The organism is Mycobacterium sp. E183, from assembly GCF_001667735.1.
Taxonomy (GTDB): Bacteria; Actinomycetota; Actinomycetes; order Mycobacteriales; family Mycobacteriaceae; genus Mycobacterium.
Window position 1 is genome coordinate 56,156 of record NZ_LZJN01000136.1, and the last position, 55,935, is coordinate 112,090.

The window sequence follows — 55,935 nt, forward strand, 5'->3', positions numbered from 1 at the left end:
CGCTATCCGCAAACCATTGGTGTTCAACAGGATTCGCGTGATGGGTCGCGAACTCAGCTCGGCGAGCAGCTCGGGCAGCTGCGGATGCAGGCTGGGTTCGCCGCCGCTGAGCATCACCACGTCGAGGCGCCCGTTCTCGCGTGCCAGGCGCTGGTCGACGTTGGCCAGCACGTCGCCGACCGCGACGACGTCGCGAAGGTCTGGCGACGAGTCGGCGAAGCAGGTCGGGCAGCGCAGGTTGCAGGTCGCGGCGACATCCTCGAGCAGGATGCAGGTGTGTTGGGTCTGCATCTGTGGCAAGCCGCGCAGATAGGCCGACGGGATCGGGTCGAAGTTACCCGGGCTGTCGGGGACATGGGCCTTGGTGGGCGCGGTCCACTCCTCGAGGTAGGCAAGGATTTCGGGGTCCTCGTCGTACAGCGTCCGAACGAGTCCATGCCGGGGACAGCCTCGTTCGAGCCAGACCTGGCCGTCGCCGCGCACGGCGAGCCAGCCACTGAGCCGCGCCACGTCACTCAGCGGGCGATCGGGTTGTTCGGCGTGACATCGCGGGCAAAAAGCGTTGACGTAGCGGTGGATTCGGTCACCGCGCAGTTCCATGCCGTTCATCGGGTGATGTGGTAGAGCATCGGGTTCAATCCGGTGCAGATGCCGACGGTGAAGATGGAGGTGAGCGCCCAGCCGATCATCAGTCCCATGCCGATCCCCCTCGCCCACGCGCTGCCCTTGACGAACAGCAGCGCGCCCCCGCCGCCGAAGGCGATCAGCCCGAGCATGACGGCCCCCGTCGCGAACGCGGCCTTCGGCGCGATCGCGTTGGCGAGCCCGAACAACACCAGCGGGCCGAGGATCGCGTTGATCCCGGCATAGAGGGCCATCCCGGCGATGGCCGCGCCGAAGACCTCGCCGCCGCTCGGCTTGCGCTGCGGCGGTTGAGGTTGCCAGGCCGGGTAGGGCTGGTACGGATAGCCGGGCGGGGGCTGGTCGGGCGGGCGCCAGCCCTCCGGCGGAGGGGGACCCGGCGGTGGGTTCGTCATGTGGCAACCGCCTCCCGTCGCAACACGGCGTCGTAATAGCCCCGCCGATATCCCACGCGCAGCCTAACGGCGATGACGAGCAGGGAGGGCAGCAGAAACCACTGCGGCCGGGTCAGGCCCAGCCACACCGTTTCGTTGGCGCGGAAGAACTCGACGAAAAACCGGAATACCGCGTAGCCGGCCACGTAGAGGACGAACAGCTCGCCCGGGTGGCTCACCCGGTTGCGCAGCCAGAGCAGCACCGCGAATGCGGCCAGCTGGAAGGCGATTTCGTAGAGGAACGACGGGTGCATCGCCGCGCCGGTGAGGCAGCCCGGGCACTTCGGCACGCCGGCGGGGGCATGCACGCCCCATGGCAGGTTCGTCGGGCGCCCCGGCGCCTCGGTGAGGTGGCAGCCGACCCGGCCGATCGCCATGCCGAGGGCGACGGCGGGGGCGAACAGGTCACCGGTCTTGCCGGTGTAGCCGCCGAGGCGCTTAGCGATCAGCACGCCGAGGTAGGCGCCCAGCAGCCCGCCCAGAATGCTGCGCGACCCGAATTCCCACGCCTGCAACATCGTCGGGTTGAGGCGGAGGTCCAGGTGCTCGGCCCAGCCGGACAGGCGCATTCCCACCGCGCCGCCGACGAGGGCGCCGGTCACCGCGACCAGCGATTGCTCGTTGACCTCTCCGCGCCGGCGGGCTTCGGCGATGAACACGACCGCGGCGGCCAGGACGCCCAGCGCCACGAAGACACCGTGCATCGGCAGCATCACCGAACCGATCCGCCAGTGCGGCACCACGCCGACAGACTATTACGTCGGGACCGCGTCAGCCGGTGGCCGGGCCCGCCCGCGCGGCGGCGCTCGCCGCGCTGCCGAAGACCGCCACGCGGACCGTGACGACCACATCCAGGCCGTCCACCGCACACCCGGTGTCGTCGGCCCGCATCCGCCGGGCCACCGCCGTCGCGCGGGCGCAGGCCGCATCGGCTCCGGACGGCAGCCGGGCCGCGGCGGCCAGCGCGGCCAGATCGGCCGCCGCCTGTGCGCGGTGACGCGCCACCACCACCGCACCCAGGTAAGCGCCGGCACCCGCGACGCCAAGCAACACCGCCACCATCCAGGCCGCGACCAGGGTGGCCGAGCCCCGATCATCCCGACGGCTCCGCCGCCGAGACCGCCTTGGCGGCAATGTCGAGCGCCGGCAACACCTTCGAGCGCGCGACGACGGTGGCAACCAGGAATTCACCTTCGCGGTGCACCTCGACCCGCGCCCCGCCGGGGGCGATGCGGCGGGCCGCGTTGAGGGCTGAGCGGTCGTCGCCGCGCGCGGCGAGCCTGGCGGCTTCGCGAGCGGCGTCCACGCAGCGAACCTGCATCGAGACGGCGGTGACACCGGCCAGACACAGCACCAGCACGACCACCAGGGTGGCGACGCCCAGGGCCGCCTCCACGGTGCTGGCGCCCGCACTGCCGGTCAGGCCTTGGTGTTGAGCGCGCGACCGATGATGTTGGTCAGCGCCGACACGATGGAGTCCCCGGTGACGACGGTGTACAGAATCGCACCGAAGGCGGCGGCCGCCACAGTGCCGATGGCGTATTCGACCGTGGACATGCCCGACTCGTCGGACACCACGACCGTCAGGCGCGCGATCAGCGCCCGAAAAATGTTGTGCAGCAATGCTTCCCTTTCTCTTCACCATAATCCCGATTGAAAGACTTCGCCGGCGAGCCCCGCCACCACGGGAATGATTCCCAGGCACACGAACGCCGGCAGGAAACACAACCCGAGCGGCCCGGCGATCAGCACCCCGGCGCGTTCGGCGGCGGAGGTGGCCGCGTGCGCGGCACCGTGCCGGGAGTCTTCGGCCAACTCGGCGACTCCCTCGGCCAGCGCCGCACCCGAGGCCGCCGAACGCCGAGCGAGCCGCAACAACGCCTCGACCTGCGCGTCGGCCTCGTGCGGCCGCCGATCCGGCGAGATCGTCCAGGCGACAACGGGATCGGCGCCCAACGCCAGCAGGTCGGCGGCGCGCCGCAGCACGCGGGCCAGCGCGGGCGGGGCGGACGCCGCGGCGGCGGACGCGGCGGCGGCCACGGCCATGCCGGCGCCCAGGCACACCGCCAGCACGTCGAGACAGGACGCGACCGCCAACGGGTCGGGGCCGTTCGCCATCCCGCGCCCCGAGCGCGGCCGATGCCGGCGGACCGGTGCGCGCGCCCGCGTTCGCACCAGCGCCGGGCCCGGACCGATCCACGCCGCCACAGCCAGCAACACCGCCGCCGTGGTCACGACCCGAGCCGATCGGTGATGCGGTCGGCCCATAACAGGCCGCCACACGCCAGCGCCGAACCCACCACCAACAGCCAGCCACCCGCGCGCCCATTGAACAGGAAGGCCAACGGTCGCGCGCCGATCAGCTCGCCCAGCAGCACGCCGAGCGCCGGCAGACCCGCCAGGATCGCCGCGGTCGCCCGCGCGCCGGCCATGTTCGACGTCACCCGGGCCGAAAATCGTTGCCGCTCGGCGATATCGCGCTGCGCGGCGCGCATCAGGGTGGCGATCGCCAGACCGTGCTGGCTGGCCAGCTGCCAGCCCAGCGCGAGGCGATCCCAATGCCCGGGCAGGGCCGACGATTTCGCCGCGGCGCGTAGGCCGGCCGCGACGTCGGCCCCCAACCTGGCCCGGGCCGCGACCGCCCGAAACGACTCCGCCACCGCACCGGCGGTTTCGCCGGCAGCCACCCCGAACGCGCGCACCGGGTGGGAGCCGACACGCAGCTCACCGACGAGCACGTCGAGCGCACCTTCCAGCGCCTGCCCCTCGCGCTGGGCGCACCGGGTGCGATGGCGGCGGCGATAGCGCAGGTTCGCGGTCGTGCCGACCACCGCGACGGCGAGCACCGTCGTCAGCGGTAACAACACCGCGGCCGCACCCACGGCGACCACGGCAAGGCAAGCCGCCTCGCGTGGCCCGGCGACCGGGCGCCACCGGCGGTTCGACGCCATCGGCGCCAGGCGGCGCCGCGGCGACGCCGGAAGCACGAGCAGCGCGAGCGCCAACAGCAGCGCACCGGTGGCCGGGCCGTTCATGCCGGCAACCTGCCCCGCAGCACGCGGTGTAAGAGCTCGGCTTCGTCGGTCATGCCTTCGTCGGCACGCCACACGGTGACCGCCCGCACCCGCCCCGCGACCTGGCGAAGAACGGCGACCTCGCCGAGCCTGCGCCGCCCGCTGCGGTCGCGCGCGACGTGCAACAGCACCTGCACGGCCGCGGCGAGCTGACTGTGCAGCGCCGCGCGATCGAGACCGCCCAGCGCGCCCAGCGCCTCCAGCCGGGCGGGGACCTCGGCCGGGTTGTTCGCGTGCACCGTGCCCGCTCCCCCGTCGTGGCCCGTGTTCAGCGCCGCGAGCAGGTCCACCACCTCGGCGCCCCGCACCTCGCCGACCACGATGCGGTCCGGCCGCATCCGCAGGGCCTGGCGAACGAGCTGGCGCACCGGAACTTCGCCGATGCCTTCGACATTCGCGCACCGCGCGACGAGTTTCACCAGGTGCGGGTGCCGGGGCGCCAGCTCGGCGGCATCCTCGACGCAGACGATCCGCTCGGTGGGCGCGACCGCGCCGAGCATCGCCGCCAACAGCGTCGTCTTGCCCGCTCCTGTTCCGCCGCACACCAGGAAGGCCAACCGGGCGGCGATGATGTCGGCGACCATCGCGGCGGCCTCGGGCGCCAGCGCGCCCGCCGCGATCAGGGCCGCCAGGTCCTGACTGGCCGGCCGCAGCACCCGCAATGACAGGCACGTGCCCGCGGCCGCCACCGGCGGCAGCACGGCGTGCAATCGCACCGCGAACCCGGCGCCGATCCCGGTCAGCTGGCCATCCACCCACGGCTGCGCGTCGTCCAGCCGGCGACCGGCCGCCAGCGCCAGCCGCTGCGCCAGGCGCCGCACCGCCGCTTCGTCGGCGAACCGGACCTGCGTGCGCCGCAAGCCATTTCCGTCGTCAACCCAGACCGCGTCGGGCGCGGTGACCAACACGTCCGTGGTGCCGTCGGCGCACAACAACGGCTCGAGGATGCCGGCGCCGGTGAGCTCCGTCTGCAAGACCCGCAGGTTGGCCAGCACCTCGGTATCGCCGAGCATGCCGCCCGACTCGGCCCGAATGGCGGCGGCCACGACGTTGGCCCCCAGCGGCGCGGATTCGGCGGCCAGCCGCTCCCGTACCCGGTCGATCAGCGAACCACTCACGCGGCCTCGCCTTTTCGTGCCGGCCCCGACGCGCGCGGCAGCACCGCCAGCACCTGCCGAGCCGCCGCCGCGAGCGTAGATCGCCGCCCCAGACGCAGGCCGCCTCGCTCCAGCTGCTCGGCGACCCGGGGCTGTGCTTTGACCGACGCCAGCAACGGCAGCCCGGCGATCTCGGCGATCTCGGCTGCCCGCAACCCACCCGGTGATGGACCGCGCACCACCAATCCCACGTTGGGGTTGACCGCGGCGAGCACCGGCGCCAGCGCACCCGTCGCGGCGCACGCCGGCACGTCGCAGCGGCTGACCACGACGACGAGGTCGGCGGCATCCAGCGCGGCGTGCGCCGCATCGGTGAGACGGCGCGGCAGGTCGCAGACCACCGTCACCGCGCCGCGGCGGCCGGCGTCGACGATGGCGTGCACGGGGCCGGCCGCCAGCTCGTATCCGCGCCGGGTGCCGGAGAGCACGCTGATGCCCCGGTGCCGCGGCAACGCCGCCCGCACGGACGACCAGCTGAGCCGGCCGTCCTGCAGCGCCAGGTCCGGCCAGCGCAAGCCCGCCGCGTTCTCGGCGCCAAGCCGCAGATCGATCCCGCCGCCCCATGGGTCGAGGTCCACCAGCAGCGCGTCCGCCGCCGCGTGCGCCAAGCCGACCGCCAGCGTCGAGGCGCCGGCCCCGCCGCATCCCCCGATGACCGCGACCACCGCGCCGCGAGTCCCGTCGTCGCGCGACGATTCGGCCGCCTCTGCGAGCGCGCGCACCATGTCACGCTCCCGCTCGGGCAGCCGCAGCACGTGCTCGGCGCCGACGGCGACGGCCGCCGTCCATGTCGAGGTCGCCGGGTCGGCCGCCGCCAGCACGGTCACGTGAGCGCGGCGGGGCAGCGCCGCCCGCCCGCACCGTTCGGCCGCCGCCTCGTCCAGCACGACGGCCGCCGCCGCCGACCACGTCTTGCGGCTCACGACGCCACCGGCATGGACTACCCGGACGCCGACGGCCGCGGCCACGCGCTCCAAGTCGCGGCGCAGCTCCGGGTCCGCCAGCATCGCGAGCACGCCCGCGGGAGCCGTCGCGTCGGCCAGCGAGGTGCTCGTCACGTGCCCCACTCTGCGGGCCCGCGATATTGGACACCAGTCCCAAACTGCGGATTTGTGGAGAGAGACGCGAGTGTGCACAAACACGTCGGGCGGCGCACACGATGCGGAAAGCCCGCAACCAATCGGACGGCCGCGCCAGACGGCCCGGTGTCGGCGGAATTTACCCCAGAAAAGGGACGACCCCCGCCAGGGGGGGAGGAGGCGAGGGTCGTCGTGCATCAGCCCCGGGGGGTCGGGCTGATACACCCTCGGCTCAGGCCGAGTAATGCTTACTATACACATGACAAGCGGCGGTAACGCAATAGCTCTTTCTATGAAAGAACACGTTGAGCCGCAAAAACACTGCCGTTACCGTCGGTCCCACTTTGCTGAGCGGCCATTTCGGTCCCAGAACCGCAGCCCGGACCGACGACCCACCTATGCTGGGGCGGTGACCGTCTTCGACCCGGCCGAGGAGCAGCACACGTCGGCTACCACCGCTCCCCGCGCCCGCACAGCGGCCTTCTTCGACTTAGACAAGACCATCATCGCCAAGTCCAGCACGCTGGCTTTCAGCAAACCATTCTTCAACCAAGGACTGCTCAACCGCCGCGCCGTGCTCAAATCCAGCTACGCCCAGTTCATCTATCTGCTCTCCGGTGCTGATCATGACCAGATGGACCGGATGCGCATCCACATGACGAACATGGTCGCCGGTTGGGACGTGGAACAGGTCAAGTCGATCGTCAACGAAACTCTGCACGACATCGTGACGCCGCTGGTGTTCGCCGAAGCGGCGGACCTGATCGCCGCGCACAAATTGTGCGGCCGCGACGTCGTCGTGGTCTCCGCCTCCGGCGAGGAGATCGTGGCGCCGATCGCCCGTGCGCTTGGCGCCACCCACGCGATGGCGACCCGCATGGTCGTCGAGGACGGTCGGTACACCGGGGAGATAGCGTTCTATTGCTACGGCGAGGGCAAGGTGCAGGCGATCCGCGAGCTGGCCGCCCGCGAGGGCTACCCGCTGGAGCATTGCTACGCCTACTCCGACTCGATCACCGACCTGCCGATGCTCGAGTCCGTCGGCCACCCCAGCGTGGTGAATCCCGACCGTGGGCTGCGCCGGGAAGCCGTCGAGCGCGGTTGGCCGGTGCTGTCGTTCTCCCGGCCGGTGTCGCTGCGCGACCGCATCCCGGCACCGTCGGGCGCCGCGATCGCGACGACCGCCGCGGTGGGCGTCAGTGCGTTGGCCGCCGGCGCGGTCACCTATTCGCTGCTGCGCCGCTTCGCGTTCTAGGCCCCGCGTTTCGCAGCAAACGCATTTCCGCATCGGTGCGCGATTTCGAACAAAATTGGGCCTTGCTGCGCTAGAGGTCTAGTAGTACAAAGGAACCACGGAAGCCCGATGAGGCCAAGGTCGATCCGGAAGAGAAGGATCGTTCTCCCGAACCGGGCGCCCAGCACGGAACCCGGCACCCACGCGGAGTCATAGCCGCGATAATGGCAGAAGTGTTGCGGGCCTGCGTAATTGCGAAATACGGACGGTGTCGACGGCCCTTTGGGTGGGGTTGCAACCGGAAGTATCGCAAGATCGCCGAGGCCAACCCACGCAGCCCCGAAATGCACGCATGGTAACCGAGCTCCGTGTTAGCGGGCGGCGGACCGAATCCTTCGGGACGTCGCCCGCTTTACATTGTCCGGCGGTGTTTTCGCCCGGCGCCGGCTACCGATCCAGCTACCGGCTCGACACCGACTCCGCGATCGTCAACGCCTCCTGTGCACCGGCTCGCATCGCCCGGCAGCAGAGCAGCAGCCACGCCCCCACCCCGGCCGGAGTTCCATCCGCAAAGCCTTGCGCCGCATCGCGATAGTCGGCGGGCTGGCGCATCCAGCTCACCTCGGGTACCCCCAACCCGTGCGGGTCCAGCCCGCTGGCGATGGTCACCAACCGCGAGACCGCGCGGGCCACCACGCCGTCCGCGCTGCCGAACGGCCGCAGCGTCAACAGCTCGCCGTGCGCGACCGCGGCGACCACCGGCGCCGGTGCCTCGGTGCCACCACTCACCAAATCCGCCAGCAACTCCAGCCGCGGCCCGACGCCGGCATCGGCGCGGGGCCGGCCCAGCCGCTCCTCGTCGACTTGGTCGGCCGCCGCCAGCATGTGCAGCCGCGCGAGCGCCTGCAGCGGGGCCCGCCGCCACACCCCGACCAGCGGACCCTCGCCGCCCTCCAGCGCCTGCGCCACCCGCAGCGCCCCACCGAACACCGGATCGCTGACCACCGCCGCATCGGCGAGGTCCTCCAGCCGAACGGGGCCGCCGTCCAGCACCGACGAGGCGCGCGCGGCCCGCAACGCCGCCTCGGCGGCGGTCACCGGCCAGCCCCGCAGGTTGGCCCGGTGGCGATGGGCGCGGCCCAGCGCGTCGCGGGCCCGGTCACTGGCCTCGGCGACGCCCGGCAACTCCATCAGCGGGGCCAGTGGATCGGCGGTCACAGGTTGCCAACCTATCCCGGCTTCAACGATCGGGTGTCGGCGCCTTCGGGATGGCCTCCAGCAGCTGGCGGGTGTATTCGTGCCGGGGGCGGGTGAACAGCTCCTCGGTGGCGCCCCGCTCCACCACGCGGCCGGCGCGCATCACCAAGACGTCGTCGGCGATCTGCCGGATCACCGCCAGGTCGTGGCTGATGAACAGGTAGGCGAGGCCCAGCTCGGTTTGCAGGTCGGCCAGCAGATCCAAGATCTGCGCCTGCACCAGGACGTCGAGCGCGGAGACCGCCTCGTCGCAGACCAGCACGTCGGGCCGCAGTGCCAGCGCACGGGCGATCGCCACCCGCTGCCGTTGGCCGCCCGACAGCTCACGGGGCAGCCGCCCCAGCACCGACGACGGCAGGGCCACCTGGTCGACGAGGTCGCGCACCGCGCGCCCGCGCTGCCGGCGGTCGCCGACGCGGTGAATGCGCAGCGGTTCCTCGATGGCGCGAAACACCGTATACATGGGATCCAGGCTGCTGTAGGGGTTTTGAAAGATCGGCTGCACGCGGCGCCGGAAGGCCAGTTGCTGGTCCCGGCTCAGCGCGGCGTCGATGCGGGTGCCGTCGAAGACGACGGTGCCGGAGCTTGGCGCCAGCAGGCCGAGCACCATTCGCGCCAGGGTGGATTTGCCCGACCCCGATTCGCCGGCGATCGCCAGGGTGCTGGCCCGCCGCAGGCCGAACGAAACTCCCTCCACCGCAATGACTTCCGCCCGTCTCCACGGCACACCGCGCGAGTCGCGGTAGACCTTGGTCAGCTCCGAGGCGACCAGGACCGCGTCGGACCCGCCGTCGTCCGCCGGACGCGGCCGGGCGGGGCTCCGCACCGTCAGCGACGGCGCGGCGGCCACCAGCCGCCGGGTGTACTCGTGCTGCGGCTCGCGCAGGATCGACCGCGCCGCACCGGATTCCACCACGGCGCCCTCGCGCATCACGACGACGGACCCGGCGCGTTCTGCGGCCAGCGCCAGGTCGTGGGTGATCAGGAGCAGCGCGGTGCCGAGTTCCGCGGTCAGCCCCTGCAGGTGGTCGAGCACCTGACGCTGCACGGTGACATCCAGCGCCGACGTCGGCTCGTCGGCGATCAGCAGCCGCGGCCGGCCCGCCAACCCGATCGCGACCAGTGCGCGCTGGCACATGCCGCCGGACAGCTGGTGCGGGTAGCGGCCCGCTTGTTTCGCCGGGTCCGGCATGCCGGCCTGACCGAGCAGCTCGACCGCGCGCCGCCGCGTCCGCCGGTCGGAAGTGTTGGCCCGCAACGCTTCCGAGACCTGGAAACCGACCTTCCAGACCGGGTTGAGATTGCTCATCGGGTCCTGTGGAATGTAGCCGATCTCGCGCCCCCGGATGGCGCGCAGCGTCCGTCGGTTGCCGCCGGCGATGTCGGAACCGTCGAAGACGATGCGCCCGGCGGTGATCCGCCCGCCGGGGGGAAGCAGCCCGAGGATCGCGGCCGCCGTGGTGGATTTCCCCGATCCCGATTCGCCGACCACCGCGATGGTTTCGCCCGGCAGGACGGTGAGGTCCACGCCGCGGACGGCGGCGTGATCGCCGAAGCTGACTCTGAGCCCCTCGACGGCCAGCAACGGCGCGCCGGTCACGGCCGCCACGCTCGGGACGCCGGGTCCAGGGCGTCGCGCAACGCGTCACCCATCATCATGAACGCCAGGACCGTGATCGCCAACGCGCCGGCCGGGTAGAACAGAATCGGCGAGCCCGCCCGCAGCCGCGTCTGGGCGAGGTTGATGTCGCCACCCCAGGAGACCACCGTCGGCGGCAGCCCGACGCCCAGGTAGGACAGCGTGGCTTCGGTGACGATGAAGGCGCCCAGGGCGATGGTGGCCATCGCGATGACCGGGCCCAGTGCGTTGGGCAGCGCGTGGCGCAGCAGTATCTGAAAGCGACTCAGCCCCAATGCTTTCGCGGCGAGCACGTAATCGCTGGCGCGCACGGAGAGCACCGATCCGCGGGCGATGCGGGCCACCTGTGGCCAGCCGAACAAGGCGAGGATGGCGATGACGGTCCACACCGTGCGGTGGTGCATGACCTGCATGAGCACGATGGCCGCCAACAGCAGCGGCAGGCCGAAGAAGACGTCGCTGACGCGGGAGACCAGCGTGTCGACCCAGCCCCCGTAGAAGCCGGCCAGCGCGCCGAGCGCGCCGCCGACGACGAACACCACGATCGCGGCCCCCAGGCCGACGGTGACCGAGGCCCGCGCGCCGTAGACGGTGCGGGCGTAGACGTCGTGGCCTTGCAGGTCCGTGCCGAACCAGTGCGCGCCCGATGGCGGAAGCAGGCTCTGGCTGGGATCGGCGTAACTCGGGTCGGCCCCGGTGAACAACGCCGGAAACGTGGCGACCGCAACGATAAACAGGATCAGCAGGCCGGCGAAGACGAACTTCGGCCGGCCGCGCAGCCCCCGCCACGTGTCGCGCCAGAAGCCGCTGCGCTCAGCCATACCGGATCCTCGGATCCAGCGTGGCATACAGCAGGTCCACCGCGAGGTTGGTGATCAGGTAGATCAGCACCAGCACCGTCACGATCGACACCACGGTCGGCGCCTCCTGGCGGGTGACGGCCTGATACAACACACCGCCGACGCCGTGGATGTTGAAAATTCCTTCCGTGACAATGGCTCCGCCCATCAGCGCCCCGAGGTCCGCCCCCAGGAACGTCACCACCGGGATCAGCGAATTGCGCAGGATGTGCACGGTCACCACGCGCGGCCGGGACAACCCCTTTGCGGTGGCGGTGCGGACATGGTCGGCGTGCGCGTTGGCGGCGACCGCCGACCGGGTCAACCGCACCACGTAAGCGAACGACACCGAACCCAGCACGACGCCGGGTAGCAGCAGGCGCCCGATCGTCGACCTCTCGCCCACCGTGACCGGTGCGATGCCCAGCTTCACCCCGAACACGAACTGGGCCAGAAACCCCAGCACGAAGATGGGGACCGCGATGATGACGAGCCCCGCGATCAGGACGGTCGAGTCGAAGATCCCGCCGGTGCGCAGCCCGGCGATCACCCCGAAGCCGATGCCCAGCACCGCTTCGACGACCAGGGCGATCAGCGCCAGCCGCAGAGTCACCGGAAAGGCGTGTGCGAGAACGTCGCTCACCGGCAGCCCCGAGTAGGAGCGGCCCAAGTCACCGTGCAGGACGCCGCCGAGGTAGCGCAGGTACTGGACGATGAACGGGTCGTCGAGGTGGTAGCGGGCCCGAAGCTGCGCGGCGACCTCGGGCGTCAGCGGGCGGTCCCCGGCGATCGCGGCCACCGGGTCGCCGGGCAACAGGAACACCATGCCGTAGATCAGCAACGTGGCGCCGAGGAAGACGGGAACCATGACGGCGATCCGGCGCGCGATGTAGGAACCCATGCCGTTACGCCTTGACGATGTTCTCGTAGTCGGGCAGACCGTTCCACGTGAGCTTGACGCCGCTCACCGGCGACGACCATCCGACCACCGCGATGTAGTACCACAGCGGCACGGCGGGCATGTCGCGCAACAGGATCCGCTGGGCCTTATTGACCAGCACGTCCGCCTGTTGCAGGTCGGGTGCGGCCTCGGCGGCGGCGAGGCCGGCGTCGAAGTCCCGGTTCGAGTATCCGACGTCGTTGGATCCCGCTCCGGTGGCGTACAGCGGGGCGAGGAACTCGATCATCGACGGGTAGTCGCCGATCCAGCCGGCGCGGAACGCGGTATCGATGGTGCGGTTGGTGATCTGGGTGCGGAAACCGGCGAACGTGGGGTGCGGCGCGCCGACGGCGTCGATGCCCAGCACGTTCTTGATGCTGTTGGCCACCGCGTCCACCCACTCTTGATGGCCGCTGTCGGCGTTGTAGGCGATCAAGTAGCGCCCGCTCCACGGCGAGATCGCGTTGGCCTGCGCCCAGAGTTGGCGGGCCCGTTCGGGATTGAAGTCCAATGCGTCGTTGCCCGGGATGTGCGGATCGAATCCGGGCAACGAGCTCGCGGTGAAGTCGCGGGCAGGGCTGCGGGTGGCGTTGAAGATCTGCCGGCAGATCTGTGGCCGGTTGATCGCAGCCGACAACGCCAACCGGCGCAGCCGGCCTTCTTCGCCGCCGAAATGCGGCAGCCGCAGTGGCGTGTCGAGCGATTGGCTGACCGCGACCGGTCCACTGGCCGCGTTGCCGCCCAGGTCACGCTTGTAGATTGTGAGTGCACTCGACGGAATCGTGTCCAGCACATCGAGATTGCCCGACAGCAGGTCGGCGTAGGCGGTGTCGAGGTTGGCGTAGAACTCGAACCGCAGGCCCTTGTTGTGGGGCTTGCGATTGCCGTGGTAGTCGGGGTTGGGTTTCAGGTCGATCTTGACGTTGTGTTCCCAGGCCGGCCCGTCGGGACCGTCAGCCAACTCGTAGGGGCCGTTGCCGACCGGGTTGCGGCCGAACGCGGCCATGTCCCGAAAAGCCCTTTCCGGCAACGGGTAGAAGGCATTGTGTCCCAGCCGCAACGTGAAGTCGACGGTCGGCGCCTTGAGCCGCACGTCGAACTCGAGATCGTTGACGACTTGCAGCCCGGACATGGTGGTCCGGGCCGGCTTCCCGTCTGCGGTCAGGGCGGCGACCTCGTCATACCCGACGATCGGGCTGAAAAAGCTTTGTTGCAGTTGGGCATTGGTGCTCAGCGCGCCGTAATTCCACGCGTCGACGAACGAATGGGCCGTCACCGGCGAGCCGTCGGTGAACTTCCAGCCGGGCTTGAGCAAGATCCGGTAGTTGACGTTGTCGGTGGTCTCGACCGACCGCGCCACTTCCGGTGAGGGTTTGCCTGCGGCGTCATAGGACACCAAGCCGGCGAACAGCCGATCCAGGATTCGCCCGCCGAGGCTGTCGTTCGTGCCGGTCGGAACCAGCGGGTTCGGCGGTTCCCCGCCGTTGACCACCACCAGCTCGGGGCTCAGGGCCCCGCCGCCGCAACCCGTGAGCGCGGCGAGCGCCACGACCACGGTGGCCGCCACGGCCCGCATCCGGTGCATGACCCGACCCTAGGGCCTGCCGCGCAGCGGCGGTGAAGTGCCCGCACGGGCTTCGGCGACCTACGATCCCGTGGTGGTCGTCGCGTATCTTGCCTCCGCCGAGGATTCCGCCGTGCACGCGGGCGGGCTGATGTTCTTGCTCGGCCTCCCGACGGCCGGCTTGATCTGTCTGGTGATCGGGCTGTGGGAGCTCTCGCGTGGCCGCCGAAAGCAACCCCCGCCCGCCTACCCGTATCCCCCGGGCCCGCCACCGCAGGCGATCGGCTACCCCGGTTGGCCCCATCCCGGTTACCCGCCCGGGGCCCCGCCGCGGCCGCGGACGAGCAAGTCCGCCACCACGCTGATCACCGTCGGTTTGGTCTTGGTGGCGCTGGGCGGGTTCGGGATCGTCAGCCACGCCGCGCGCGCGATCTCGAGCCAAAAGGACGAGTCCTTGCTGCGGGTGGGCGATTGCATCAGCGAAAGTGATTACCGGGCAAACCGTTTCGACGCCCGCCTGATCAGCGGCTGTAGCGACCCCGCGGCGACTTACGAACTCGCGTTCAAGGGGAATGCCTCGGACAGCTGCCCCGACGGTAAACGGGAGCACTCGATCTACGAGCGTGCGAGCAACCACTCGACGACACTGTGCTTTCTCATCAACCTGCAACAGGGCCGTTGCTATCTGTACATCAGCGACGGCGAAGCCGTGAGCCTGAGGCCGGGCGACTGCGGCGACTCAAACCGGGTACAGGTGAAAATCGTGCAGCGCATCGATGGCAGCACGGACAAAACCCAATGCCCGCAAGGGTCAAAGGGCGTCAGCTACCCGGAGCCGGCCCGCGTGTATTGCCTGGCGAGGGCCGACTCGTAACGTCGCTCAGACGGGCGTCACCGGATGCACCTGCAGCGCGCAGGCGTCGATGGTGGCCGGCACGCTCAGCACGACGGTCGTGTCCGGCGGATTGACCAGCAGATCGGTGTAGGTCGGGCACGGCTCGCCGTTCGCGTCGATGGCCACCCCCTCCACCACGGCCTGCGCCTGGGTGGACAGGGACAGGATCACGGTGGGCGGCACGTCGGCGCCGCCGGGTAGGCCGCCCATGTAGCCGCGCAGGGTGGGCTGGGCGTGGATCAGCGGTCCGCCGGACCCCGAGTCGACGCCGGGATATCCGGTCAGCGTGCAGGGCTCCGCGCCGCCGGCAAGGCTGAACACCAGCGTGGCCCCGCGGTGGCCCACGGCGGCCTGGGTCGGCGATGCGGTGACGGCGATCTGGTCCGACCAGCACGGGGTTGGTGCGTCGGCGGTGTCGATCGGGACGGCCCACGCCGCTGGCCCCGGCAGGGCGGCGGCCGCGTAAACCGTTGCGGCCGCGGCGAAGCTGGGAACGAGTCGGCGGATGCGCCGCCGCTGGCCGGGCACACCGGTGATTATCCGTCATGGGGCTGCGGTTCGACCTGAATTTGAAGCTTCCCTTTTTACCTTGCGGCGTTAGGCTCTGACGGTTGACGAGCCTCGACACTAGGAGGAAGCCAGTGACCACCACCGACGCCGTAGGCCCGTCGTCGTATCCCCCGCCGCCGGCGTTCGCCGAGCAGGCCAACGCCGGCGAGGAGTTGTATCGCGAGGCCGAAGAGGACCGGCTGGCCTTCTGGGCCGAACAGGCGAACCGGCTCTCCTGGTCGACGCCGTTCACCGAGGTGCTCGACTGGTCGCAGGCGCCGTTCGCGAAATGGTTCGCCGACGGCAAGCTCAACGTCGCCTACAACTGCGTGGACCGCCACGTCGAGGCCGGCCTCGGCGACCGCGTCGCCATCCACTGGGAGGGCGAGCCCGGCGACAGCCGCAGCCTGAGCTATTCCGAGCTGCAGGCCGAGGTGTGCAAGGCGGCCAACGCGCTGACCGCCCTGGGCCTGGTCGCCGGCGACCGCGTCGCGATCTACCTTCCGTTGATCCCCGAAGCGGTGATATCGATGCTCGCCTGCGCCCGGCTGGGCATCATGCACAGCGTGGTGTTCGCCGGCTTCACCGCGAAGGCGCTACGGGCCCGCATCGCCGATGCCCAGGCCAAGTTGGTGATCACCAGCGACGGGCAGTTCCGCCGCGGCAAGCCCGCACCGTTGAAGGACGCCGCCGACGAGGCGGTCGACGATCCCGAGAGCCCCGTCGAGCACATCCTGGTGGTGCGGCGCACCGGGATCGACGTGTCGTGGAACGACGACCGCGACGTGTGGTGGCACGACGTCGTCGACGACGCGTCGCCCGAACACACGCCGGAGCCCTTCGACGCGGAGCAGCCGCTGTTCCTGCTGTACACCTCCGGCACCACCGGCAAGCCCAAGGGCATCGTGCACACCAGCGGCGGCTACCTGACCCAGTGCTCCTACACGCACTACTACATCTTCGACATCAAGCCCGAACGCGACGTCTTCTGGTGCACCGCCGACATCGGCTGGGTCACCGGCCACACCTACGGCGTCTACGGCCCGCTGTCCAACGGGGTCACCGAGGTGCTCTACGAGGGCACGCCCGACTCGCCGACCCAGCACCGGCACTTCGAGATCATCGAAAAGTACGGCGTCACAATCTATTACACCGCGCCGACGCTCATCCGGACGTTCATGAAGTGGGGCCGCGAGATCCCCGACGCGCACGACCTGTCCAGCCTGCGACTGCTGGGCACCGTGGGCGAGCCGATCAACCCCGAGGCGTGGCGCTGGTACCGCAAGGTGATCGGCGCCGAGAGCCTGCCGATCGTCGACACCTGGTGGCAGACCGAGACGGGCGCGGCGATGATCTCCCCGCTGCCCGGCGTCGCCGCGGCCAAACCGGGTTCGGCGATGAGGGCGCTGCCGGGCATCTCCGCGAGCATCGTCGACGACCACGGCGAACACCTGACGCCCACCGTCCATCACGGCGAACACGTCACCGGCTACCTGGTGTTGGACCAGCCGTGGCCGTCCATGCTGCGCGGCATCTGGGGCGACCCGGACCGCTACGTCGAGACCTACTGGTCTCGGTTCGCCGAGCAGGGCTGGTATTTCGCCGGGGACAGCGCCTATTACGACCGCGACGGCGCCATCTGGGTGGTGGGCCGCATCGACGACGTGATGAACGTGTCCGGGCACCGGCTCTCGAGCGCCGAGTTGGAGTCGGCGCTCGTCGGCCACCACGGAGTGGCCGAGGCCGCGGTGGTCGCCAAGACCGACGAGACCACGGGCCAGGCCGTCTGTGCGTTCGTCGTCTTGTGCGCCGAGTACGAGGTGCACGACGGAATCGTCGACGAGCTGCGCGCCGAGGTGGCCCGCGAGATCTCACCCATCGCCAAGCCGCGGGAGATCCACGTGGTGCCCGAACTGCCCAAGACCCGCAGCGGCAAGATCATGCGCAGGCTCCTGCGTGACGTCGCCGAGAAGCGGGAACTCGGAGACACGTCGACCCTGCTGGACCCCGGCGTTTTCGACGCGATCCAGGCCGCGAAGTAGCTCAGATCAGGCCGGTAGCGGGGTGAACCCCGCGCCCGGCCGGTGCTTGGCGTTGACGTCGGCCAGGATCGCGTTGAACGACTGCACCACGGCCGGCGTGTGCAGCGGGATGTACTTGATGATGCAGGTCGGCAGGTTGTCGCTGAACGCCCCGTGGATCATGCCGACCAGCATGTTGTTCACCGTCACCGGCGCGCCGGAATCGCCGGGCTGCCCGCACACCTGCATGACGATCGTGCCGGGGTCCTGGCCCGGGCCCCAGGTGACGCCGCACGAGTTCCCGGTGGTGCGGCCCTGCTTGCAGGCGATCTCGCCGAAGGCCGGGTCCGGGCCCAGGCCGTTGATCGCGAAGCCGTTGTAGTTGGCCGTCGGTGTCACCTTCGCGGGATCGAACTTGATGACCGCGTAGTCCAGGTTGTCGTTGCCGGCCACCATGGTGCCCAGGGTGCCGGCGTTCTCCGCGCCCTCGGCGGCGACCTGCGCGCCCGGGCCGCCGCAGTGCGCCGAGGTGAAGCCGATCAGGTCTCCGGCGGTATCGCCCCCGATGGTCGTCAGGGTGCACATGGTGTCCCCGTTGATGACGATGCCGGCGCCGCCGCCCATCGGGATCCTGACATCGGCGGCCGCGGCGCGCACGGGGTAGCCCACCAGGACCAGGAGCGCCGCCCCCATTGCCGCCACGAAGCACCGGTGCGCCGTCTGCACAGCACCACTCCCATCGACAGGCCGGACCCGGACCGGCTTGGCCAGTCTAGTCGGCCGGGCCCCTCGCCCGCCGTGCCCAGCGCGGCCCGCGGGGCGATGGCCTCGGGGCGGTGTGATGCGGCAACGGCCCGCCTCGCGCGTGGGCTCCCGGCAAAGGGCCTGGTTCGGCGCGTTCCGATCGGGTATCAGTTGGCCGACGGGCCGGAGACGGCCTGGTCGACCCGGACCCGGACGTGGCCGGCTTCGGCTGGCCTCGTCTGGCCCGGCGGCGCATGGCAACATGAACCGCGACGACAGCGAGCCGGGCAGTGACGAAAGAGGGGACCGTCTGTGAGCAAAGCCGATGGCAAGAACGGTGTGCCCAGCACCCTGACCACGATCCCCCTCGCCGACCCGCACGCCCGCCCCGCGGAGCCGTCGATCGGTGACCTGATCAAGGACGCGACCACCCAGGTGTCCACGCTGGTGCGCGCCGAGGTGGAGCTGGCCCGCGCGGAGATCACCCGCGATGTCAAGAAAGGCCTGACCGGCAGCGTCTTCTTCATCGCCGCGCTGGTGGTGCTGTTCTACTCCACCTTCTTTTTCTTCTTCTTCGTGGCCGAGCTGCTCGACACCTGGCTGTGGCGCTGGGCGGCTTTCCTGATCGTGTTCGGAATTCAGGTGGTGGTCGGGGCCGTGCTGGCCCTGCTGGGCTTCCTCAAGGTGCGCCGGATCCGCGGGCCGCGGGAGACCATCGAGTCGGTCAAGGAGACGCGCACCGCACTTACCCCGGGTCACGACAAGGCGCAGGGCGCGGTCAGGCAGCTCGATGGGCGCGGGAAGCACGAGAAGCCCGAATCCGATCCGTCGGGTTGGTAAATGGCACCGCCGGACCCGTCGGTAACCCGCATCGACGGGCCGTGGCGGCATTTCGACGTGCACGCCAACGGGATCCGGTTCCATGTCGTGGAGGCGCTGCCCGCCGACACCGACTCGGCCGCGCCGCCCACGGCCCGACCGCTGGTGATGCTGCTGCATGGTTTCGGTTCGTTCTGGTGGTCGTGGCGCCATCAGCTGCGGGGACTGACCGGGGCGCGGGTGGTCGCGGTCGACCTTCGTGGCTACGGCGGCAGCGATAAGCCGCCCCGGGGCTACGACGGCTGGACGCTGGCCGGCGACACCGCGGGCCTCATCCGCGCGCTGGGCCACTCCTCGGCGACGCTGGTCGGCCACGCCGACGGCGGGCTGGCGTGCTGGGCCACCGCGCTGCTGCACGCGCGGTTGGTGTCGGCCATCGCGCTGGTCAGTTCCCCGCACCCCGCGGCCCTGCGCCGGTCCACGCTGACCCGCCGCGACCAGGGTTACGCGCTGTTGGCGACGCTGCTGCGCTACCAGGTGCCCGTGTGGCCGGAACGGCTGCTGACCCGCGACAACGGGGCCGAGATCGAGCGCCTCGTCCGCAGCCGCAGCTGCGCGAAATGGGTTGCCTCCGAAGACTTTTCCGAAGCCATCCGCTACCAGCGGCTGGCGATCCAGATTCCCTCGGCGGCGCACTGCGCGCTGGAATATCAGCGTTGGGCGGTGCGCAGCCAACTGCGTGATGAGGGCCGGCGATTCATGAAGTCGATGAGCCGGCAGCTCGGCGTGCCTCTGCTACACCTGCGCGGCGAGGCCGACCCCTACGTACTGGCCGACCCGGTCGACCGGACGCAGCGTTATGCCCCGCAGGGGCGTTACGTATCCGTCGCCGGCGCAGGGCATTTCAGCCACGAGGAGGCGCCGGAGGAAATCAACCGGCACTTGATGCGGTTCCTGGACTCCGTGGTCAGCTGACGCAGGCGCCGGTGGTGACCTGTTGGGTGTCGCCGATCTTGGCGAGCTGACTGTTCACCTCGTCGGCAGTCAACACGAACCCGGTGTCGGGGTCGTCGACGGCGGCACCGAACACGACGCCGAGCACCTGACCGTTCAGGTCGATCAATGGCCCGCCCGAATTCCCTTGCTCCACATTGGCTCTGATGGTGTAGACGTCGCGGGTGACCGGGGCGGGGTCGCGGTAGATGTCGGGGCCGCTGAGCTTGATGACCTCGCGGATGCGGGCCGGGGTGGCGGTGAAGTTGCCGCCGCCGGGATAACCGAGCACCACGACGCTGGTACCGGTTTTCGCCTCGGTCTGCGCGAAGGCCAACGGCGGGGGCGGCAGGTTGGGGACGGCGAGGATCGCGATGTCGACCGACGGGTCGTAGGACACGACGGTGGCGTCCAGCGGGCTTCCGCTGGCGTAGATCTGCACGCTGTTGGAGCCGGCCACCACGTGCGCGTTGGTCATCACACGGTCGGGTGCGACCACAAACCCACTGCCCTCCAACACTTTCTGGCAACTCGGCGCCAGGCTGCGCACCTTGACAACGCTGGGCGCGGTGGACTGAACCACCGGATTGTTGGCCAGCGCAGGGTCCGGCGAGGCGACCGGGATCACCGGGGTGCGGCTGAACGGCTCCAGCACCGCGGGCAGGCCCGAGGTGTTCAGCAGCGCCGAAAGCCGTTTGGGCACCGTCTTCAGCCACGGCGGGGCGACCTCGTTGACCTGGGCCAGCACCCGCGAGCCGCGGACCGCGGCGGCCAGCTCCGGCTGGTCCTTGGACTGCGTCAGCGGCGTGGCCAGCAACCAGGCCGCGGTCAAGACCACCACCAACTGGACGCCCACCCCGATGAACGAGTCGACCGTGCGGATGGTGCGGCTGCGGATCGCGCCGCGCACCGCCCGTCCAAGCACAACTCCGGCGACCTCGCCGATGACCACCAGCGCGAGGATCAAGAACAGGGCGGCGAACAGCTTGGCCCGCGGCGCCGCGATGTGGCTGACCAGGTGGGGCGCCAGCAGCACACCCGCGATCGCGCCCAGCAACACCCCGACGAACGAGAACAGTGAGCCCACCGCGCCGGACCGCCAGCCCGAGACGGCCGCGATGAAGGCGACCGACAGCACGGCGATGTCCAGCCACTGGGACGGGGTCATCGAGTTCATGTTCATCGGTGGGCACCACCCTGGTCGCCGACCAGCGCCATCGCCGCGTCCAATTCGCGGACGTCGGTGGTGTCCCAGGGCTGGGCCCAGCCGGCGACGTCGAGCATCGCACAAATCACCTGGCCAGTGAATCCCCAAACCAGCATCTCATTCAGCAGAAACGCCGGTCCGGCCCACCGGCGCCCGAGGTCGCCCCGATACACCATCAGCCGGTTGGCCGGATTGATGAAGGCGCGCAACGGAACTCGCGCGACGATCGCGGTTTCGGCCTCGTTGACGACGGCCACCGGACCCGGATCCGGCGAGTAGGCCAGCACCGGGACGACGTGAAACCGCGACGGCGCGATGAACGTGCGTTCCATAGTGACCAGGGGGCGCAACCGGGAGACGTCGATCCCGGTCTCCTCCTGAGCTTCCCGCAGGGCGGTGGCCACCGGGCCGTCGTCCGTCGGATCGGAGGCTCCGCCGGGGAACGCGGCCTGGCCCGCGTGGTGGCGCAGCGTGGAGGCCCGCACGGTGACCAGCAAGTCGGCGTCGTCGGGGACGCCGCCGTCGGCCGCCGCGGACTCCGGCCCGGAGAACAACACCAGGACGGCGGCTTCCCGGCCGCTGCCGCGCAGCGCCGATACCGCCTTGCCGGTGATTAAGGCCAGCACGTCGGCCGGCAGCCGGCGCCGGTACGCCTCCGGCATCCGCTCGACGTTATCGACCAGGGGGCGCAGCCACGGCGGGGAGGCGTCGGGCGTCAGGGGAAGCGCCCCGCGCGCGGGGCCCTGGGCCGCACCGCCCGCGGGCGGGGGCGTGCCCCCAACACTCACCGGGCGCTCCAGTCGGTCCAATTTTCGGCTTATCCCTTGTCTTTTCCGACCGCGGCCGAGATCTCGTCGGCACTGTCGAAGGCCCGCGGCAGCATCTGCGCAACGCTACCGTCCGGCCGCAGAACCACCGTCGCGGGCATGACGTTTACGACACCGAGCGCCGCCGCGACCCGGCGGCGGCCGTCCTGCAGGGTCGGCAGCCGAACGCCCAGTTCGGCCAGCCGCAGCAACGCGGCCGTCTCGTTCTCGTCCTGATGCACCGTCACCACCGTCACGTCCGGCCCGGCCCGGCGTTGATACTCCGCCATCGCGGGCAGTTCGGCCGCACACGGCGCGCACCAATACGCCCAGAGGTTGAGGACCACCCGACGCCCGGCCAGCGCGCGAGCGACGTCGACAACCGAGCCGTCGGCCGCGCAATCGACCGTGATCCCCCGCAGCGCCGGCGGTCCGGGACCGTCGCCGGCGCCCGGACAGGGCGCCAGATCGGCCCGCTGCCGCGGCCCCGCCAGCGCCGCCGGCGTGTCGGCGTCCCGGTGTTCACGGTCCGGCGCGTTCACCGCGGTGCCGGGCCGGGTCGATGTCGCGGACTGGTCGCGCAGCTGGGCCACCAGGGCCGCGACCAACGCCGCCACCACCGCGAGGATCGCGATCGTCCAGCGCGTGGTGCGCGTCAAGGCCGTGCTCTACAGGCCGGCCAGCGCCAGCAGGTGCTCGGTCTCCGGGCCGCGCACCAGGGGCGCCGCCAGCAGCGGCTGGGTGGGGCCGAGGCCGAAGGACGGGCAGTCCTTGGCCACCACGCACACCCCGCAGGCCGGCTTGCGCGCGTGGCACACCCGTCGGCCATGGAAGATCACCCGGTGGCTCAACATGGTCCACTCGCTGCGTTCGATCAGTTCGCCCGCCGCGCGCTCGATTTTGACCGGGTCCTTGTCGGTGGTCCAGCGCCAGCGGTGCAGCAGCCGGGCGAAATGGGTGTCGACGGTGATGCCGGGAACCCCAAAAGCGTTGCCCAAGATGACGTTGGCGGTCTTGCGGCCCACCCCGGGCAGCGTGACCAGTTCTTCCATGGTGGAGGGCACCTCGCCGTCGAACCGTTCGACCAGGGCCTGACCGAGGCCGATGAGCGAGGTCGCCTTGTTCCGGAAGAACCCCGTCGGGCGGATGAGCGCTTCCAGTTCGTCGCGGTCGGCCTGCGCGTAGTCCAGCGCGCTGGGGTACCGCTTGAACAAGGCCGGCGTCGTCAGGTTCACCCTCTTGTCGGTGCTCTGCGCGGACAGGATGGTGGCGACCGTCAGCTCCAGCGGCGTGGTGAAGTCCAGCTCGCAGTGCGCGTCCGGAAACGCCTGCGCGAGCGCCCGATTCATCCGGCGGGCCCGTCGCACCAGGCCGACCCGGGTCTCCTCGGCCCACCGTTGCCCGGTGTCACCGCCCGCAGGGGCCGATGCCGACTTCGCGCGCCCGGACGACTTTGCCGCTGTCACCTACGACAGAGTACTGATTTCGTGATCTCGCCGAGACCTCGTGTTGATTGAAGGCCCTGTTTACTCTCCTTGTGTCATGGTTGCTGGTGGCCTGCGTTCCTGGGCTACTGATGCTGGCGGCGCTCGGCTTGGGACGGCTCGAACGGGGGCTGGCCCGCGAGGACGTCGCGATGATCGCGGTCACCGAGCTTTTCGAACACACCGAGCTCGTGGACCTGCGCACGTTGGCGCGGGAGGGCATGCCCGAGGCGCTGGAGCTCCTGCATCGCCGCGATGCCCGGGAACTCGCCGAGGCCGCGCTGGCCGTGCTGACGGCCGCGCCGCGCCACGCCGCGCCGTCGTTTGCCGCCAGCTTCATCGACCACACCGAGCTGACATTGCCGACGCGAATACACGCGCATTCGCGGATCAATCCGCAGTTTAGGGCCACTAGACACGTCAATCGTGTGTAGCGTTGCACGTTGGACAAAATGTCCTACCGCTAGACTCATCACGCGAGCACGGGATTAACCTGGCCGTATCACAAACATTGAAACTTTGAAGAGGCAATGTGGACGAGATCCTGGCAAGGGCAGGAATCTTCCAAGGGGTTGAGCCGGGCGCGGTCGCCGCGCTTACCAAGCAGCTGCAACCCGTCGACTTTCCCCGTGGGCACACGGTCTTCGCCGAAGGCGAGCCGGGCGATCGGCTCTACATCATCGTCTCCGGGAAGGTGAAGATCGGCCGTCGCTCACCCGATGGCCGGGAGAACCTGCTGACGATCATGGGCCCGTCGGACATGTTCGGCGAATTGTCGATTTTCGACCCGGGCCCGCGGACCTCCAGCGCGACCACCATCACCGAGGTGCGCGCGGTGTCGATGGACCGCGACGCGCTGCGGGCGTGGATCGCCGACCGCCCCGAGATCGCCGAGCAGCTGTTGCGGGTGCTGGCCCGGCGGCTGCGCCGCACCAACAACAATCTGGCCGACCTGATCTTCACCGACGTGCCCGGCCGGGTGGCCAAGCAGCTGCTGCAGCTCGCCCAGCGTTTCGGCACCCAGGAGGGTGGCGCCATGCGGGTCACCCACGACCTGACCCAGGAGGAGATCGCCCAGCTGGTGGGCGCCTCGCGGGAGACGGTGAATAAGGCGCTGGCCGACTTCGCCCACCGCGGCTGGATCCGCCTGGAGGGCAAGAGCGTGCTGATTTCGGACTCCGAAAGGCTGGCCCGCCGAGCGAGGTAAGCGCGCGCGGAGCGCGGGCGCAACCGAGCGAGAATCCGAACCCGAGCGAGGTAAGCGCGCGCGGAGCGCGGGCGCAACCGAGTGAGAATCCGAACCCGAGCGAGGTAAGCGCGCGCGGAGCGCGGGCGCAACCGAGTGAGAATCCAACCCCGAGCGAGGTAAGCGCGCGCGGAGCGCGGGCGCAACCGAGTGAGAATCCAACCCCGAGCGAGGTAAGCGCGCGGGAATTGCGCCGAGCCGGTAATTTCGCAGGCCCTTACTCGCAGTTCTCCTGCAGATTTTCAGGTTCGCTGCAAATAGTTCAGCTGCGCCTGAACGGACCATTCGGCCGCGTCCCAGAGTTTCTCGTCGACGTCCACATAGACGTGTTCGACGACCTGCCGCGCGGTGGCGTCCTCGCCGATGTCACGCAGCGCCGCGCGCACCTGCTCCAGGCGCTCGTGCCGGTGCACCAGGTAGCCCGATGCGACGGCCTCCAGGTTGGCCAGGTCCGGCCCGTGACCGGGCAGCACCGTGCGGGGCCCTAGGCCGCGGAGCCGCCGCAACGATTCCAGGTAGTCGGCCAGGCTGCCGTCTTCGGAATCTATGACGGCGGTGCCACGGCCCAGCACGCTGTCCGCGGTGAGCACCGCGTCGTCGACCAGAAACGACAGCGAGTCGGCGGTGTGGCCGGGGGTGGCCATCACCTTGATCTTCAGGCCGGCCGCGTCGATCACCTCGCCGTCGGTCAGGTGACCGCCGAGGCCGCGCAAGAACCCGCTGCCCGCCGACCGCACCGTCGCGCCGGTGCGCTCGACGAGCTTGTCGATACCGTCGGTGTGGTCGCCGTGCCGGTGACTGATCAGCACCAGCGTGATCCGGCCCAGCCCGGCGAGGCGGTCAATGTGCTCGTCGTCGTCCGGGCCGGGGTCCACGACCACCAGCTCGTCGCTGCCCTTGCCGCGCAGCACCCAGGTGTTGGTGCCCTCGAGGGTCAGCAATCCCGGGTTGTCGGCCAGCAGGACCGAGGCGGTCTCGGTGACCGCCCGCAGCCTGCCGTAGGCGGGGTGGCTCAGCGACTCGGGCGCGGCGGTCACGGTCGTGAGCCGACCTCCACGATCAGCTCCACCTCTACCGGCGCATCCAGGGGCAGCTCGGACACGCCGACCGCCGAGCGCGCGTGGGCGCCGGCATCGCCGAACACCTCGGCCAGCAGCTGGGAGGCCCCGTTGATGACGCTGGGCTGGCCGTTGAAACCGGGGGCCGACGCAACGAAGCCGACGACCTTGACCACCCGCGTCACCGCGTCGATGCCCACCAGCGAGTCGATGGCGGCCAGGGCGTTGAGTGCGCAGATCCGCGCGAGCGCCTTGCCCTCTTCCGGGCTGACGTGGGCCCCGACCTTGCCCGTCCCGGCGAGCTGTCCGTTCTGCATCGGCAGCTGACCGGCGGTGTAGACCAGGTCACCCGTCCGCACCGCGGGCACGTAGGCGGCCAGCGGGGCCACCACCGCGGGCAGCGCGACACCGAGTTCGGAGAGCCGGGCCGACGCCGTCATCTACTTCGGGCGCTTCAGATACGCGACGTGTTGCTCCCCGGTGGGCCCGGGCAGCACGGACACCAGTTCCCAACCGTCGGCGCCCCACTGGTCGAGGATCTGTTTGGTGGCGTGCGTCAGCAGCGGGACCGTGACGTATTCCCATGCGATCGGTTGGCTCATGGCGCGAGCTTATCGGTCGGGTGTGAACGCCTCTGGCCTGCCCGGGGGCCCGGCGCCGGCCGGGCTAGCATGCGAAGGTGGCAAACATATCGAGCGGCGGTAGCGCCGTCGGCTGGCCGGCGCGGTTGTCGAAGGCCCGCCTGCATTTCGTCACCGGCAAAGGCGGCACGGGCAAGTCGACGATAGCGGCCGCGCTCGCGCTCACCCTGGCAGCCGGGGGCCGAAAGGTTCTCCTCGTGGAAGTCGAAGGGCGGCAAGGCATTGCGCAGCTCTTCGACGTGCCGCCGCTGCCCTACCAGGAGGTCAAGATCGCGACCGCCGAGCGCGGCGGGCAGGTCAACGCCCTGGCGATCGACATCGAGGCGGCCTTCCTGGAATACCTGGACATGTTCTACAACCTCGGTATCGCCGGGCGGGCGATGCGCCGCATCGGCGCCATCGAATTCGCGACGACGATCGCGCCCGGTCTGCGCGACGTGCTGCTGACCGGAAAGATCAAGGAATCGGTGGTGCGGCTGAACAAGGGGGCCAAGACCCCGGTTTACGACGCGGTTGTGGTCGACGCACCGCCGACGGGTCGGATCGCCCGCTTCCTGGACGTCACCAAGGCCGTCTCGGATCTGGCCAAGGGCGGCCCGGTGCACTCGCAGAGCGAGGGCGTGGTGAAGCTGCTGCACTCTGAGCAGACCGCCATCCACCTCGTCACCCTGTTGGAGGCGCTGCCGGTGCAGGAAACGCTCGAGGCCATCGAGGAGCTCGCCGAGATGGAGCTGCCGATCGGCAGCGTGATCGTGAACCGCAACATCGCCTCGTACCTGCAGCCCGCCGACCTGGCCAAGGCCGCCGAGGGACACGTCGACGCGGACTCGGTGCGGACGGGGCTGGAAATGGCGGGGATCAAGCTGAATGACAACGACTTCGCGGGCCTGCTGACCGAAACCATCGAGCACGCGACGGTCATCGCCGCGCGAGCCGAGATCGCGCAACAACTGGACGCGTTGAAGGTGCCGCGGCTCGAACTGCCGACGATCTCCGACGGCGTCGACCTCGGCAGCCTCTATGAGCTTTCGGAAGTGCTTGCGCAGCAGGGGGTTCGATGAGTACCACGCCGAACAAGCTTGATATGGCCACGATCCTGGCCGACACGACCAACCGGGTGGTGGTGTGCTGCGGCGCGGGCGGGGTGGGCAAGACCACCACTGCTGCCGCGATGGCCTTGCGCGCGGCCGAATACGGCCGCAACGTCTGCGTTTTGACGATCGACCCGGCCAAGCGGCTGGCCCAGGCGCTCGGGGTCAACGACCTGGGCAACACCCCTCAGCGCGTGCCGTTGGCGCCGGAGGTTCCCGGCGAGCTGCACGCGATGATGCTCGACATGCGCCGCACGTTCGACGAAATGGTGGTCCAGTACTCCGGAACCGGCCGCGCGCAAGCGATTCTGGACAACCAGTTCTATCAAACGGTCGCCAGCTCGCTCGCCGGCACGCAGGAGTACATGGCGATGGAGAAGCTCGGCCAACTGCTGGCCGAGGACCGCTGGGACCTGGTGGTGGTGGACACCCCGCCATCGCGCAACGCGCTGGACTTCCTGGACGCGCCCAAGCGGCTGGGCAGCTTCATGGACAGTAGGCTGTGGCGGCTGCTGCTCGCGCCGGGCCGGGGTATCGGCCGATTGGTCACCGGCGCAATGGGTTTGGCGATGAAGGCGATGTCAACCGTGCTCGGCTCACAGATGTTGAGCGACGCGGCGGCCTTCGTGCAATCGCTGGACGCCACCTTCGGTGGTTTCCGGGAGAAGGCCGACCGTACCTACGCGCTGCTGAAGCGGCGGGGCACGCAGTTCGTCGTGGTCTCGGCGGCCGAACCCGATGCGCTGCGCGAGGCCTCCTTCTTCGTCGACCGGTTGTCCACCGAAGGAATGCCGCTCGCCGGGCTGGTCTTGAATCGCACCCACCCGACGTTGTGCTCGCTTCCCGCCGAGCGGGCGATCGACGGAACCGAAACGCTGGAGGCCGAAGCGGACTCCGAGGCGGCGTCGCTGGCCGCGGCCGTGCTCAGGATTCATGCCGACCGTGCGCAGACCGCGAAACGGGAAATCAGGTTGCTGTCGCGGTTCACCGGGGCCAATCCGCACGTGCCCGTCGTCGGGGTTCCGTCGCTGCCCTTCGACGTCTCGGACCTGGAAGCGTTGCGCGCCCTCGCCGATCAGATCGCACCGGTTGGCGACGACGCGGCCCGCGCGGCGGCGCAGGGGCCCCTGCACTAGCGGGAGCGATGGGTCCGCGGGTCAGCCGACGCTGCGGGTGCGCCTCTTGTCGAAGAAGTCGGCCCAGGAGACCACCTCGGGGTGCTGCTTGAGCAGGGCGCGGCGTTGACGCTCGGTCATGCCGCCCCAGACGCCGAACTCGACCTTGTTGTCGAGGGCGTCGGCCCCGCACTCCTGCATCACCGGGCAGTGCCGGCAAATAACGGCCGCTTTGCGCTGCGCGGCGCCACGGACGAATAGCTCGTCCGGGTCGGTGGTTCGACACAGTGCTTTGGAAACCCAGGCGATCCGTTCTTCGGCATCAACGCTGCGGAGTACCCCTTGAGCGGCCGCAATGTTTGTCCTACGCGCCGCAGGCCGTGTTCCTGACACGAACTGTTCCCTTCCCTACCGGCCGCTCTCGCGACCGCCCTCCTGGGGTGCAGATCCTGACCTGCGATCTACGCCACACTGTGTACATCGGTGTTACCTGAATCTCACCGTGTGTCTAAGTTAGGTGGTCAGCCACCAATTGCGCAACAGTCCGATAACGCTTTTTTTGGGACGGGCGTGCCGTCTCGTCCAAAACGGCGGGCCAAGAAGTGATCTTGGACACGCCCGTTCGGGGGGTCCATTCACTGACGCACGCGCAAATTTTATCCCTGCCGCGGCCGTAAAGCGCTGGTCAATGACGGGGTGAAAAAGTGGGTGAACGCGCAGCGTGGCGGCGTGACAGGGGGCCGCTACTGTAGTAGCCATGTCAGACCGGCCCCAGGCCTTTCTCACCATCCTCAAGCTCGCGGGGTACTGCTTGCTGGCCGGTGTCGTCGCCACGGCGCTGATGTTTCCGTTCGCGGGCGGATTGGGACTGGTGTCCAACCGGGCCTCCGAAGTCGTCGCCAACGGCTCGGCCCAACTCCTCGAGGGTGAGGTCCCCGCGGTTTCGACGATGGTCGACGCGAAGGGCAACACCATCGCCTGGCTGTACTCCCAGCGCCGCTTCGAGGTGCCCACCGACAAGATCGCCAACACCATGAAGCTGGCGATCGTGTCCATCGAGGACAAGCGGTTCGCCGAGCATGCCGGGGTGGACTGGAAGGGCACGCTGACCGGGCTGGCCGGCTACGCCCGCGGCGACGTCGACACCCGCGGCGGGTCGACCATCGAGCAGCAGTACATCAAGAACTACCAACTGCTGGTGACGGCGAAGACCGACGCCGAGAAGCGCGCCGCCGTGGAGACCACCCCGGCGCGCAAGCTGCGCGAGATCCGGATGGCGCTCACGCTCGACAAGACCTTCACCAAGCCCGAGATCCTCACCCGCTACCTGAACCTGGTGTCGTTCGGCAACGGGTCGTTCGGAGTGCAGGACGCGGCGCAGACCTACTTCGGCATCAACGCTTCGGACCTGAACTGGCAGCAGGCGGCGCTGCTGGCGGGCATGGTGCAGTCGACCAGCGCGCTCAACCCCTACACCAATCCCGAGGGCGCGCTGGCGCGGCGAAACCTGGTGCTGGACACCATGATCGAGAACATCCCGCAGGAGGCCGACGCGCTGCGCGCCGCCAAGGCCGCACCGCTGGGCGTGCTGCCGCAGCCCAATGAGCTACCGCGGGGTTGCATCGCCGCCGGCGATCGCGCGTTCTTCTGCGACTACGTCCAGGAGTACCTGTCGCGGGCGGGGATCAGCAAAGAGCAGGTGGCCCGCGGCGGCTACCTGATCCGCACCACGCTGGACCCGGACGTGCAGGTGCCGGTCAAGTCGGCGATCGACCAGTTCGCGAGCCCGACGCTGCCGGGCATCTCCAGCGTGATGAGCGTGATCCAGCCCGGCAAGACCTCGCACAAGGTGATGGCGATGGCCAGCAACCGGACCTACGGGCTGGACAGCGACGCCGGGCAGACCATGCGGCCGCAGCCCTTCTCGCTGGTCGGTGACGGCGCGGGCTCGGTCTTCAAGATCTTCACGACGGCCGCCGCCCTGGACATGGGCATGGGCATCAATGCAACCCTCGACGTGCCGCCGCGCTTCCAGACCAAGGGCATGGGTAGCGGTGGAGCCAAGGGCTGCCCCAAGGACAACTGGTGTGTGGTCAACGCCGGCAACTACCGCGGGTCGATGAATGTCACCGAGGCCCTCGCCACCTCGCCCAATACCGCCTTCGCCAAGCTGATTCAGCAGGTCGGGGTGACCCGCACCGTGGACATGGCGATCAAGCTGGGGCTGCGGTCCTACGCCGATCCCGGCACCGCGCGCGACTACAACCCGGACAGCAACGAGAGCCTGGCCGACTTCGTCAAACGGCAGAACATCGGCTCGTTCACGCTGGGCCCCATCGAAGTCAACGCGCTGGAGCTGTCCAACGTCGCGGCGACGCTGGCCTCGGGCGGCACCTGGTGCCCGCCCAACCCGATCGACAAGCTGATCGACCGGCACGGCAACGAGGTCGCCGTGACCACCGAGACCTGTGACCAGGTGGTGCCCGAAGGCCTGGCCAACACCCTGGCGAACGCGATGAGCAAGGACGCGGTGGGCGGCGGCACCGCCTCCGGTTCCGCCGGCGCCGCGGGGTGGACGCTGCCGGTGTCCGGCAAGACCGGCACCACCGAGGCGCACCGCTCCTCCGGCTTCGTGGGCTTCACCAACCACTACGCCGCGGCCAACTACATCTATGACGACTCACCCTCGCCGACGGACCTGTGCTCGTCGCCGCTGCGCCACTGCGGCGAGGGCGACTTGTACGGCGGTAACGAGCCGGCCCGCACCTGGTTCACGGCGATGAAGCCGATCGCCACCAATTTCGGCCCGGTGCAGCTGCCGCCCACCGATCCCCGCTACGTCGACGGCTCACCCGGGTCGCGGGTGCCCAGCGTCGCCGGGTTGGACATCGATGCCGCGCGCGCCCGCCTCAAGGAGGCCGGCTTCCAGGTCGCCGACCAGAACAACTTCGTCAACAGCTCCGCCAAGCAGGGCGAGGTGGTCGGGACCTCGCCGAGCGGCGCGACGATCCCCGGGTCGATCATCACCATCCAGGTCAGCAACGGCATCCCGCCGGCCCCACCGCCGCCCCCGGAGGGCGCGCCGGTGCCGGTCGGCTCGCAGGTGGTGGAGATCCCGGGTCTGCCCCCGATCACCATTCCGCTCCTGGCGCCACCGCCCCCGCCGCCGGGGCAGCCGCCCCCGTAGACCGGGCGAGCTGTGACGCCGCGGCGCAAGCTATACGTTGCCAAAGCGCAACCGGCAGTAGGCTGCCAGCATGGCTGATGCAAGCTCAATGGCCCCCCTCCACGGCGGTCCGCTGCGCGGACCGCATCGTCGCGGGGCGTTGCCCACGCTGATACGCACCGGTGCCGTCGCGCTCGGTTCGGCCGTCGCCGGTATCGGTTACGCCGCCGTCGTCGAGCGCAACGCCTTCGTCCTGCGCGAGATCACGATGCCCGTCCTGACGCCGGGTTCCACGCCGCTGCGGGTGCTGCACATCAGCGATCTGCACATGCTGCCCACCCAGCGCCGAAAACAGGCCTGGCTGCGGGAGCTGAGCAACTGGGAACCCGACCTGGTGGTCAACACCGGCGACAACCTTGCGCACCCGAAGGCGGTGCCCGCGGTGGTGCAGGCCCTGGGCGACCTGCTGTCGCGGCCCGGCGTCTTCGTGTTCGGCAGCAACGACTACTTCGGGCCGCGCCTGAAGAACCCCCTGAATTACGTGACCAACCCGTCGCGCCGGGTCCACGGCGAACCGCTGCCCTGGCAGGACCTGCGGGCGGCGTTCACCGAGCGCGGCTGGCTCGACCTGACCCACACGCGGCGCGAGTTCGAGGTGGCCGGCCTGCACCGCGCCGCGGCCGGCGTCGACGACCCGCACATCGACCGCGACCGCTACGAGACGATCGCCGGCCCGGCCAGCCCGGCCGCGAACCTGCGCCTGGGACTTACCCATTCGCCGGAGCCGCGCGTGCTGGACCGCTTCGCCGCCGACGGCTATCAGCTGGTGATGGCCGGCCACACCCACGGCGGGCAGGTCTGCCTGCCGCTCTACGGCGCGCTGGTGACCAACTGCGGCCTGGACCGGTCCCGCGCCAAGGGACCGTCCCGGTGGGGCGCGAACACGCAGCTGCACGTCTCCGCCGGCATCGGCACCTCCCCATTCGCCCCGGTGCGGTTCTGCTGCCGGCCCGAGGCCACCCTGCTGACGTTGATCGCCACGCCGATGGGCGGTCGCGACTCGGCCAGCGACCTGAGCCGTTCGCAGCCAACAGTTTCGGTGCGTTGACCGAGCGGACCCGGATCGCGGTCCGCAGCCACTCCCGGTCCTGGACGGACAACGCGGTCCGGCTGATCCAGGCCGACGCCCGCCGCAGCGCGGACACGCACCTGCTGCGCTACCCGCTGCCGGAGGCATGGGCTGGAAACGGCTCAGACGCCGATGTGGCGCTGTACCTCAAGGACGAGACCACCCACATCACCGGCAGCCTGAAACACCGGCTGGCGCGCTCGCTGTTCCTCTACGCACTCTGCAACGGGTGGATCAACGAGAAGACCACGGTGGTCGAGGCCTCGTCGGGATCGACGGCGGTGTCGGAGGCCTACTTCGCGGCCCTGCTGGGTCTGCCGTTCGTCGCCGTGATGCCGGCGTCGACCAGCTCGTCCAAGGTGGCGCTGATCGAAGCCCAGGGCGGCCGTTGCCATTTCGTGCAGAAGTCCAGCGAGGTGTACGCCGAGGCCGAACGCGTGGCCCGCGACACCGGCGGGCATTACCTCGACCAGTTCACCAACGCCGAACGCGCCACCGACTGGCGGGGCAACAACAACATCGCCGAGTCGATCTTCGAGCAGATGGGCGAGGAGACGCATCCGATTCCGGAGTGGATCGTCGTCGGGGCGGGCACCGGCGGCACCAGCGCCACGATCGGCCGCTACATCCGCTACCGGCGGCACACGACCCGGTTGTGCGTCGTCGACCCGGAGAACTCCGCGTTCTTCCCCGCCTACGAAGACGACCGGTACGACCTCGTGATGCCCACCTCGTCGCGCATCGAGGGCATCGGCAGGCCGCGCGTGGAGCCGTCGTTTCTGCCCGGTGTGGTCGACCGGATGGTGGCGGTGCCCGACGCGGCGTCCGTCGCCGCCGCCCGCCACGTCAGCACCGTCCTGGGCCGCCGGGTGGGTCCCTCGACGGGCACGAACCTGTGGGGCGCCTTCGGCTTGCTCGCCGAGATGGTCGTCGAACGGCGCAGCGGTTCGGTGGTCACGCTGCTCGCCGACAGTGGCGACCGCTATCACGACACCTACTTCGACGACGACTGGGTCGCCGCGCAGGGACTCGATCCGAGCGGTCCGGCCGCGGCGCTGGTGGAGTTCGAGCGTTCCTGCCGGTGGCAGTGACCCGGCGCACCGCGGTTTGGCCAGCCGATGGGCGGGTGCGATAGGCTGTCGGAGCTTCAAGCGGGGTGTGGCGCAGCTTGGTAGCGCGCTTCGTTCGGGACGAAGAGGCCGTGGGTTCAAATCCCGCCACCCCGACTCAGTTCGTGTTAGCTGGCAGGACAGCCGGCCAGAGCGTCTGACACTGCGGACGCGCGGCTTTGCCATTAAGCTCAGCCCGCATGGCGCTGGTAAGCCGGACGCCCGAGCAAGGGCGGCGACGCGAGGTCGGCCGACAGGTCGCCCGGTTTGCTGACACCGCGTCGTCGGATGAGGACCCCGCCCACCCGACCCTGGCGGAGATCGCCCGGCGCAAGCAGGAGATCGAGGCCTGGGAAGCGTTCGACGTCGGCGGTTACCGCTTCGCCAAACCCGGCACCATCATCGGGGCGCTGGTCTCCGCCGTGCTGGTGGTTCTCGTGCTGACCCCTCTCCCGCCGAACTGGCCGTGGGACATTCCGACCATGATCCTGGCCGTCTTCACGGCGGTGGCCACGGTGACGTGTGGCCTGTTGTGGTTCGACAATCCGCACCCGCTGCCCCGCCCCGATTCGCTGGTGATCGTGCCTTTCACCCGGGCGGAGAACCTGCGACTGATGGCGGCTCAACCGGTGGAGCCCTACCGCGCGATCTGCGCCTGCCCGGGCTGCGGCGACACGTCCGCGCACCTGATCCGCGAGCCCGGCAAGGACGAACCTGACTGGGCGATGGTCACCCGGCGCTGCGCCGTGTGCGAGCGTGAATGGGCGCAATCCTGAAATTCGTTGCCCGCCAACGCTCTAACCCTGCCCAGGGTTTACGGCCCTAGGCGCAGTCGGCGCAGATCTGCAGGCCCGCCTTCGTGCTGCGCAACCGGCTGCGGTGCTGCACCAAGAAACAACTCGAGCAGGTGAACTCGTCGGAGCGCTGGGGAATCACCGTCACCGACAGCTCTTCACCGGACAGGTCGGCGCCGGGCAGCTCGAAGAAGTGGACGTCGTTGGGATCCTCATCGACCACTGCGGTGACCGAGCCCTGCAAGGTCGGGGCCAGCTCGCGTATCGCGGACTTGTCCTGAGTGTCCATGTCGGAGACCCGGCGTGCGTCATAGTCGCTTGCGGTCGCCATGGCAGTTCCTTCCTGCTGATGAGCCGGGCTGACGCACTTTCCTGTACTCATCCCGTTGGCGCAGGCTGTACCCCGTTCAGGCTCGAGTTACACCGACCGTCTCGAAAAAGTTGCGCCGGCGGAACCTGAGCTGCCTCAGCCGCCGGGCCGCGGCGGGGTAATGCGCCAGCGCCAGGCCCAACCACGGCGCAACGACCGAGACCAGCAGCGCCCCGATGGCCACCCCTTCGTGCCCCACCAATAGCTCGAACAAACCGATCGCCAGGCTGACCGCCCAGACGGCCACGGCCGCGAGGCCGAGCAGCGGGAAATCCCGCTCGTACTCGGCCGGATAGTTTGCTGCTCGCAACGGGACTGGCGCGACCATGATCGACTCTTACCCGGTCACGACCGCGATCAAACGTGTGGTTGGCCCGAGGCGGGCAGGTGTTCGTTAGCTCACAGGGTCAGCTGCTCGGCGGCGGGGCGGGCTGGTCGGAATTCGCGGCGTGCCAGGCAAGTTCGGCGTCGCGCACCTTGCGATGGGTGCGCGCCAGCCACACCACGATCGCCGCACCCAGCAGCGCGGCCAGGACCACCGCGGTCAGGCCCGCCGCAAAGTGCCGGGTCGCCAACTCGAATAGACCCACGATCAGGGCGAGCACCGCGACGGCCGAGCCCGCCAGGCCGGGTGCGTTGGCCCCGTTGGTGACGGTTTCACCGGCGTGCTGACGGAACGTCCGTTGGTGATCGATCGGGTCATCGTTGCGGGAATTCAACTGGCCTCCTCGCGAGAAATCTTGCGCGTCAGGGTGATTCGTGCGGCATCTGGCCCGCCGATCGAGCCGGCGCCTGAGGCGGGGCCACCCCGCGACCCATAAACCGCAACCGCTTCGCGGGATCATCAACGGCGGTTACCCGCCGCCCCAGTCCCCAAACCGTTCGCCGCACCGGTGTCAGCCGGCCCCGAGGTGGGTATGCCGCGCAGATGAAACCCGCCGTTCTGTTCGACGTCGACGGAAGCCTGATCGACTCCAACTATCTGCACGTCTACGCGTGGCTGCGCGCCTTCGACGACGAGGGACTGCCCGTGGCCGCCTGGCAGATCCACCGTTGCATCGGAATGGACGGCTCCACATTGGTCCGGACCCTCTCCGATGACGCACCGGACGAGGTTCAGGAGCGGCTGAGCGACGGGCACAGCCGTTACTACCGGGAGAGCACCCACCTGCTCACGCCCCTGCCCGGCGCCCAGGCGCTGCTGCGGCGGGTCGCCGACCTGGGCCTGCAGGTCGTGCTGGCGACGTCGGCGCCCGACGACGAATTAGAGATCTTGCGCAAGGTCCTCGATTGCGAGGAGGTCATTTCGGAGACCACGTCGTCGCGGGACGTCGACACCGCCAAACCCGAGCCGGGCATCGTGCAGGTCGCGCTGGACCGCGCCGGGGTCAACGCCGATCATGCCGTGTTCGTCGGGGACGCCGTGTGGGATGCGCACGCGGCGGGAGGCGCCAAGTTGCCGTGCATCGGCCTGCTCAGCGGCGGGATCGCGCGCGAGGAACTGCAGGCGGCGGGTGCGTCACCGATCTTCGCCGATCCCCAGGACCTGCTGAACCAGCTGGACTCGACGCGAATCCACGAACTCGCGCTACATGCCGCGCGAGCGCAGTAGCAGCGGCAGCAGCCACCAGAAGAACGTAAACAGCGTCAGCGCACACGCTCCCGCGATCAGGGCCGGGCTGCGCCCGGCCACCGCGGCGAACACGATGACCGTCACCCCGGTCAGGGCGAGGCCGAGCAGCGCCAGCCCCGCGTAGGCGCACCGATGGGCGGCCGACACCAAGACCTGTAGGCGGTGCCGGCGGAACAGCATCCTGTGCATGCCGACCGGGGCGATCAGCAGGACGGTCGCGCCCACCGAACAACCCACCGTGATCAGGTAGGCGTCGCGCAGGACGGGCGCCAGGACGTCGAACCGCTGCTGGAACGGCAGCGTCAGCAGGAAGCCGGTGAGCAGCTGCACCCCGGTCTGCACCACGCGCAGCTCCTGCAGCAGGCTGTTCCAATTGCGGTCCAGCCGTTGAATTTCAGTTTCGCCGCGCTCGCGGCTGTCCCAGTGCTGGTCGTCTTGCGGGTGATCGACGTCCATAGCCGTGATCATCGCACCTGGCGCACCCGCCAGCGCCGTTTCCCGACGAGGAATCGAGGTGTTGAATTCGAATTGCACTCGGCGGTCGGCCGATTTGCAATCGAATTCCACCAAATACGTTGTGCCGCAAGCCACGGCGATACCCGAGCGCCTAGCGGCTGATGTTGTCGTCCCGGACCGCGGTCAGGGCGTCGTCGAGCGTCGGGTGCAGCGGGAAGGTCTTGTCCAGGCCGGTCAGGTGAATCGGCCGCCTGGTTGCCGGACCGCGCGCGACCACCCCGAACCCCGTCGCCTCGCCCAGCTTCTCGTACGTCGCCGCCAGGATCTTCAGCCCCACCGAACCGAGGAACTCCACCGCCGAAAGATCGATGACCAGAGCCGCCGGGTTCTCCGCCACTACCGCGCCGATGGCCTGTTCCAGGGCCGGCGCCGTGACCAAATCGATTTCGCCGCTGACACTGACCACGGACACGCCATCGTGGTCCTCAACCAACGTGGTAATCGAATCAGGAGCTGACAATGGCGATCCTTTGTCCTGGGCCTTAAGTGTGGTGCAAGCCTAGCCTGCGTTGCGAACTGCGAGAAGAATATGCCCTCGACACCTGCCCCGCGACAACCCACGCTAGTCTCGCAAAATCGAGCCTGCACGCGACGGGGCGCGAACCGGCACTCGGGAGGCCACATGTCAGATTCGCCGTCGGAGTTCGGCAGCGCGGGTGCCGCCGCCCAGGCAGCCACCATTTCCAGCGAGGGCCTGCTGCCCCAGCTCGTCCAGCATCTGCGGCAGAACCGAACGGTGCTGCGCGAGGAATGGGCGCGCAGGATCACCGAGGCCGAACTGCTCACCGCGATGACGCCCGAGGAGCTGTTCTCCGAGGCGACCGCCGTCTACGACAACTACGTGGAGGTGCTCGAGACCGGTAGCGTCGAGGCGCTGCAGGCCTACGCGCGCGACCTGTCGGAGCGCATCATTCCGCGGGGCGTGGAAACCGACGAGGTCGTCGGCATCGTGTTGTTGCTGCGTGACGTGCTGGCGCGCTCGTTGTTCGAGAAGTACCAGGCCGAGTTCGAGATGCTCAACCGGGTGCTGGACGCCTACGAACCGGCGGCCAACCGCATCGCCAACACCGTGGCCGTGTCCTTCGTGCAGGAACGCGAGCGCATCATCCGCCAGCAGCAGGAGGCGATCCGCGAGCTGTCGACGCCGGTGCTGCAGGTGCGTGAGCAGTTGCTGATTCTGCCGATCATCGGTGTGCTCGATTCCCAGCGCGCCCGCCAGGTCACCGAGCAGCTGTTGAGAGCCATCCGCGCGAACCGCGCGAAGGTGGTGGTCATCGACATCACCGGCGTGCCGACCATCGACTCCACGGTGGCCAACCACCTGGTGCAGACGGTCGACGCGTCGGGCCTGATGGGCGCCAGCGTCATCATCACCGGCCTGTCCTCCGAAATCGCCCTGACCCTGGTGACGATCGGCCTGGACCTGTCCAAGATGAACGCGGTCGGCGACCTGCAGGGCGGCATCGAGGAAGCCGAGCGCCTGCTGGGCTACGAAGTCTCCCGCACCGGCGAGCAGCCAGGCTAGACATCAGGAACGCGAGCGCCCCATGCCAGTACCGATTCTGAAACAGGGTGCGATCCTGATCGCCTCGGTACAGGCCGCGCTTAGCGATTCCGACGCCGAGCGGCTGCGCTACGACCTGATGGAGCGGGTCAGCCGGTTCCGCGCGCAGGGCATCATCGTCGACGTCACGGCCATCGACGTGATGGACTCCTTCGCGGCCCGGTCGCTGCGCACGATCGCGCACATGACCCGGCTGCGCGGCGCGGACACGGTGATCGTCGGACTGCAGCCGGAGGTCGCCTTCGCCATGGTCCAGCTGGGGTTGGCGTTCGACGACATGAACACCGCGCTTGACCTCGAAGAGGGCCTGGCACTGCTGAATCGCCAACTGGCGCAACGGAAACCGACGATCGGGCGCGACGGTGGCGGCTGATATCGTCGTCGACATCGACAATTCCGACGACATCGTCGAAGCTCGCAAAGCCGGACACCAACTCGCCCTCGATCTGGGATTCTCCCTCACCGATGTCACGATGATCGCCACGGCGATCTCCGAGATCGCGCGCAACATCACCAGCTACGCCGGCCGGGGCACCGTCCGAGTGTTCGTGGCCGACCGCGACGGCCGCAAGGCCCTGGTGGTGCGCGCCGAGGACGAGGGTCCGGGCATCGCCGACATCGAGCGGGCGATGGAGGACGGTTATTCGACCGGTCGCGGGCTGGGAATGGGCCTGCCCGGCTCCCGCCGGCTGATGGACCGACTGTTCGTGGAGTCGGCGCTGGGCAAGGGAACGGCCGTCGAGATGTGGAAATGGGTGCCGCCCCGTGCATGAGAACGGCCGGTTCGGTCCCATCGAGTGGGCGAGGGCGGGGCGCCCTCTGCCCAGCGAGTACACCTCGGGTGACCGGGGCCTCGCCGTCGACCTCGGCGGCGCCGCCGCCCTGTTCGGCGTGGTCGACGGCCTCGGCCACGGCCCCGAAGCCGCAGCCGCCGCGCTGCGCGCCGTCGAAACGGTCCAGCGCTCCAGCACCGAGCGCCTGGAGGTGCTGATCCAGCTGTGTCACCGCGTGCTGGAGGGCAGCAGGGGCGTCGCGATGACCTTGGCGCGTATCGACTTCGCGGCCAACACGCTGACCTGGACCGGCGTCGGCAACGTCACCGCCGACCTGGTGGCCAAATCCCCGACCGGCGTGCAGATTCGACACAGCGCGCGGCTGACCGCGGGAATCGTCGGCTACCGCATACCGGAAATCCGGCCGGCGCAGATCATTTCGATCCGTCCCGGGGACCTGCTGGTGATCAGTACCGACGGGATCACCGAGAATTACCTGGACCACATCGACTTCTCGGCCACCGCCGTCGTCATCGCCGAGGAACTGCTCGGTAAGGACGCCAAGGAAACCGACGATGCCATGGTGCTGACCGCTCGTCATCGGGGGACTTCGACGTGAGCGACAGCGACGACTTCCACGCCCAGTACGCCGCGGCCTTGCGCGCCTACATGCAGGCGCGGGACGAGGACAGCCTGGCCGCCGCGTACGAACTCGGCCGCCGGGCCCTGCAAGAGGAAGTCAGCCTGCTCGCGATCATCGAGCGGCACGTCCAGCTGATTCTCGGTCTGGCCAAGGACATTCAGATCGACGCGCCGATCGCGCTGGAATTCCTGTTGCAGATGCTGGTCCCCCTCGACATCGCCACCCGGGGCTTTCTGGACGGCACGCGCCGCTTCGCGCGCGAGCGCGCCCGCGCCGAAGGGCTGGCCGACCGCGACAGATTCCGCACCGCGGTCGTGAATTCGTTGCAGGAGGGATTCTTCGTCGCCGACCACGAGGGCTCCGTGATCGAGATGAACAACGCCCTGATCGAAATCCTGGGTTATCCGGCGGAGGGTCTGCCCTACCGATGGCCACATCCGTGGTTGGTTGACCAGAAGGGCGCGAGCCAACAACAGTCGCTGGTGCAAAGCATCGGCGCCACCGCCTACGAGACACCCATCCGCCATCGCGACGGGCATCTGGTCTGGGTAACGGTCAGTATCAACGCCGTTCAGGGCAGCGGCAGCGACCAGGACGTCTTCGTGGGGACGATCCGTGACATCACCGCTGAACGCGCCTTCGCCGCAAGGGAAAGCGCGGTCCTGCGCCTGGCGACGGCCGTGGCCGTCGCCAAAAGCGTGGACGAGCTGCTGTCCATCACGCTCGACGAGTGCAGCACGGCGATCGACGTGCAACGCGTGGTCGCGATCTCGTGGCCGACCGGCGAGGGTGAACCCACCGTGCAGGTGGCGGGCGAGTCGTCCCAAATACCTTGGCGCAGGCTGGATCAGTGGCTGCGCCGTACGTTTGAGGACGCCCGCCATCAGCTGCCGCTGACGGCGAGAACGGTCGAGCACCCCGACAATCCCGGCAAGGCACAGGGTTTGGTGGCGGTACTCTCCGGCGCGGGCGACCTGGCGTTGTGGTTGGAGCTGCGCTCGCCACGCTGGGTCAGTGCCGAAGACCGGCTGCTGGTCACCGTCCTCATCGGACACCTCAGCCTCGCGATGCAACACGTCCGCCAATTCGAGAGCGCCCGCGAGACGTCGCTGACCTTGCAGCGCGCCCTGCTGCCGACGATGGAGCCGCCGCCGGGCTTCGCCGTGCGTTACGAGCCCGCCGTCCCGCCGTTGGAGATCGGCGGCGACTGGTACGACGTGCTGCCGATCGGCGACCACCGCATCGGCATCGTGGTCGGCGACTGCGTGGGCCGTGGCCTGCCGGCGGCCGCGGTCATGGGTCAGCTACGCAGCTCCGCGCGGGCGTTGCTGATCAACGGGGCCGAGCCCGCGCTGCTGCTCGATCAACTGGACTCGGCGGCCTCGCTCATCCCGAACGCCTACTGCACCACCGTCTTCCTGGCGATCCTGGACACCGAATCCGGGGTCCTGCAGTACAGCAACGCCGGCCACATGCCCGCCCTGCTGGTGGGGCCGGAACCGGACACGACCGCGATGTTGACCGACGCGGCGTCGGTGCCGCTGGCCGTGCGCCGCGCGGAACCCCGCCCGCAGGCCAGTCGCGTACTGCCACCGGGGTCCACCCTGATGCTGTTCACCGACGGGCTGGTGGAGCGCAAGCACGAATCCATCGACGACGGGATCAACCGGGCCGCCGCGGTCCTGGTGAAGACGACCGCGCTGCCACTGGATTCCGTCGCCGATGCGGTTTTGCGTGAGTTGGCCCCTCCAGCTGGGTATGACGACGATGTGGCAATGGTGATCTACCGGCACCAGCAATCTCCCCTGCGGATCGAAACCGAGGCCAGCGCAGAGCGATTGGTCGGCATCCGGCATCGATTGGCCGACTGGCTGAACAGCGCAGGCGTGCCAGAGGAATTGGCCGCCGACATCGTGCTCGTCGTCAACGAGGCGTGTACGAACTGCGTCGAACACGCGTATTCGGAGCAGCCGTCGGGCGCGATGTCCCTCGACGTCGGCCTCGCAGACGGCGAGATCCGGGCGCGGATCACCGACCGCGGCTCCTGGAAGACGCCGGCAGCGGACCCGGGCAACGGTGGCAGGGGCCTGTTGCTGATGAGGGCGCTCAGCAACGCGATGGAACTGGACTGCACACCCACCGGCACCACGGCCGACATTACGTTTCGCCTGCCCGCCGTGGCGGGGCGGGAGTGAGGCCGCATCGTTTGTGGCCCCCGGATAGCGGGTAGTCGTGGGCGTGACCCGCGCATCAGTCTCAACCGAACCCGCCTTGCCGGCGGCACACGGGCCGCTGTCGACCGCCGTGCGTCGCGCCCTGACTGGCCCGCCGTCACATGACCACCTGAGCCGCATCGGCGCCTCCGTTCGCGACTCGGACCCCTTCGGCCTGGATCTGCAACTGGCACTGTGCATGTGCTACGAGTTGCACTACCGTGGCTTCGCGGGCGTGGACCCCGGCTGGGAGTGGAATCCGGCGCTGCTGGCGTTACGCGGCGAACTCGAGCGCGTCTTCCTGGCCGGTGTGCGCCGCGACGTCGGAGCCATCGCGTCGGACCACACGGCGGCCGCCGAGATGGACGCCATTTCGGTGGAACCGGTCGACGGCACCGGCCCCTCGTATTACCTGCGCGACAGCGGAAGCTGGCAGCAGATGCGCGAGTACTTCGTGCACCGGTCGGTCTATCACCTCAAGGAGGGCGACCCGCATGCGTGGGCGATTCCGCGTCTGATGGGCGTCGCGAAAGCCGCTTTCGTGGCAATCGAATTCGACGAATACGGGGCCGGGCAGGGCCCCCGGCTGCATCAGCAGCTTTTCGCCGATTTGATGACGGCGGCGCACCTGGACGCCACGTACCTGGCCTACGTGGACGCCGTCCCCGCCGAAGCGCTGGCGGCGGTCAACCTGATGTCACTGTTCGGGCTACATCGCGAGTTGCGTGGCGCCGCGATCGGGCACTTCGCGTCCACGGAGATCACCTCGCCGCCGGGATCCCGCCGCATGGTGCAGGCGCTGCGGCGCATGGGCGCACCGGCGTCTTGCGTCGAGTTCTATGCCGAGCACGTCGAGGCGGATGCGGTCCACGAGCACGTCGTTCGCATCGACGTGGTCGGGGACCTGGTCGCCCGGGAGCCGCAGCTCGATCGCGACATCGTGTTCGGGATCCGCGCGCACGCCGCGGTCGAAGATCGTTTGGCAGAAGCGGTTATGGCGTCGTGGCAGCAGGGTCGGACGTCGTTGCGGCGGTCGCTGGACTAGCGGTCCGGCGCGCCAGGTTTCGGCATCGGCGATGGCTGGTGTCGCACAGAGGATACTTCTCGCTGCGCCGACAGGTGCAGATCGCCACCATGAACCTATCGGATTCCACGACCTCGCCGTTCGGCATCTCGATGCGCACCGGACCGGACACCAGCACCGGCCCGCCGGCAACCACCTGTACCCGGGTGGCGCTCATCGTTTGTCCGCCCGGATCACGATCAGTTCCTCGTGCCGGAGTCCGCGCGGGATCAGGCCGACGCTCTCCAGCCAGGCCGCCCGCGCCATCATCACCGGACCAAACGGTATCCGCTCGGACGCAACGACTCTCGCATCCATGCCCGCCCACTTGAGGGAATCCAGGGATTGCTGAACGCCGGCCAGCGCCGAGTGCACGAGCAGCAGGGAGCCACCGTCGCACAACAGTTTCGGTGCCGCCTCGCACAGCGGATCCAACACCATCCGGCCATCCGGGCCGGCGTTCCAGGCCCACGATGGGCCTGCGCTGGGGCTGATGTACTCGGTGTCGCCATTCGGCGGGGTCGGCACGTACGGCGGGTTGGACACGACAACGTCGAACGGCGCGCAGTCGAGCGCGTCGCTCCACGTGCCCTTGCGCACATCCACATTCACGCCGACGGCGGCCGCGTTGTTGCGAGAGCAACCCACGGCGTGTGGGCAGATGTCGAAGGCCGTCACGTCGGCGCCGCCCATCTCGGCCGCGGCGATCGCGACGAATCCGCTGCCAGTACACAGGTCCAGAACGCGCCGCCCCGGGATGAGCGCGCTTTGTCGCATCACATTCACCAGTAATCGGGAATCGTCCTGGGGCTGATACACGTTCGAAGCAGCCGAGACAGCGGGTCCTGGATACGTTGTGGTCAACTTTGGCCTTTCGACGGATCGCCGCGGCGATCACTGCTTGGCCTGTGTAATGCCCGCAAACCGTTGCCTTCAAACGGTGTGGGGAAAGGCCATTTTCGGCTAACCAGTGGGCGCATGCGCGAATTGCTTGACAATGGTCGCGCAGAAGGCCGGCAAGTCCGACGGTGAGCGACTCGAGATCAAATTGCCGTCGACGACGACCTCCTCGTCAACCACGTTCGCCCCCGCGTTGCGCAGGTCGGTGCGAATGGACGGGTACGACGTGAGCGTCCGGCCCTCCGCCACACCGGCTTCCACCAGGGTCCACGGGCCGTGACAAATTGCGGCGACAGGCTTTCCGGAGGCGACGAAGTCACGCACGAAGGAGACCGCGGAGCTGTCCATCCGGAGCTTGTCCGGATTCACCGTGCCACCCGGAAGCACCAGGCCGTCGAATTCGGATGCGGAGACGTCCGACACCGCGCGGTCGACGCTGAAGGTTCCCGCCGGCTCGAGGTCGTGGTTGCGCGCCTGGATTTCTCCGGTCTTCAGCGAAAGAAGTTCGACTTCGGCACCAGCTTCTTTCAGGGCGGCGCGGGGTTGTTCGAGTTCGACCTTCTCCACGCCGTCCGCCGCCAGAATCGCGACCTTCTTCCCTTGCAATTCATTTGCCATGGTTATTCCCCTCTATTCCGGACTATGCATTACGTCGGATTGAGAATCACTTTGGTGCAGCGGTCCTCTTTGTTCTTGAAGATTTCGTAGCCATGGGGAGCCTGGTCGAGAGTCATATGGTGGCTGACGACAATGGTCGGATCGATGTCGCCGTTGCGAATACGCTCCAGCAGCGGGCGCATGTAGCGGTGGACGTGACACTGGCCGGTTTTGATGGTCAGCGACCGGTTCATCACCGCCCCGATGGGGAACTTGTCCATGAGGCCGCCGTACACCCCGATGATCGAAAGGGTGCCGCCATTGCGGCAGCTTGTATTGGCGGATCGATCGCCCATCGTCAGCTCTTTCTGCCTTGCGGCGAACTCATCTCGGGCAAAGTTGCTGCAAGACAGCTGCTTTGCAGGTCAACGGGCACCCGGCGCTGCTTGCCGGTGTTCGCGCCGCACACAAACACATACGGCCGGGCGCGCACGATGGGAGCCGGATACCCGGGCAGATACCGACCAAACGTGGGATTACTTCGCCGCGTCACGCAGCGCGGCAAGCAAAGGTTCGGCGGCCTCTTTCAGAAAAAGGTCTTGCGATTCGCCGCCGACCTGGACGAGGGCCACGTCGGTGAACCCGGCCTCCCAGTAGGGCCGGACGGCCTCGACGATCGCATCGAGGTCCGGCCCGCAGGGAATGGACTCCGCGACGTCTTCGGGACGGACGAACTGGGTCGCGCCGGCAAAACCGGCCGGCGTGGGGAGATCGGCGTTGACCTTCCATCCGCCGGCGAACCAGCGGAACTGGTCGTGAGCGCGTTCGATGGCGGTGTCGCGGTCGGGGTCCCAGCACACCGGGATCTGACCGACCACGCGGCCGCCGCCGGCGAGATTGGCGGCCTGGCGCGCGGCATGCCAGGCGTCGACGAGCTCCCCGTCGGGCTCGACCGCGATGAAGTGATCGGCCAGCCTGGCGAATCTCTCGATGCCCTTGTCGCCGGACAACGCCACCGCGATGGCGACGGGGACCTCGGGCACGTCCCACAGGCGCGCGGAGTCGACGTGGAAGTGTTCGCCACTGAAGTTCACCAGCTGGCCGCCGAACAATTCGCGGATGATCTTGATGGCCTCGCGCAGCATGTCCTGCCTGCGCTCGACGGTCGGCCAGCCCCTGCCCACGATGTGCTCGTTGAGGTTCTCGCCGGTGCCCAGGCCCAGGGTGAACCGGCCGTCGGACAGGATCTGCACGGTGGCGGCCTGCTGGGCGACCACGGCCGGGTGATAGCGCATCGTCGGGCAGGTCACGTAGGTGTAGAGGTCCACCCGTTCGGTGGCGTGCGCCACCGCGCCCAGCACCGCCCAGGCGTTGGGCGCATGCCCTTGTGAGGTCAGCCACGGGGTGAAGTGGTCGCTGCAGACCTCGAAGTCGAAACCGCACTCCTCGGCTGAAATAGCCTGCCGTACAAGGTCTTTGGGTCCACTCTGCTCGGTCATCAGAGTGTAGCCAAATTTCGTCATAGCTGTGGGGATACCCAGACACTCGCCCGCGTAACGCCGGGGCTGAAATTCGGCCCGGTAACCGCCCTGGCGTTACGCCGCTCCGCGCTCGCGGGCACGGCCGCCGGTTAACCCGCGGTGGTGATCGAGTCCCCCGTGACGCCGGCCGCCCGACGCGCCTCGAGCCGGCGCCTCTGCGGTTCGATCGTGTACCGCGGGTCGCGCGTCGACTCCAGGCCCGCCTCGAAGAAACCGAACCGCAGCATCGCGGACGCCGACAACAACGCCACGCCGGACAGGGCGGCGACGCCGCGATGTCCGCCGCCAAGCAATGCGCCCAAACCGCCCGCGGCGGCCAGTCGTTCGCTCCAGGCCAACAGCCGGCCGGGCCTGCCGCGGTGCAGCGGTTCCCTGGTCACCGGGTCCATCCGGTATTCCGTGAACCGCGCGGAGATCAGGTCACCGATCGCGCCGATGACGGCCAGCGTGCGGGCCGGGCCGGCCTCGGCGACCGGGGTGGTGATCATCGCCAATCCCGACGCGGCCAGGCTCGCCGAGCTGACGAACACGAACGGCAGGTCCCGGTAGGCGGCGTTCCACGTCGGGGTGGCGGTGTCGGTGAGCAGCACCGCGGTGTAGACGGCGAGCGGCGGCGAGAACACGGCGGCTTCCAATCCGGCCGGCCCCTCGACGGCGCGCAGAACGGGCCGCAACGGGCCCAACGGGATTCGCTCGCCGGTCATCCGGTCGACCTCGGAAACGGCGGCGACACCGATGCCGGCGCCGAACAAGCTGAGGATCCACGACCCGATGCTCATCGGCGAGGTCAGCTTGACCGTGCGCAGCATGTTGACGAAGCGCTCGGGACGGCCCAGGTCCTTCACCAGCGCGACCGCGCCCAGCATCACCGCGATCAGGGCGGACAGCCTTGTGTTGCGGCGCAACGTGTCCCGGCCGGTGAGCTGGGCGCCTGCCGCGAGCAGGCCCGAACCTCCCGCGACCCCGCCCAGGAACAGGTAGGCGGCGACTTCGTGCCCCCACGGCGCGGGCTTGACCACCGGACGCCCGTAGTACGAACTGAATTCGACCTCGGGGACCATCGGCATCTCGCGCGAGCCGTCGCCACCGCCCCGGCGGCCCACCCGCCTGCCCTTGCGGCGCTTGCCGCCCGCGGGTTCCGGGGGCCGCAGGCTGTCGAATTCCGAAGTGCTCATGGGTTTTTCACCGGTCCTTCCAGAAGGCGAGCGCTGCGGCGGCGAACATCCCCGCGGCGGCGACGCACGCCCTCTTGAACATCTGCGGCAGGTCGGCCGTGCACACGCGCGGGTCGGGCGGCAGGCCGTAGACCTCCGGCTCGTCGAGCAACAGGAAGATCGAGCCGGTGCCACCCACTCCGTCGTGCTCGTTGGCGCCGTAGAGGCGCGCCTCGGTCTGGCCCTGGGCGTGCAGCCGCGTGACCCGTTCTCGGGCCTCGATCACCAGATCGTCGTGGTCGCCGAACTTGATCGACGTGGTGGGGCAGGTCTGGGCGCAGGCGGGGATCTGGTCTTCGACCAGGCGGTCGTAACACAGCGTGCACTTCTGGGCGACCCCGGTGACGAACTTCTCGGCGGGACGATCGGGCCTGGTCGCGGGCGTCGCATACGTGCCGTCGCTGCGACGCTCCACCACGCCGAACGGGCATCCGGCCACGCAGGTGCCGCACCCGTTGCAGACGTCGTCCTGCACGACGACGGTGCCGAATTCGGTGCGGAACAACGCGCCGGTCGGGCACACGTCCAGGCAGCCGGCGTGCGTGCAGTGCTTGCACACGTCCGACGACATCAGCCAGCGGAATTCCGGGGTATCCGGTGGGCTGGTGTCCGGAGGCCGGGGGACGGCGGGCATACCCAAATCTGTTAGGGCGCGGCCGGATTCGCGCGCCTCCTCGATCCGATCGCGGCCCTGCTCGATGAACGCCACGTGCCGCCAGGTGCTGGCGCCCAGCGCTCCGGTGTTGTCATAGGACGACCCCAGCAGCTCCAGGTCGCCGTCGCGCGGGTTACGGTTCCACTCCTTGCACGCGACCTCGCAGGCCTTGCAGCCGATGCAGATCGAGGTGTCGGTGAAGAATCCCTTGCGCGGTCTGGGTTCCGCCCAGCCGGCGTTACTCGTCGGGTCGGTCGGTCCGCTCAGCTGACCCATCGGCTCCTCCTTCCCAGACGCCGTCGCTGATCCGCACGTTGCCGGTCTCGGTGGTGGCCCCCGAACGCGACTGATAGTCGGCAACCAGGCGCAGCAAGTCCTCGCCGCGCGGCCGCCGCCCGGGCCGGATGTCACACGAACCGGCTTTGGACTCCTGAATCTGCACGTTCGGGTCGAGCGTCACTCCGAGCAGGTCGTTGGCCGCGTCCCCGCTCACCACGGCGTCGCCACCGACGCCCCAGTGATACGGGAGCCCGATCTGGTGCACTGTGTGGCCGTTGATTACCAGCGGGGCAACGCGTTTGGTGACCAGCACCCGAGCCTCGATCGCCGCCCGGGGCGAGATGATGGTGGCCCACCCGTACGGCTCCAAGCCACGTTCGGCCGCCAACTCCGGCGAGACCTCGCAGAACATCTCCGGTTGCAGCTCCGACAGATAGGGCAGCCACCGGCTCATCCCGCCCGCGGTGTGATGCTCGGTGAGCCGGTAGGTGGTGAACACGTAAGGATACACATCGGATCCGGGCTCCCCGTCGCTCGGCGCGCTCAGATTTTCCTTGCGCGGGAACGTGATTCGCGACGGGTTGCGCTGCTGGGGGTAGAGCGCGTTGGTAACGGGCGACTCCTGCGGTTCGTAGTGCGTGGGCAGCGGCCCGTCCACCATTCCCTTCGGTGCGAACAGCCACCCCTTGCCGTCGGCCTGCATGATGAAGGGGTCGTCGCCGGCGAGCGCGTCGGGGCCTCCGACGTCGGGGTCGGGCCGGCTGCCGGGTGGCCGGTCCGCCACGAAGTCGGGCACGTCGTTGCCTACCCACCGCTGCTTTTCCTGGTCCCACCAGATGTAGCGCTTGCGCTCGCTCCACGGTTTACCGTCGGGGTCGGCCGAGGCCCGGTTGTAGAGGATGCGGCGGTCGGCCGGCCAGGCCCACCCCCACTCCGACTGGCCCGGGCTCGGACCACCGAGCGGCGCTCGGCGGGCGGCCTGGTTGACCCCCTCGGCGTACACGCCCGAATAGATCCAGCATCCGCACGACGTCGACCCGTCGGCACCCAGTTCGGTATACCCCGGCACGGGCTGGCCGGCCTTGGGGCCGCTCAGGTAACAGCCGCTGATCTCGGCCAGCACCGCGGTGGGGTCGGGCTCGCCGTGCTCGTCGGTGGGATAGTCCCAGGTCAGATCCAGCAGGGGGCGGTCGCGCGCGTCCGTGGAGCCGGCCAGCCGCTGGCGGATTCGCTTGCCCAGCTCGACGAAGAACTGCAACTCGCTCTGGCAGTCGCCGGGCGGCTCGACCGCCTTGTGCCGCCACTGCACCAAGCGTTGGGTCTGGGTGAACGAGCCGGCCTTCTCGACGTGCGTAGCCGCGGGGAAGAAGAACACCTCGGTCTCGATGTCCTCGGTCTTCAGCTCGCCCGAGGCGATCTCCGGACCGTCCTTCCAGAATGTGGCCGACTCGATCATGTTGAGATCGCGGACCACCAACCACTTCAGGTGCGACATGCCCATGCGCTGGAGGCGGCCGTGCGCGGATCCGACGGCCGGATTCTGGCCGAGCAGGAAGTAGCCGTCGACCTCGTCGTCGAGCATCGACATGACCGTTTGGTAGGTGCCATGCGGGCCGGAGAGCCGCGGCAGGTAGTCGTAGGCCCAGTCGTTGTCGGCGCGGGCGGCGTCACCCCACCACGCCTTGAGCAGGCTGACGATGTAGGTGTCCGCGTCGGCCCAGAAACCTTTCTGGTTCTTCGGTCCGACAGCTTCGATGTAGTCCCGGAAGGTGTCGTGCACACCGGCCTTGGGCATCGAGAGGTAGCCGGGCAGCAGGTTGAACAACGTCGGAATGTCGGTCGACCCTTGGATCGTGGCGTGCCCGCGCAGCGCCATGATGCCGCCCCCCGGGCGACCGACGTTACCGAGCAGCAGCTGCAGGATTGTCGCGGTGCGGATGAACTGGGCGCCGAGCGTGTGCTGGGTCCAGCCGACGGCGTACGCGAAGCAGGTGGCGCGCTCGCGCCCGGAGTTTTCGACGATGGAGCGAGCCAGGTAGTCGAAGTCCTCAGTGCTGATGCCGCACACGTCACGCACCATCTCCGGCGTGTAGCGCGCGTAATGTCGCTTGACGATCTGAAACACCGTGCGGGGGTGCTGCAGGGTCTCGTCGCGCTGCACGCGAGCGTGCGGCAGGGGTGGGCCGCCGCTACCGTGCGCATCGCCGGCAGCGCGAGCGGACGCGCTGGCGCCGTGCTCTTGATGGCGTTCGTCCTCTTCTTGACCGGCGTAGGCCCAGGTCGATGTGTCGTACTGCCCCGTCTCCGGATCGTAGCCGGAGAATAGGCCGTTCAAATCCTCTGTGTCCCGGTAATTTTCGTTGATCAGGGTGGCCGCGTTGGTGTACGCGACGACGTAGTCTTTGAACCACAGATCGCGAGAGATGACGTGGTTGATCAGTGCGCCGAGCAGCACCACGTCCGAGCCGGCCCGGATCGGAATGTGCTTGTCGGAGACCGCCGACGTCCGGGTGAAGCGCGGGTCGACGTGAATCACTTTGGCGCCGCGCGCTTTCGCCTCCTCGACCCATTGGAACCCGACGGGATGACACTCGGCCATGTTGGAGCCCTGGATGACGATGCAGTCGGCGTTGGCCATGTCCTGCAGTGTTTGGGTGGCGCCACCGCGCCCGAAGGAGGTCCCCAGACCGGGAACCGTGGAGCTGTGTCAAATACGAGCTTGGTTCTCGATCTGAATGGCGCCGGCGGCGGTGAAGAGCTTTTTGATGAGGTAGTTCTCTTCGTTGTCCAGTGTCGCGCCGCCAAGTGCGGCGATTTTCATGGTGCGCCGCAGCGGATGGCCTTTCTTGTCGATGTCCTGCCAGGCGTGGCGGCGGGCCTCGACGAAGCGGTCGGCCACCATGTCGATGGCGGTGTCTAGGTCCAGCGGCCGCCATTCGGTCGCCCGCGGCGCGCGGTAGAGCACGTGCAGCTGCCGGCCCGGCGAGTTCACCAGCTGCTCGCTGGCAGCGCCTTTGGGGCACAGGCGGCCTCGCGAGATCGGCGAATCCGGGTCGCCCTCGATCTGCACCACCCGCTCGTCCTTGACATACACCCGCTGCCCGCAGCCGACCGCGCAGTACGGACAGATGCTTTGCACCACCCGGTCGGCCGTCGTCGTGCGCGGCGTGACGGCGCGGGTCCGTTTCGAGGTGACCGCCGACCCGCGGCCGAGCTTGTCCCCCGACCGCAGCTGACGCACGACGGGCCACTCCAGGAAAAGCTTGCGCATAGCCATGGCCTCTACCCTAGTGCGCGCGCATGAAACCCCGCCGGCTCAACGAACCACGATCGTGTGCTCGCCGCGGGGCACCAGCTCACCGATCACGGTCGCGCCCGGAATCTCACCGGCGATCAGCAGCCCGCCCGACGTCTGGGCGTCGGCCAGCAGCAGGGCGTCCTCCTCGCCGACCCCGGACAAGTCGACGTGCGGGGCCACCCAGTCGAGGTTGCGTCGCGTGCCGCCGCTGACGTACCCCGCCGCCAGGGCCTCCCGCGCCCCGTCCAGATAGGGCACCGCCGCGGAATCGACGATGGCCGTCACCCCGCTCGCCCGCGCCAGCTTGTGCAGGTGTCCGAGCAACCCGAAACCCGTGATGTCCGTGGCGCATTCGATGCCGGCCGCCAGCGCCGCCGCGGATGCGTCGGCGTTCAGCGTGGTCATCACCTCGATCGCTTGCTCGAAGCGTTCGCCGGTGGCCTTGTGCCTGCTGTTGAGCACCCCGACGCCGAGCGGCTTGGTCAGTGACAGCGGCGCGCCGGGCTTGCCGGAATCGTTGCGCAGCAACCGCTTCGGGTCCGCGATCCCGGTGACGGCCAGGCCGTACTTTGGCTCCGGGTCGTCGACGCTGTGCCCGCCGGCGAGGTGGCAGCCGGCCAGGCCGCAGACGTCCAACCCGCCGCGCAGCGTCTCGGCCGCCAGCTCGAACGGCAGCACGTCGCGCGGCCAGCCCAGCAGGTTGACCGCCACCACCGGACGCCCGCCCATCGCGTAGACGTCCGACAGCGCGTTGGTGGCGGCGATGCGTCCCCAGTCGTAGGCGTCGTCCACCACCGGCGTGAAGAAGTCGGTCGTCGCGATCAGGGCCGTGTCGCGGTCGATGCGCACCGCCGCGGCGTCGTCGCCGTGGTCCAGACCCACCAGCAACTCACCGACCGGATCGCGCGGCGCGCTCACCCCCAGCCCGCGCACGATGTCCTCCAGCTCACCGGGCGGGATCTTGCAGGCACACCCGCCACCGTGGGCGTACTGGGTCAGTCGATAAGTCACGCGTCCATACTTGTCCCTATGGTCCGAGGAGGCGTGTCCGGTCTGGTGACCGGCGCGGTCTTCAAAACCGTCGAACGGCAGACGCTGCCGCTGGCGGGTTCGATTCCCGTCCGCCTCCGCCATACTTCTCCGAGCCAGGCATGAGCGACCCGCGCCGGCGGGTGCCGGGCACCGACACACTGCTGGCCGATCCGCGCCTGGCCGAAGCGCAGCGGGTGTTGGGCCGCGCCCTGGTCAAGTCCGTGATCGCCGAGGCGCAGCGGCGGGCGCGCGCCGGGGAGATCGAGCCCGAGCGCGTCGCCGAGCACGCCATCGCGGCGCTTCCCAGCACCGCGTCGAGCCTGCGGCCCGTCATCAATGCCACCGGAGTGGTGGTGCACACGAATCTGGGCCGGGCGCCGCTGTCACGGGCCGCCGTCGACGCGGTGGTCGCCGCGGCCGGGACCACGGACGTCGAGCTGGACCTGGCCACCGGCCGCCGCGGCCGTCGGGGGCGGGCCGCCCTGGCCGCGCTGGCGCGGGCGGTGCCCACCGCCGGCGGCGTGCACGTAGTGAACAACAATGCCGCCGCGCTGCTGCTGACGGCCTTGACGCTGGCGCCCGGCAAGGAGATCGTGCTCAGCCGCGGCGAGCTGGTCGAGATCGGCGACGGGTTCCGCATCCCCGAGCTACTGGCCAGCACCGGATCGCGGCTGCGCGAGGTCGGCACCACCAACCGCACCAGCCTGCGCGATTACGCGGAGGCGATCGGGCCGCAGACCGGCTTCGTCCTGAAGGTGCACCCGTCCAACTTCCACGTCACCGGGTTCACCTCGGCGGTGTCCGTCGCGGAGTTGGCGAAGCTGGGTGTGCCCCTGGTGGTCGACATCGGCTCCGGGCTGCTGTCCCCACACCCCGTCCTGCCCGACGAGCCCGACGCCACGTCGACGCTGCGCGACGGCGCCGACCTGGTCACCGCGAGCGGCGACAAACTCCTCGGCGGCCCGCAGGCCGGCCTGCTGCTGGGCGACGCCGAGCTCATCGAGCGGCTGCGCCGCCACCCGGCGGCACGCGCGCTGCGCGTCGACAAACTCACCCTCGCCGCGCTGGAAGCCACCCTGACCGGCCCGCCCCCGCCGGTGGCCGAGGCGTTGGTCGCCGACCTGAGCGGATTGCGGGCCCGCGCCGCGACTTTGGCCGCCGCGCTGCCGGGCGCCGAGGCGGTGGATTGCGTCGCGGCCGTCGGCGGCGGCGGGGCCCCGGACGTGCGGCTGCCCAGCGCCGCCGTGAGCCTGCCCGAGTCGTACGCCGCCGCCCTGCGCGCCGCCAGCCCACCCGTCGTCGGGCGGCTGGAGGCGGGCCGCTGCCTACTCGACCTGCGCACGGTGGCGCCCGAGGACGACGCGCTGCTGGCCGCGGCGGTGCGGGCATGTTCGTCCTAGCCACCGCCGGGCACGTCGACCACGGCAAGTCGACCCTGCTGCACCGGCTCACCGGCATGTGGCCGGACCGGCTGGCCGAGGAGCGGCGTCGCGGCCTGACCATCGACCTCGGCTTCGCGTGGACCGAGATCGGCGGCCGGCAGCTGGCGTTCGTCGACGTGCCCGGGCACGAACGGTTCGTGGCGAACATGCTCGCCGGCGTCGGCGCGGTGCCGGCGGTCGTGTTCGTCGTCGCCGCCACCGAGGGCTGGATGCCACAGTCCGACGAGCACCTCGCCGCGCTGCACGCCCTCGGGGTCCGCCACGGGCTGCTGGTGATCACCAAGGCCGACCTCGCCGACCCCGGCCGGGCCATCGAGCAGGCGCGCGAGAAACTCTCCGCCACCTCGCTTGCCGACGCTCCCGTCGCGCTCGGCACCGACCTGGAGCGGGTTCGCGCGGAGCTGCTGGCGCTCACCGACCGGCTGCCGGTCCCGGACCCGGACGCCGACGTGCGGCTGTGGGTGGACCGGAGCTTCACCGTCCGGGGCGCGGGCACCGTCGTGACCGGCACCCTGGCCGCCGGCACGGTACGGGTCGGCGACGAGCTGGAGCACGCCGGTGAGCGGGTGACGGTTCGCGGGGTGCAATCGCTGGGCCGCGACCAGGCGGCGGTCGGGCCGGTGGCGCGCGTCGCGCTGAACCTGCGCGGAGTCGACCGCCAGCACATCGGTCGCGGCGACACCGTCCGGACGCCGGGCGTATGGCTCGATGCGACGGAGATTGACGTCGGGTTGCGGTCGGCGGGGGCGCTGCACCGGCAGCTGGTGCTGCACGTGGGGTCCGCGGCCGTGCCGGTGCAGGTTCGTCCGCTGGGGGCGGGCTCGGCCCGGCTGCGGCTGGCGAGGCCCCTGGCGCTGCGCGTGGGGGATGTCGGGCTGTTGCGCGACGCGGGCGAACACCGGATCGCGGCGGGGATCGAAGTGCTCGACGTCCGGCCGCCTGCGCTGCGTCGTCGGGGCGCCGCGCGGGAGCGGGCGGCGGAGCTGGCGACCGGCCGGGCTCGCCCGCCCGCCTGCGCGCGGGCGGCCGAACTTCGGGCGATGGGCCTGCCGCCGGTCGGTCAGCGGGTGGGCGACTGGGTGGTGGATCCCGAGTGGTGGGCCGGGCGGCGCGAGCGTGCGACCGCGGCGGTTCGGCTCTGGGCGGCTGACCACGACGTCGCGGCGGGGATGCCGCTGGAGACGCTGCGGCAGCAGGCCGGGGTGCCCGCGGCCGAACTGTTGCCGACGCTGCTCGAGGGCACCGGACTGCAGGTGGCCGACGGGGTGGTTCGTTCGCCGGGTGCGGGCCTGCCGGCCCGCGTGGACAAGGCCGTTCGGACCGTCGAGGAGTGGCTGGCCGCCGAGCCCTTTCGGGCACCGGACGCCGACGAACTGGCCGAGCTCAAGCTCGGACCCCGGGAACTGGCCGCGGCGGTGCGCGCCGGGCGGCTGGCCCGGATCGCCGACGGCGTCGTGCTGGGGGCCGGCGCGCTGG

The 55,935-nt window shown here is 69.5% G+C and carries 61 protein-coding genes and 2 tRNA genes (2 of these 63 only partly in view); 24 read left to right on the forward strand and 39 right to left on the reverse strand.

Annotated features, from left to right (window positions below):
* The 10 genes in view from A5691_RS14850 to ssd are tightly spaced (at most 31 nt apart) and all read right to left on the reverse strand, a layout consistent with a single transcriptional unit that may run on beyond the window.
* Window positions 1-600: the beginning of a radical SAM protein gene (locus A5691_RS14850; protein WP_068015921.1), read on the reverse strand. The gene continues 942 nt to the left of window position 1, outside the view; the window shows 600 of its 1,542 coding nt (coding positions 1-600); it begins with the start codon at window positions 598-600; its stop codon lies off the left edge, out of view.
* A gap of 5 nt (window positions 601-605) precedes the next feature.
* Window positions 606-1,037, reverse strand: coding sequence for a hypothetical protein (locus A5691_RS14855; RefSeq protein WP_068015906.1), 432 nt, complete (start codon window positions 1,035-1,037; stop codon window positions 606-608).
* The gene (locus tag A5691_RS14860; protein ID WP_068015903.1) at window positions 1,034-1,819 is read right to left on the reverse strand and encodes a prolipoprotein diacylglyceryl transferase; all 786 of its coding nucleotides are present in this window, start codon (window positions 1,817-1,819) and stop codon (window positions 1,034-1,036) included. Before A5691_RS14860 ends, A5691_RS14855 begins: the two co-directional genes overlap by 4 nt.
* 28 nt (window positions 1,820-1,847) lie before the next feature.
* Window positions 1,848-2,138 (reverse strand): Rv3654c family TadE-like protein, encoded by a 291-nt coding sequence (locus A5691_RS14865; protein ID WP_369807386.1) that lies wholly within the window; start codon window positions 2,136-2,138, stop codon window positions 1,848-1,850.
* Between the two features lie 31 nt (window positions 2,139-2,169).
* Window positions 2,170-2,472, reverse strand: a complete 303-nt coding sequence (locus A5691_RS14870; RefSeq protein WP_082950329.1) for a TadE family type IV pilus minor pilin — start codon at window positions 2,470-2,472, stop codon at window positions 2,170-2,172.
* A gap of 23 nt (window positions 2,473-2,495) precedes the next feature.
* A complete protein-coding gene (locus tag A5691_RS14875) occupies window positions 2,496-2,696 on the reverse strand; it encodes a DUF4244 domain-containing protein (protein ID WP_067890577.1) in 201 nt (66 codons plus the stop codon).
* Window positions 2,697-2,714: 18 nt separating this feature from the next.
* Window positions 2,715-3,311 carry a type II secretion system F family protein gene (locus tag A5691_RS14880; protein ID WP_197504922.1) on the reverse strand — a complete coding sequence of 199 codons (597 nt, stop codon included), beginning with the start codon at window positions 3,309-3,311 and terminating at the stop codon, window positions 2,715-2,717.
* On the reverse strand, window positions 3,308-4,111 hold the full coding sequence (locus A5691_RS14885; protein WP_067749539.1) for a type II secretion system F family protein: 804 nt from the start codon (window positions 4,109-4,111) through the stop codon (window positions 3,308-3,310). Before A5691_RS14885 ends, A5691_RS14880 begins: the two co-directional genes overlap by 4 nt.
* Entirely contained in the window at window positions 4,108-5,268 is a 1,161-nt protein-coding gene (locus A5691_RS14890) for a TadA family conjugal transfer-associated ATPase (protein ID WP_067749541.1), read from the reverse strand. The genes A5691_RS14885 and A5691_RS14890 overlap by 4 nt, the downstream gene beginning before the upstream one ends.
* Window positions 5,265-6,314, reverse strand: a complete 1,050-nt coding sequence (gene ssd, locus A5691_RS14895; RefSeq protein WP_067749585.1) for a septum site-determining protein Ssd — start codon at window positions 6,312-6,314, stop codon at window positions 5,265-5,267. Before ssd ends, A5691_RS14890 begins: the two co-directional genes overlap by 4 nt.
* Before the next feature lie 481 nt (window positions 6,315-6,795).
* Here ssd and A5691_RS14900 point away from each other — a divergent pair, with 481 nt between their 5' ends.
* A complete protein-coding gene (locus A5691_RS14900; RefSeq protein WP_067749543.1) occupies window positions 6,796-7,641 on the forward strand; it encodes an HAD-IB family hydrolase in 846 nt (281 codons plus the stop codon).
* A 438-nt stretch (window positions 7,642-8,079) separates the two neighbouring features.
* On the opposite strand, the gene A5691_RS14905 is transcribed toward A5691_RS14900, so the two are convergent.
* From A5691_RS14905 to A5691_RS14925, 5 genes are read right to left on the reverse strand one after another with little or no spacing between them, the layout of a single operon-like run.
* The gene (locus A5691_RS14905; protein WP_067749544.1) at window positions 8,080-8,838 is read right to left on the reverse strand and encodes an oxidoreductase; all 759 of its coding nucleotides are present in this window, start codon (window positions 8,836-8,838) and stop codon (window positions 8,080-8,082) included.
* A 22-nt stretch (window positions 8,839-8,860) separates the two neighbouring features.
* Window positions 8,861-10,486, reverse strand: a complete 1,626-nt coding sequence (locus A5691_RS14910) for an ABC transporter ATP-binding protein (RefSeq protein WP_067890570.1) — start codon at window positions 10,484-10,486, stop codon at window positions 8,861-8,863.
* Window positions 10,474-11,364, reverse strand: a complete 891-nt coding sequence (locus A5691_RS14915) for an ABC transporter permease (RefSeq protein ID WP_369830459.1) — start codon at window positions 11,362-11,364, stop codon at window positions 10,474-10,476. Before A5691_RS14915 ends, A5691_RS14910 begins: the two co-directional genes overlap by 13 nt.
* On the reverse strand, window positions 11,330-12,256 hold the full coding sequence (locus tag A5691_RS14920; RefSeq protein ID WP_067749549.1) for an ABC transporter permease: 927 nt from the start codon (window positions 12,254-12,256) through the stop codon (window positions 11,330-11,332). Before A5691_RS14920 ends, A5691_RS14915 begins: the two co-directional genes overlap by 35 nt.
* A gap of 4 nt (window positions 12,257-12,260) precedes the next feature.
* Window positions 12,261-13,880, reverse strand: coding sequence for an ABC transporter substrate-binding protein (locus tag A5691_RS14925; protein WP_068015887.1), 1,620 nt, complete (start codon window positions 13,878-13,880; stop codon window positions 12,261-12,263).
* Window positions 13,881-13,953: 73 nt separating this feature from the next.
* Here A5691_RS14925 and A5691_RS14930 point away from each other — a divergent pair, with 73 nt between their 5' ends.
* Window positions 13,954-14,733 carry a hypothetical protein gene (locus A5691_RS14930; protein ID WP_068015919.1) on the forward strand — a complete coding sequence of 260 codons (780 nt, stop codon included), beginning with the start codon at window positions 13,954-13,956 and terminating at the stop codon, window positions 14,731-14,733.
* A gap of 6 nt (window positions 14,734-14,739) precedes the next feature.
* Here the strand turns inward: A5691_RS14930 and A5691_RS14935 are convergent, their stop codons facing one another.
* Window positions 14,740-15,282: a DUF4232 domain-containing protein gene (locus tag A5691_RS14935; RefSeq protein ID WP_082950330.1), complete on the reverse strand. Its 543-nt coding sequence runs from the start codon at window positions 15,280-15,282 to the stop codon at window positions 14,740-14,742.
* Window positions 15,283-15,395: 113 nt separating this feature from the next.
* Between A5691_RS14935 and acs the strand changes: the two genes are divergently transcribed.
* Window positions 15,396-17,345 carry an acetate--CoA ligase gene (gene acs, locus A5691_RS14940; RefSeq protein WP_068015885.1) on the forward strand — a complete coding sequence of 650 codons (1,950 nt, stop codon included), beginning with the start codon at window positions 15,396-15,398 and terminating at the stop codon, window positions 17,343-17,345.
* Between the two features lie 6 nt (window positions 17,346-17,351).
* Here the strand turns inward: acs and A5691_RS14945 are convergent, their stop codons facing one another.
* A complete protein-coding gene (locus A5691_RS14945; protein ID WP_156669929.1) occupies window positions 17,352-18,050 on the reverse strand; it encodes a serine protease in 699 nt (232 codons plus the stop codon).
* A 330-nt stretch (window positions 18,051-18,380) separates the two neighbouring features.
* On the opposite strand from A5691_RS14945, the gene A5691_RS14950 reads away from it, so the two are divergent.
* Both A5691_RS14950 and A5691_RS14955 read left to right on the forward strand, forming a co-directional pair.
* Window positions 18,381-18,908: a phage holin family protein gene (locus tag A5691_RS14950; protein ID WP_067749555.1), complete on the forward strand. Its 528-nt coding sequence runs from the start codon at window positions 18,381-18,383 to the stop codon at window positions 18,906-18,908.
* Complete coding sequence (locus A5691_RS14955) at window positions 18,909-19,862, forward strand: alpha/beta fold hydrolase (RefSeq protein ID WP_067749557.1); 954 nt, start codon at window positions 18,909-18,911, stop codon at window positions 19,860-19,862.
* On the opposite strand, the gene marP is transcribed toward A5691_RS14955, so the two are convergent.
* The 4 genes from marP to nth are packed head-to-tail and all read right to left on the reverse strand — an operon-like array spanning window position 19,855 to window position 23,242.
* On the reverse strand, window positions 19,855-21,048 hold the full coding sequence (gene marP / locus A5691_RS14960; RefSeq protein ID WP_156669930.1) for an acid resistance serine protease MarP: 1,194 nt from the start codon (window positions 21,046-21,048) through the stop codon (window positions 19,855-19,857). The genes A5691_RS14955 and marP overlap by 8 nt on opposite strands.
* A gap of 11 nt (window positions 21,049-21,059) precedes the next feature.
* On the reverse strand, window positions 21,060-21,875 hold the full coding sequence (locus tag A5691_RS14965; protein ID WP_068015882.1) for a CoA pyrophosphatase: 816 nt from the start codon (window positions 21,873-21,875) through the stop codon (window positions 21,060-21,062).
* 29 nt (window positions 21,876-21,904) lie between these two features.
* The gene (locus A5691_RS14970) at window positions 21,905-22,552 is read right to left on the reverse strand and encodes a TlpA disulfide reductase family protein (protein ID WP_068015879.1); all 648 of its coding nucleotides are present in this window, start codon (window positions 22,550-22,552) and stop codon (window positions 21,905-21,907) included.
* A 9-nt stretch (window positions 22,553-22,561) separates the two neighbouring features.
* On the reverse strand, window positions 22,562-23,242 hold the full coding sequence (gene nth, locus A5691_RS14975) for an endonuclease III (protein ID WP_068015873.1): 681 nt from the start codon (window positions 23,240-23,242) through the stop codon (window positions 22,562-22,564).
* A 173-nt stretch (window positions 23,243-23,415) separates the two neighbouring features.
* On the opposite strand from nth, the gene A5691_RS14980 reads away from it, so the two are divergent.
* Both A5691_RS14980 and crp read left to right on the forward strand, forming a co-directional pair.
* Window positions 23,416-23,811: a hypothetical protein gene (locus A5691_RS14980; RefSeq protein ID WP_231982302.1), complete on the forward strand. Its 396-nt coding sequence runs from the start codon at window positions 23,416-23,418 to the stop codon at window positions 23,809-23,811.
* Between the two features lie 98 nt (window positions 23,812-23,909).
* The gene (gene crp, locus A5691_RS14985; protein ID WP_044508824.1) at window positions 23,910-24,584 is read left to right on the forward strand and encodes a cAMP-activated global transcriptional regulator CRP; all 675 of its coding nucleotides are present in this window, start codon (window positions 23,910-23,912) and stop codon (window positions 24,582-24,584) included.
* A gap of 281 nt (window positions 24,585-24,865) precedes the next feature.
* Here crp and A5691_RS14990 read toward each other — a convergent pair whose 3' ends face one another.
* The 3 genes from A5691_RS14990 to A5691_RS28050 are packed head-to-tail and all read right to left on the reverse strand — an operon-like array spanning window position 24,866 to window position 26,283.
* Window positions 24,866-25,660 (reverse strand): MBL fold metallo-hydrolase, encoded by a 795-nt coding sequence (locus A5691_RS14990; protein ID WP_068015871.1) that lies wholly within the window; start codon window positions 25,658-25,660, stop codon window positions 24,866-24,868.
* Complete coding sequence (locus tag A5691_RS14995) at window positions 25,657-26,121, reverse strand: RidA family protein (protein WP_068015868.1); 465 nt, start codon at window positions 26,119-26,121, stop codon at window positions 25,657-25,659. Before A5691_RS14995 ends, A5691_RS14990 begins: the two co-directional genes overlap by 4 nt.
* Window positions 26,122-26,283 carry a DUF4177 domain-containing protein gene (locus A5691_RS28050; protein WP_073871548.1) on the reverse strand — a complete coding sequence of 54 codons (162 nt, stop codon included), beginning with the start codon at window positions 26,281-26,283 and terminating at the stop codon, window positions 26,122-26,124.
* A gap of 77 nt (window positions 26,284-26,360) precedes the next feature.
* Here A5691_RS28050 and A5691_RS15000 point away from each other — a divergent pair, with 77 nt between their 5' ends.
* A complete protein-coding gene (locus A5691_RS15000) occupies window positions 26,361-27,383 on the forward strand; it encodes an ArsA family ATPase (protein WP_067749574.1) in 1,023 nt (340 codons plus the stop codon).
* Complete coding sequence (locus A5691_RS15005) at window positions 27,380-28,549, forward strand: ArsA family ATPase (protein ID WP_067783353.1); 1,170 nt, start codon at window positions 27,380-27,382, stop codon at window positions 28,547-28,549. Before A5691_RS15000 ends, A5691_RS15005 begins: the two co-directional genes overlap by 4 nt.
* A 21-nt stretch (window positions 28,550-28,570) precedes the next feature.
* Here A5691_RS15005 and A5691_RS15010 read toward each other — a convergent pair whose 3' ends face one another.
* The gene (locus A5691_RS15010) at window positions 28,571-28,921 is read right to left on the reverse strand and encodes a WhiB family transcriptional regulator (RefSeq protein WP_065443482.1); all 351 of its coding nucleotides are present in this window, start codon (window positions 28,919-28,921) and stop codon (window positions 28,571-28,573) included.
* A 364-nt stretch (window positions 28,922-29,285) separates the two neighbouring features.
* Between A5691_RS15010 and ponA2 the strand changes: the two genes are divergently transcribed.
* The 5 genes from ponA2 (at window position 29,286) to A5691_RS15035 (ending at window position 34,708) form a co-directional block, all read left to right on the forward strand.
* Window positions 29,286-31,715, forward strand: a complete 2,430-nt coding sequence (gene ponA2, locus A5691_RS15015) for a transglycosylase/D,D-transpeptidase PonA2 (RefSeq protein ID WP_068015865.1) — start codon at window positions 29,286-29,288, stop codon at window positions 31,713-31,715.
* Window positions 31,716-31,803: 88 nt separating this feature from the next.
* Window positions 31,804-32,802 (forward strand): metallophosphoesterase, encoded by a 999-nt coding sequence (locus A5691_RS15020; RefSeq protein ID WP_082950331.1) that lies wholly within the window; start codon window positions 31,804-31,806, stop codon window positions 32,800-32,802.
* Complete coding sequence (locus A5691_RS15025) at window positions 32,799-33,914, forward strand: PLP-dependent cysteine synthase family protein (protein ID WP_068015854.1); 1,116 nt, start codon at window positions 32,799-32,801, stop codon at window positions 33,912-33,914. Before A5691_RS15020 ends, A5691_RS15025 begins: the two co-directional genes overlap by 4 nt.
* 61 nt (window positions 33,915-33,975) lie before the next feature.
* A tRNA-Pro gene (locus tag A5691_RS15030) sits at window positions 33,976-34,049 on the forward strand.
* Window positions 34,050-34,132: 83 nt separating this feature from the next.
* On the forward strand, window positions 34,133-34,708 hold the full coding sequence (locus A5691_RS15035) for a hypothetical protein (protein ID WP_067783340.1): 576 nt from the start codon (window positions 34,133-34,135) through the stop codon (window positions 34,706-34,708).
* Window positions 34,709-34,754: 46 nt separating this feature from the next.
* Here A5691_RS15035 and A5691_RS15040 read toward each other — a convergent pair whose 3' ends face one another.
* The 3 genes from A5691_RS15040 to A5691_RS15050 form a co-directional block, all read right to left on the reverse strand.
* Window positions 34,755-35,057, reverse strand: coding sequence for a DUF4193 domain-containing protein (locus tag A5691_RS15040; RefSeq protein WP_067749329.1), 303 nt, complete (start codon window positions 35,055-35,057; stop codon window positions 34,755-34,757).
* A gap of 76 nt (window positions 35,058-35,133) precedes the next feature.
* Window positions 35,134-35,424, reverse strand: coding sequence for a hypothetical protein (locus A5691_RS15045; protein WP_082950332.1), 291 nt, complete (start codon window positions 35,422-35,424; stop codon window positions 35,134-35,136).
* Between the two features lie 79 nt (window positions 35,425-35,503).
* Complete coding sequence (locus A5691_RS15050) at window positions 35,504-35,815, reverse strand: hypothetical protein (protein WP_068015852.1); 312 nt, start codon at window positions 35,813-35,815, stop codon at window positions 35,504-35,506.
* Window positions 35,816-36,024: 209 nt separating this feature from the next.
* Between A5691_RS15050 and A5691_RS15055 the strand changes: the two genes are divergently transcribed.
* A complete protein-coding gene (locus A5691_RS15055) occupies window positions 36,025-36,708 on the forward strand; it encodes an HAD family hydrolase (RefSeq protein WP_068015850.1) in 684 nt (227 codons plus the stop codon).
* On the opposite strand, the gene A5691_RS15060 is transcribed toward A5691_RS15055, so the two are convergent.
* Window positions 36,685-37,185, reverse strand: a complete 501-nt coding sequence (locus tag A5691_RS15060) for a DUF6328 family protein (RefSeq protein ID WP_067749333.1) — start codon at window positions 37,183-37,185, stop codon at window positions 36,685-36,687. The two genes, A5691_RS15055 and A5691_RS15060, sit on opposite strands and share 24 nt — an antisense overlap.
* A gap of 151 nt (window positions 37,186-37,336) precedes the next feature.
* Complete coding sequence (locus A5691_RS15065) at window positions 37,337-37,705, reverse strand: STAS domain-containing protein (RefSeq protein WP_156669914.1); 369 nt, start codon at window positions 37,703-37,705, stop codon at window positions 37,337-37,339.
* 162 nt (window positions 37,706-37,867) lie between these two features.
* Between A5691_RS15065 and A5691_RS15070 the strand changes: the two genes are divergently transcribed.
* From A5691_RS15070 to A5691_RS15095, 6 genes are read left to right on the forward strand one after another with little or no spacing between them, the layout of a single operon-like run.
* Complete coding sequence (locus tag A5691_RS15070; protein WP_067749310.1) at window positions 37,868-38,770, forward strand: STAS domain-containing protein; 903 nt, start codon at window positions 37,868-37,870, stop codon at window positions 38,768-38,770.
* A 22-nt stretch (window positions 38,771-38,792) separates the two neighbouring features.
* Window positions 38,793-39,182: an STAS domain-containing protein gene (locus tag A5691_RS15075; protein ID WP_067270791.1), complete on the forward strand. Its 390-nt coding sequence runs from the start codon at window positions 38,793-38,795 to the stop codon at window positions 39,180-39,182.
* Window positions 39,172-39,582, forward strand: a complete 411-nt coding sequence (locus A5691_RS15080) for an anti-sigma regulatory factor (protein ID WP_067749308.1) — start codon at window positions 39,172-39,174, stop codon at window positions 39,580-39,582. The genes A5691_RS15075 and A5691_RS15080 overlap by 11 nt, the downstream gene beginning before the upstream one ends.
* Window positions 39,575-40,201 (forward strand): SpoIIE family protein phosphatase, encoded by a 627-nt coding sequence (locus tag A5691_RS15085; RefSeq protein ID WP_068015847.1) that lies wholly within the window; start codon window positions 39,575-39,577, stop codon window positions 40,199-40,201. The genes A5691_RS15080 and A5691_RS15085 overlap by 8 nt, the downstream gene beginning before the upstream one ends.
* Window positions 40,198-42,420 carry a SpoIIE family protein phosphatase gene (locus A5691_RS15090; RefSeq protein ID WP_068015846.1) on the forward strand — a complete coding sequence of 741 codons (2,223 nt, stop codon included), beginning with the start codon at window positions 40,198-40,200 and terminating at the stop codon, window positions 42,418-42,420. The genes A5691_RS15085 and A5691_RS15090 overlap by 4 nt, the downstream gene beginning before the upstream one ends.
* 43 nt (window positions 42,421-42,463) lie before the next feature.
* On the forward strand, window positions 42,464-43,483 hold the full coding sequence (locus A5691_RS15095) for an iron-containing redox enzyme family protein (protein WP_068015913.1): 1,020 nt from the start codon (window positions 42,464-42,466) through the stop codon (window positions 43,481-43,483).
* Here the strand turns inward: A5691_RS15095 and A5691_RS27390 are convergent.
* The 9 genes from A5691_RS27390 to selD form a co-directional block, all read right to left on the reverse strand.
* Window positions 43,431-43,679, reverse strand: coding sequence for a CDGSH iron-sulfur domain-containing protein (locus A5691_RS27390; protein WP_082950333.1), 249 nt, complete (start codon window positions 43,677-43,679; stop codon window positions 43,431-43,433). The genes A5691_RS15095 and A5691_RS27390 overlap by 53 nt on opposite strands.
* Window positions 43,676-44,365, reverse strand: a complete 690-nt coding sequence (locus tag A5691_RS15100) for a HemK2/MTQ2 family protein methyltransferase (protein ID WP_067754253.1) — start codon at window positions 44,363-44,365, stop codon at window positions 43,676-43,678. The genes A5691_RS27390 and A5691_RS15100 overlap by 4 nt, the downstream gene beginning before the upstream one ends.
* 99 nt (window positions 44,366-44,464) lie before the next feature.
* Window positions 44,465-45,019 carry a type 1 glutamine amidotransferase domain-containing protein gene (locus A5691_RS15105; RefSeq protein ID WP_068015845.1) on the reverse strand — a complete coding sequence of 185 codons (555 nt, stop codon included), beginning with the start codon at window positions 45,017-45,019 and terminating at the stop codon, window positions 44,465-44,467.
* 29 nt (window positions 45,020-45,048) lie between these two features.
* Entirely contained in the window at window positions 45,049-45,354 is a 306-nt protein-coding gene (locus A5691_RS15110) for a hypothetical protein (protein WP_068015844.1), read from the reverse strand.
* Between the two features lie 180 nt (window positions 45,355-45,534).
* The gene (locus A5691_RS15115; protein ID WP_068015843.1) at window positions 45,535-46,521 is read right to left on the reverse strand and encodes an LLM class F420-dependent oxidoreductase; all 987 of its coding nucleotides are present in this window, start codon (window positions 46,519-46,521) and stop codon (window positions 45,535-45,537) included.
* 107 nt (window positions 46,522-46,628) lie between these two features.
* Window positions 46,629-47,714 carry an NrfD/PsrC family molybdoenzyme membrane anchor subunit gene (gene nrfD / locus A5691_RS15120; RefSeq protein ID WP_067754240.1) on the reverse strand — a complete coding sequence of 362 codons (1,086 nt, stop codon included), beginning with the start codon at window positions 47,712-47,714 and terminating at the stop codon, window positions 46,629-46,631.
* A 7-nt stretch (window positions 47,715-47,721) separates the two neighbouring features.
* Window positions 47,722-48,684 carry a 4Fe-4S dicluster domain-containing protein gene (locus tag A5691_RS15125; protein ID WP_068015842.1) on the reverse strand — a complete coding sequence of 321 codons (963 nt, stop codon included), beginning with the start codon at window positions 48,682-48,684 and terminating at the stop codon, window positions 47,722-47,724.
* Window positions 48,647-51,964, reverse strand: coding sequence for a formate dehydrogenase (gene fdh / locus A5691_RS15130; protein ID WP_197696190.1), 3,318 nt, complete (start codon window positions 51,962-51,964; stop codon window positions 48,647-48,649). Before fdh ends, A5691_RS15125 begins: the two co-directional genes overlap by 38 nt.
* A 39-nt stretch (window positions 51,965-52,003) precedes the next feature.
* Window positions 52,004-52,996 (reverse strand): selenide, water dikinase SelD, encoded by a 993-nt coding sequence (gene selD, locus A5691_RS15140; protein WP_068015837.1) that lies wholly within the window; start codon window positions 52,994-52,996, stop codon window positions 52,004-52,006.
* Between the two features lie 27 nt (window positions 52,997-53,023).
* On the opposite strand from selD, the gene A5691_RS15145 reads away from it, so the two are divergent.
* From A5691_RS15145 to A5691_RS15155, 3 genes are all read left to right on the forward strand, one after another.
* Window positions 53,024-53,118 (forward strand) — tRNA-Sec (locus tag A5691_RS15145).
* A gap of 18 nt (window positions 53,119-53,136) precedes the next feature.
* Window positions 53,137-54,417, forward strand: a complete 1,281-nt coding sequence (gene selA, locus A5691_RS15150; protein WP_068015834.1) for an L-seryl-tRNA(Sec) selenium transferase — start codon at window positions 53,137-53,139, stop codon at window positions 54,415-54,417.
* Window positions 54,405-55,935 carry the 5' portion of a selenocysteine-specific translation elongation factor gene (locus tag A5691_RS15155; protein WP_068015832.1) on the forward strand. Its footprint extends 179 nt past the window's final position, so only the first 1,531 of its 1,710 coding nucleotides appear in the window; it begins with the start codon at window positions 54,405-54,407; its stop codon lies off the right edge, out of view. Before selA ends, A5691_RS15155 begins: the two co-directional genes overlap by 13 nt.

Excerpts from the sequence above, each read along its gene's own strand:
- A5691_RS14865 (WP_369807386.1), bottom strand. The coding sequence starts at position 2,138 with ATGGTGGCGGTGTTGCTTGGCGTCGCGGGTGCCGGCGCTTACCTGGGT.
- ponA2 (WP_068015865.1), top strand. The coding sequence starts at position 29,286 with ATGTCAGACCGGCCCCAGGCCTTTCTCACCATCCTCAAGCTCGCGGGG.
- A5691_RS15005 (WP_067783353.1), top strand. The coding sequence starts at position 27,380 with ATGAGTACCACGCCGAACAAGCTTGATATGGCCACGATCCTGGCCGAC.
- A5691_RS15045 (WP_082950332.1), bottom strand. The coding sequence starts at position 35,424 with ATGGTCGCGCCAGTCCCGTTGCGAGCAGCAAACTATCCGGCCGAGTAC.
- A5691_RS15110 (WP_068015844.1), bottom strand. The coding sequence starts at position 45,354 with ATGGGCGATCGATCCGCCAATACAAGCTGCCGCAATGGCGGCACCCTT.
- A5691_RS15040 (WP_067749329.1), bottom strand. The coding sequence starts at position 35,057 with ATGGCGACCGCAAGCGACTATGACGCACGCCGGGTCTCCGACATGGAC.
- A5691_RS15125 (WP_068015842.1), bottom strand. The coding sequence starts at position 48,684 with ATGGGTCAGCTGAGCGGACCGACCGACCCGACGAGTAACGCCGGCTGG.
- A5691_RS14855 (WP_068015906.1), bottom strand. The coding sequence starts at position 1,037 with ATGACGAACCCACCGCCGGGTCCCCCTCCGCCGGAGGGCTGGCGCCCG.
- nrfD (WP_067754240.1), bottom strand. The coding sequence starts at position 47,714 with ATGAGCACTTCGGAATTCGACAGCCTGCGGCCCCCGGAACCCGCGGGC.
- A5691_RS28050 (WP_073871548.1), bottom strand. The coding sequence starts at position 26,283 with ATGAGCCAACCGATCGCATGGGAATACGTCACGGTCCCGCTGCTGACG.
- A5691_RS14885 (WP_067749539.1), bottom strand. The coding sequence starts at position 4,111 with ATGAACGGCCCGGCCACCGGTGCGCTGCTGTTGGCGCTCGCGCTGCTC.
- ssd (WP_067749585.1), bottom strand. The coding sequence starts at position 6,314 with ATGCTGGCGGACCCGGAGCTGCGCCGCGACTTGGAGCGCGTGGCCGCG.
- A5691_RS15105 (WP_068015845.1), bottom strand. The coding sequence starts at position 45,019 with ATGGCAAATGAATTGCAAGGGAAGAAGGTCGCGATTCTGGCGGCGGAC.
- A5691_RS14915 (WP_369830459.1), bottom strand. The coding sequence starts at position 11,364 with ATGCCACGCTGGATCCGAGGATCCGGTATGGCTGAGCGCAGCGGCTTC.
- A5691_RS14925 (WP_068015887.1), bottom strand. The coding sequence starts at position 13,880 with ATGCACCGGATGCGGGCCGTGGCGGCCACCGTGGTCGTGGCGCTCGCC.
- A5691_RS14920 (WP_067749549.1), bottom strand. The coding sequence starts at position 12,256 with ATGGGTTCCTACATCGCGCGCCGGATCGCCGTCATGGTTCCCGTCTTC.
- A5691_RS15055 (WP_068015850.1), top strand. The coding sequence starts at position 36,025 with ATGAAACCCGCCGTTCTGTTCGACGTCGACGGAAGCCTGATCGACTCC.
- A5691_RS14995 (WP_068015868.1), bottom strand. The coding sequence starts at position 26,121 with ATGACGGCGTCGGCCCGGCTCTCCGAACTCGGTGTCGCGCTGCCCGCG.
- A5691_RS27390 (WP_082950333.1), bottom strand. The coding sequence starts at position 43,679 with ATGAGCGCCACCCGGGTACAGGTGGTTGCCGGCGGGCCGGTGCTGGTG.
- A5691_RS15020 (WP_082950331.1), top strand. The coding sequence starts at position 31,804 with ATGGCCCCCCTCCACGGCGGTCCGCTGCGCGGACCGCATCGTCGCGGG.
- A5691_RS15035 (WP_067783340.1), top strand. The coding sequence starts at position 34,133 with ATGGCGCTGGTAAGCCGGACGCCCGAGCAAGGGCGGCGACGCGAGGTC.
- A5691_RS15115 (WP_068015843.1), bottom strand. The coding sequence starts at position 46,521 with ATGACGAAATTTGGCTACACTCTGATGACCGAGCAGAGTGGACCCAAA.
- marP (WP_156669930.1), bottom strand. The coding sequence starts at position 21,048 with ATGACCCCGTCCCAGTGGCTGGACATCGCCGTGCTGTCGGTCGCCTTC.
- A5691_RS15075 (WP_067270791.1), top strand. The coding sequence starts at position 38,793 with ATGCCAGTACCGATTCTGAAACAGGGTGCGATCCTGATCGCCTCGGTA.
- A5691_RS14955 (WP_067749557.1), top strand. The coding sequence starts at position 18,909 with ATGGCACCGCCGGACCCGTCGGTAACCCGCATCGACGGGCCGTGGCGG.
- nth (WP_068015873.1), bottom strand. The coding sequence starts at position 23,242 with ATGAATCGGGCGCTCGCGCAGGCGTTTCCGGACGCGCACTGCGAGCTG.
- selA (WP_068015834.1), top strand. The coding sequence starts at position 53,137 with ATGAGCGACCCGCGCCGGCGGGTGCCGGGCACCGACACACTGCTGGCC.
- A5691_RS15070 (WP_067749310.1), top strand. The coding sequence starts at position 37,868 with ATGTCAGATTCGCCGTCGGAGTTCGGCAGCGCGGGTGCCGCCGCCCAG.
- A5691_RS15060 (WP_067749333.1), bottom strand. The coding sequence starts at position 37,185 with ATGGACGTCGATCACCCGCAAGACGACCAGCACTGGGACAGCCGCGAG.